At 71.5% G+C, this 56491-nt stretch carries 55 protein-coding genes and 1 pseudogene (1 of these 56 only partly in view); 16 read left to right on the top strand and 40 right to left on the bottom strand.

Annotation, left to right across the window (positions count from 1 at the left end; translation table 11 throughout):
* The 3 genes in view from ACWC21_RS01380 to ACWC21_RS01370 are tightly spaced (at most 59 nt apart) and all read left to right on the top strand, a layout consistent with a single transcriptional unit that may run on beyond the window.
* Window positions 1-410, top strand: partial view of a metal ABC transporter ATP-binding protein gene (locus ACWC21_RS01380; protein ID WP_450876859.1) — the 3' portion only. 358 nt of this gene lie to the left of the window's left edge; 410 of the gene's 768 nt are visible here — the last part of the coding sequence; its start codon lies off the left edge, out of view; the stop codon is at window positions 408-410.
* Window positions 410-1312: a metal ABC transporter permease gene (locus ACWC21_RS01375; RefSeq protein ID WP_450876857.1), complete on the top strand. Its 903-nt coding sequence runs from the start codon at window positions 410-412 to the stop codon at window positions 1310-1312. Before ACWC21_RS01380 ends, ACWC21_RS01375 begins: the two co-directional genes overlap by 1 nt.
* 59 nt (window positions 1313-1371) lie before the next feature.
* Window positions 1372-1782 carry a Fur family transcriptional regulator gene (locus ACWC21_RS01370; RefSeq protein WP_450876855.1) on the top strand — a complete coding sequence of 137 codons (411 nt, stop codon included), beginning with the start codon at window positions 1372-1374 and terminating at the stop codon, window positions 1780-1782.
* A 69-nt stretch (window positions 1783-1851) separates the two neighbouring features.
* On the opposite strand, the gene ACWC21_RS01365 is transcribed toward ACWC21_RS01370, so the two are convergent.
* From ACWC21_RS01365 to ACWC21_RS01350, 4 genes are all read right to left on the bottom strand, one after another.
* Window positions 1852-2643 carry a glycosyltransferase family 2 protein gene (locus tag ACWC21_RS01365; protein WP_450876853.1) on the bottom strand — a complete coding sequence of 264 codons (792 nt, stop codon included), beginning with the start codon at window positions 2641-2643 and terminating at the stop codon, window positions 1852-1854.
* 128 nt (window positions 2644-2771) lie between these two features.
* Entirely contained in the window at window positions 2772-3623 is an 852-nt protein-coding gene (locus ACWC21_RS01360) for an isoprenyl transferase (protein WP_450876852.1), read from the bottom strand.
* 45 nt (window positions 3624-3668) lie between these two features.
* Complete coding sequence (gene recO / locus ACWC21_RS01355) at window positions 3669-4415, bottom strand: DNA repair protein RecO (protein ID WP_450876850.1); 747 nt, start codon at window positions 4413-4415, stop codon at window positions 3669-3671.
* Window positions 4412-4546, bottom strand: coding sequence for a hypothetical protein (locus tag ACWC21_RS01350; RefSeq protein ID WP_450876848.1), 135 nt, complete (start codon window positions 4544-4546; stop codon window positions 4412-4414). Before ACWC21_RS01350 ends, recO begins: the two co-directional genes overlap by 4 nt.
* A 297-nt stretch (window positions 4547-4843) precedes the next feature.
* Here ACWC21_RS01350 and ACWC21_RS01345 point away from each other — a divergent pair, with 297 nt between their 5' ends.
* Window positions 4844-5779 carry a dihydrodipicolinate synthase family protein gene (locus ACWC21_RS01345; RefSeq protein ID WP_450876847.1) on the top strand — a complete coding sequence of 312 codons (936 nt, stop codon included), beginning with the start codon at window positions 4844-4846 and terminating at the stop codon, window positions 5777-5779.
* Here the strand turns inward: ACWC21_RS01345 and ACWC21_RS01340 are convergent.
* The 7 genes from ACWC21_RS01340 to leuA form a co-directional block, all read right to left on the bottom strand.
* Entirely contained in the window at window positions 5776-6969 is a 1194-nt protein-coding gene (locus ACWC21_RS01340; protein ID WP_450876845.1) for a sialidase family protein, read from the bottom strand. The genes ACWC21_RS01345 and ACWC21_RS01340 overlap by 4 nt on opposite strands.
* A 63-nt stretch (window positions 6970-7032) precedes the next feature.
* Window positions 7033-7671, bottom strand: a complete 639-nt coding sequence (locus ACWC21_RS01335; RefSeq protein WP_450876844.1) for a hypothetical protein — start codon at window positions 7669-7671, stop codon at window positions 7033-7035.
* A 4-nt stretch (window positions 7672-7675) separates the two neighbouring features.
* A complete protein-coding gene (locus ACWC21_RS01330) occupies window positions 7676-9073 on the bottom strand; it encodes a hypothetical protein (protein WP_450876842.1) in 1398 nt (465 codons plus the stop codon).
* 62 nt (window positions 9074-9135) lie between these two features.
* Entirely contained in the window at window positions 9136-9501 is a 366-nt protein-coding gene (locus ACWC21_RS01325; protein WP_450876840.1) for a hypothetical protein, read from the bottom strand.
* A 19-nt stretch (window positions 9502-9520) separates the two neighbouring features.
* Window positions 9521-10189, bottom strand: a complete 669-nt coding sequence (locus ACWC21_RS01320; RefSeq protein WP_450876838.1) for an HD domain-containing protein — start codon at window positions 10187-10189, stop codon at window positions 9521-9523.
* 283 nt (window positions 10190-10472) lie between these two features.
* Window positions 10473-11168: a TerB family tellurite resistance protein gene (locus ACWC21_RS01315; RefSeq protein WP_450876836.1), complete on the bottom strand. Its 696-nt coding sequence runs from the start codon at window positions 11166-11168 to the stop codon at window positions 10473-10475.
* Window positions 11169-11353: 185 nt separating this feature from the next.
* Window positions 11354-13075, bottom strand: a complete 1722-nt coding sequence (gene leuA / locus ACWC21_RS01310) for a 2-isopropylmalate synthase (RefSeq protein WP_450876834.1) — start codon at window positions 13073-13075, stop codon at window positions 11354-11356.
* A gap of 333 nt (window positions 13076-13408) precedes the next feature.
* On the opposite strand from leuA, the gene ACWC21_RS01305 reads away from it, so the two are divergent.
* From ACWC21_RS01305 to ACWC21_RS01290, 4 genes are all read left to right on the top strand, one after another.
* On the top strand, window positions 13409-14479 hold the full coding sequence (locus ACWC21_RS01305; protein ID WP_450876832.1) for a M4 family metallopeptidase: 1071 nt from the start codon (window positions 13409-13411) through the stop codon (window positions 14477-14479).
* A 31-nt stretch (window positions 14480-14510) separates the two neighbouring features.
* The gene (locus ACWC21_RS01300) at window positions 14511-14777 is read left to right on the top strand and encodes a protealysin inhibitor emfourin (RefSeq protein ID WP_450876831.1); all 267 of its coding nucleotides are present in this window, start codon (window positions 14511-14513) and stop codon (window positions 14775-14777) included.
* Window positions 14778-14869: 92 nt separating this feature from the next.
* The gene (locus ACWC21_RS01295; protein ID WP_450876829.1) at window positions 14870-16192 is read left to right on the top strand and encodes a GH1 family beta-glucosidase; all 1323 of its coding nucleotides are present in this window, start codon (window positions 14870-14872) and stop codon (window positions 16190-16192) included.
* A complete protein-coding gene (locus tag ACWC21_RS01290; RefSeq protein WP_450876827.1) occupies window positions 16189-17451 on the top strand; it encodes an MFS transporter in 1263 nt (420 codons plus the stop codon). Before ACWC21_RS01295 ends, ACWC21_RS01290 begins: the two co-directional genes overlap by 4 nt.
* A gap of 123 nt (window positions 17452-17574) precedes the next feature.
* Here ACWC21_RS01290 and era read toward each other — a convergent pair whose 3' ends face one another.
* Entirely contained in the window at window positions 17575-18528 is a 954-nt protein-coding gene (era, locus tag ACWC21_RS01285) for a GTPase Era (protein ID WP_450876825.1), read from the bottom strand.
* Between the two features lie 174 nt (window positions 18529-18702).
* Between era and ACWC21_RS01280 the strand changes: the two genes are divergently transcribed.
* Together ACWC21_RS01280 and ACWC21_RS01275 are read left to right on the top strand one after the other, a co-directional pair.
* The gene (locus ACWC21_RS01280) at window positions 18703-20019 is read left to right on the top strand and encodes an ammonium transporter (protein ID WP_450876823.1); all 1317 of its coding nucleotides are present in this window, start codon (window positions 18703-18705) and stop codon (window positions 20017-20019) included.
* On the top strand, window positions 20016-20354 hold the full coding sequence (locus ACWC21_RS01275) for a P-II family nitrogen regulator (RefSeq protein ID WP_450876821.1): 339 nt from the start codon (window positions 20016-20018) through the stop codon (window positions 20352-20354). The genes ACWC21_RS01280 and ACWC21_RS01275 overlap by 4 nt, the downstream gene beginning before the upstream one ends.
* Here ACWC21_RS01275 and ACWC21_RS01270 read toward each other — a convergent pair.
* From ACWC21_RS01270 to ACWC21_RS01225, 10 genes are all read right to left on the bottom strand, one after another.
* The gene (locus ACWC21_RS01270) at window positions 20248-21297 is read right to left on the bottom strand and encodes a WxL protein peptidoglycan domain-containing protein (RefSeq protein ID WP_450876819.1); all 1050 of its coding nucleotides are present in this window, start codon (window positions 21295-21297) and stop codon (window positions 20248-20250) included. The genes ACWC21_RS01275 and ACWC21_RS01270 overlap by 107 nt on opposite strands.
* A 98-nt stretch (window positions 21298-21395) precedes the next feature.
* Window positions 21396-22724: a beta-xylosidase gene (locus ACWC21_RS01265; protein ID WP_450876817.1), complete on the bottom strand. Its 1329-nt coding sequence runs from the start codon at window positions 22722-22724 to the stop codon at window positions 21396-21398.
* Window positions 22725-22882: 158 nt separating this feature from the next.
* Window positions 22883-23359 (bottom strand): hypothetical protein, encoded by a 477-nt coding sequence (locus ACWC21_RS01260; protein ID WP_450876815.1) that lies wholly within the window; start codon window positions 23357-23359, stop codon window positions 22883-22885.
* Between the two features lie 473 nt (window positions 23360-23832).
* Complete coding sequence (locus tag ACWC21_RS01255; protein ID WP_450876813.1) at window positions 23833-24186, bottom strand: cytidine deaminase; 354 nt, start codon at window positions 24184-24186, stop codon at window positions 23833-23835.
* A 31-nt stretch (window positions 24187-24217) separates the two neighbouring features.
* Window positions 24218-24577, bottom strand: coding sequence for an MmcQ/YjbR family DNA-binding protein (locus ACWC21_RS01250; protein ID WP_450876811.1), 360 nt, complete (start codon window positions 24575-24577; stop codon window positions 24218-24220).
* Complete coding sequence (locus tag ACWC21_RS01245) at window positions 24574-25884, bottom strand: hemolysin family protein (RefSeq protein WP_450876809.1); 1311 nt, start codon at window positions 25882-25884, stop codon at window positions 24574-24576. Before ACWC21_RS01245 ends, ACWC21_RS01250 begins: the two co-directional genes overlap by 4 nt.
* A gap of 9 nt (window positions 25885-25893) precedes the next feature.
* On the bottom strand, window positions 25894-26391 hold the full coding sequence (gene ybeY, locus ACWC21_RS01240; protein ID WP_450876807.1) for an rRNA maturation RNase YbeY: 498 nt from the start codon (window positions 26389-26391) through the stop codon (window positions 25894-25896).
* Window positions 26392-26404: 13 nt separating this feature from the next.
* A complete protein-coding gene (locus tag ACWC21_RS01235; protein ID WP_450876805.1) occupies window positions 26405-27463 on the bottom strand; it encodes a PhoH family protein in 1059 nt (352 codons plus the stop codon).
* A 144-nt stretch (window positions 27464-27607) separates the two neighbouring features.
* A complete protein-coding gene (locus ACWC21_RS01230; RefSeq protein WP_450876803.1) occupies window positions 27608-28750 on the bottom strand; it encodes a carbohydrate kinase family protein in 1143 nt (380 codons plus the stop codon).
* Between the two features lie 145 nt (window positions 28751-28895).
* Window positions 28896-30191, bottom strand: a complete 1296-nt coding sequence (locus tag ACWC21_RS01225; RefSeq protein ID WP_450876801.1) for a glucarate dehydratase family protein — start codon at window positions 30189-30191, stop codon at window positions 28896-28898.
* 170 nt (window positions 30192-30361) lie between these two features.
* Here ACWC21_RS01225 and ACWC21_RS01220 point away from each other — a divergent pair, with 170 nt between their 5' ends.
* Window positions 30362-31144, top strand: coding sequence for an IclR family transcriptional regulator (locus ACWC21_RS01220; RefSeq protein WP_450876799.1), 783 nt, complete (start codon window positions 30362-30364; stop codon window positions 31142-31144).
* A 309-nt stretch (window positions 31145-31453) separates the two neighbouring features.
* On the top strand, window positions 31454-32698 hold the full coding sequence (locus tag ACWC21_RS01215; RefSeq protein WP_450876798.1) for an MFS transporter: 1245 nt from the start codon (window positions 31454-31456) through the stop codon (window positions 32696-32698).
* A 71-nt stretch (window positions 32699-32769) separates the two neighbouring features.
* On the opposite strand, the pseudogene ACWC21_RS01210 reads toward ACWC21_RS01215, so the two are convergent.
* The 6 genes and pseudogenes from ACWC21_RS01210 to ACWC21_RS01185 form a co-directional block, all read right to left on the bottom strand.
* A pseudogene (locus ACWC21_RS01210) lies at window positions 32770-33174 on the bottom strand (cytidine deaminase family protein); the annotation flags it as partial.
* Between the two features lie 170 nt (window positions 33175-33344).
* Window positions 33345-34337 carry an adenosine deaminase gene (locus ACWC21_RS01205; protein ID WP_450876796.1) on the bottom strand — a complete coding sequence of 331 codons (993 nt, stop codon included), beginning with the start codon at window positions 34335-34337 and terminating at the stop codon, window positions 33345-33347.
* Window positions 34338-34357: 20 nt separating this feature from the next.
* Window positions 34358-35263: a ribonuclease Z gene (locus ACWC21_RS01200; protein WP_450876794.1), complete on the bottom strand. Its 906-nt coding sequence runs from the start codon at window positions 35261-35263 to the stop codon at window positions 34358-34360.
* A 6-nt stretch (window positions 35264-35269) separates the two neighbouring features.
* Entirely contained in the window at window positions 35270-35635 is a 366-nt protein-coding gene (locus ACWC21_RS01195; RefSeq protein WP_450876792.1) for a histidine triad nucleotide-binding protein, read from the bottom strand.
* A 56-nt stretch (window positions 35636-35691) separates the two neighbouring features.
* On the bottom strand, window positions 35692-38934 hold the full coding sequence (locus tag ACWC21_RS01190; RefSeq protein WP_450876790.1) for a S41 family peptidase: 3243 nt from the start codon (window positions 38932-38934) through the stop codon (window positions 35692-35694).
* A 48-nt stretch (window positions 38935-38982) separates the two neighbouring features.
* Entirely contained in the window at window positions 38983-39552 is a 570-nt protein-coding gene (locus ACWC21_RS01185; RefSeq protein ID WP_450876788.1) for a hypothetical protein, read from the bottom strand.
* A 106-nt stretch (window positions 39553-39658) separates the two neighbouring features.
* Between ACWC21_RS01185 and ACWC21_RS01180 the strand changes: the two genes are divergently transcribed.
* A complete protein-coding gene (locus tag ACWC21_RS01180) occupies window positions 39659-40051 on the top strand; it encodes a hypothetical protein (RefSeq protein WP_450876786.1) in 393 nt (130 codons plus the stop codon).
* On the opposite strand, the gene ACWC21_RS01175 is transcribed toward ACWC21_RS01180, so the two are convergent.
* The 4 genes from ACWC21_RS01175 to hrcA form a co-directional block, all read right to left on the bottom strand.
* Entirely contained in the window at window positions 40023-40772 is a 750-nt protein-coding gene (locus tag ACWC21_RS01175; RefSeq protein ID WP_450876784.1) for a 16S rRNA (uracil(1498)-N(3))-methyltransferase, read from the bottom strand. The genes ACWC21_RS01180 and ACWC21_RS01175 overlap by 29 nt on opposite strands.
* Window positions 40769-41890, bottom strand: coding sequence for a nitronate monooxygenase (locus tag ACWC21_RS01170; protein WP_450876782.1), 1122 nt, complete (start codon window positions 41888-41890; stop codon window positions 40769-40771). The genes ACWC21_RS01175 and ACWC21_RS01170 overlap by 4 nt, the downstream gene beginning before the upstream one ends.
* Window positions 41891-42076: 186 nt before the next feature.
* The gene (dnaJ, locus tag ACWC21_RS01165; RefSeq protein WP_450876780.1) at window positions 42077-43213 is read right to left on the bottom strand and encodes a molecular chaperone DnaJ; all 1137 of its coding nucleotides are present in this window, start codon (window positions 43211-43213) and stop codon (window positions 42077-42079) included.
* A complete protein-coding gene (hrcA, locus tag ACWC21_RS01160; protein ID WP_450876778.1) occupies window positions 43214-44230 on the bottom strand; it encodes a heat-inducible transcriptional repressor HrcA in 1017 nt (338 codons plus the stop codon).
* A gap of 171 nt (window positions 44231-44401) precedes the next feature.
* On the opposite strand from hrcA, the gene ACWC21_RS01155 reads away from it, so the two are divergent.
* Both ACWC21_RS01155 and ACWC21_RS01150 read left to right on the top strand, forming a co-directional pair.
* Window positions 44402-45127 (top strand): MBL fold metallo-hydrolase, encoded by a 726-nt coding sequence (locus tag ACWC21_RS01155; RefSeq protein ID WP_450876776.1) that lies wholly within the window; start codon window positions 44402-44404, stop codon window positions 45125-45127.
* 31 nt (window positions 45128-45158) lie between these two features.
* Complete coding sequence (locus ACWC21_RS01150; RefSeq protein ID WP_450876774.1) at window positions 45159-46031, top strand: DUF3097 domain-containing protein; 873 nt, start codon at window positions 45159-45161, stop codon at window positions 46029-46031.
* Here ACWC21_RS01150 and ACWC21_RS01145 read toward each other — a convergent pair.
* The 5 genes from ACWC21_RS01145 to lepA form a co-directional block, all read right to left on the bottom strand.
* Window positions 46009-46587 (bottom strand): Uma2 family endonuclease, encoded by a 579-nt coding sequence (locus tag ACWC21_RS01145; RefSeq protein WP_450876772.1) that lies wholly within the window; start codon window positions 46585-46587, stop codon window positions 46009-46011. The two genes, ACWC21_RS01150 and ACWC21_RS01145, sit on opposite strands and share 23 nt — an antisense overlap.
* A 99-nt stretch (window positions 46588-46686) precedes the next feature.
* Window positions 46687-47919, bottom strand: a complete 1233-nt coding sequence (hemW, locus tag ACWC21_RS01140; protein WP_450876770.1) for a radical SAM family heme chaperone HemW — start codon at window positions 47917-47919, stop codon at window positions 46687-46689.
* 55 nt (window positions 47920-47974) lie between these two features.
* Window positions 47975-49864, bottom strand: coding sequence for a SpoIIE family protein phosphatase (locus tag ACWC21_RS01135; protein ID WP_450876768.1), 1890 nt, complete (start codon window positions 49862-49864; stop codon window positions 47975-47977).
* A 283-nt stretch (window positions 49865-50147) separates the two neighbouring features.
* Window positions 50148-52022 carry an AMP-dependent synthetase/ligase gene (locus tag ACWC21_RS01130; RefSeq protein WP_450876766.1) on the bottom strand — a complete coding sequence of 625 codons (1875 nt, stop codon included), beginning with the start codon at window positions 52020-52022 and terminating at the stop codon, window positions 50148-50150.
* Between the two features lie 261 nt (window positions 52023-52283).
* Window positions 52284-54152, bottom strand: a complete 1869-nt coding sequence (gene lepA, locus ACWC21_RS01125) for a translation elongation factor 4 (protein ID WP_450876764.1) — start codon at window positions 54150-54152, stop codon at window positions 52284-52286.
* Between the two features lie 220 nt (window positions 54153-54372).
* Between lepA and rpsT the strand changes: the two genes are divergently transcribed.
* Window positions 54373-54639, top strand: a complete 267-nt coding sequence (gene rpsT / locus ACWC21_RS01120) for a 30S ribosomal protein S20 (RefSeq protein ID WP_196462792.1) — start codon at window positions 54373-54375, stop codon at window positions 54637-54639.
* A gap of 179 nt (window positions 54640-54818) precedes the next feature.
* On the opposite strand, the gene holA is transcribed toward rpsT, so the two are convergent.
* The 3 genes from holA to ACWC21_RS01105 form a co-directional block, all read right to left on the bottom strand.
* A complete protein-coding gene (gene holA / locus ACWC21_RS01115) occupies window positions 54819-55811 on the bottom strand; it encodes a DNA polymerase III subunit delta (protein ID WP_450876762.1) in 993 nt (330 codons plus the stop codon).
* An 88-nt stretch (window positions 55812-55899) separates the two neighbouring features.
* Window positions 55900-56145 (bottom strand): hypothetical protein, encoded by a 246-nt coding sequence (locus tag ACWC21_RS01110; RefSeq protein ID WP_450876760.1) that lies wholly within the window; start codon window positions 56143-56145, stop codon window positions 55900-55902.
* 23 nt (window positions 56146-56168) lie between these two features.
* Window positions 56169-56491 (bottom strand): YceI family protein (locus ACWC21_RS01105; protein ID WP_450876758.1); only part of this gene is annotated, 323 nt, incomplete at its 5' end.

Raw genomic sequence — 56491 nt, 5'->3', positions numbered from 1 at the left:
TACGCCGGGCCCTGGCAGCGGTCGGCATGACGGACCGGGCCGGGGACTGCGCCACCGCCCTCTCCGGCGGCCAGCAGCAGCGGGTGCTGATCGCCCGCGCCCTGGTCGCCGAACCCGAGCTGCTGATCATGGACGAGCCGATGGCCGGCGTCGACCTGGCCAGCCAGGAGGTGCTCGCCCAAACTCTGCGGCAGCAGATCCAGGCCGGTACGACCGTCCTGCTCGTCCTGCACGAACTGGGCCCCCTCGAGCCCCTGATCGACCGGGCGGTCGTCCTGCGCGACGGCTGCGTCACGCACGACGGCCCGCCCCCGCGCGCCCTCGGCGGGCACGCCCTTCCCGGCCACGACCACGTCCACCCGCACGCACCCGCGGACACCGAATCGATTCGTACGGGACTGCTGAGCTGATGGAACTCCTCGACTACGCCTTCATGCAGCGGGCCCTGATCGCCGCCGTCCTCGTCGGCGTCACCGCCCCCGCCATCGGCATCTACCTCGTACAGCGCCGCCAGCCCCTCATGGGCGACGGCATCGGGCACGTCGCGATGACCGGCGTCGGCCTCGGCTTCCTGCTGAACACCTCACCGGTGTGGATGGCCACCGCCGTCTCCGTACTCGGCTCGGTACTGATGGAGCTGATCCGCTGGTACGGCAAGACCCGCGGCGACATCGCGCTCGCCATGCTCTTCTACGGCGGCATGGCCGGCGGCGTGATGTTCGTCAACCTCGCCCCGACCGGCTCCAACGCCAACCTGAACTCCTACCTCTTCGGCTCCCTGTCGACGGTCTCCCCGTCGGACGTGACCGCCATCTCACTGCTCGCCGGATTCGTGGTCCTGGTGACCCTCGCACTGCGCCGCCAACTGTTCGCGGTCAGCCAGGACGAGGAGTTCGCCCGGGTCACGGGACTTCCCGTCCGCGCCCTGAACCTGCTCACCGCCGTCACCGCGGCGGTCACCGTCACCGTGGCCATGCGGGTGGTCGGGCTGATCCTGGTCTCCGCGCTGATGGTCGTCCCGGTCGCCGCCGCCCAACAGCTCACCCGGAGCTTCGCGGCCACCTTCGCGATCGCCGTCGCCATCGGCGTGACCGTCACCATCGGCGGGACGGTCACCTCGTACTACCACGACGTGCCACCCGGCGCGACGATCGTCCTGCTGACCATCGCCGCGTTCGTCGCACTGACCGCACTGGCCACCCCACTGGCCCGGCGCCGCGCCCGGGCCGCCGCCGCCGGTCAACCCGCCGCCCACCCCACGGAACCCCCGATTCCGGCCACCCGGGAGGCCACCGACGAGATCGGCGTCTGACCGCGCACAGCCCCGGCTGGCACAATGGCCGGATCAGCGTGCCGAAAGAGGAGGAACCGGTGACGACCGCTGGACCGCCCGTGAAGGGCCGCGCCACCCGGCAGCGCGCCGCCGTGGCGGCAGCCCTCGACGAGGTCGACGAGTTCCGCAGCGCGCAGGAGCTCCACGACATGCTCAAGCACAAGGGCGACTCGGTCGGCCTGACCACGGTCTACCGCACCCTGCAGTCCCTCGCCGACGCCGGCGAGGTCGACGTCCTGCGGACCTCCGACGGCGAGTCCGTCTACCGCCGCTGCTCCACCGGCGAACACCACCACCACCTCGTCTGCCGCGTCTGCGGCAAGGCCGTCGAGGTCGAGGGCCCCGCCGTGGAGAAGTGGGCGGACGCCATCGCGGCGGAACACGGCTACGTCGACGTGGACCACACGGTGGAGATCTTCGGCACCTGCGCGGAGTGCGCCGCGAAGTGATCCCAGCGGCCGGAGCCACCCCCGCGGCACTCCGGCTCCCGGCCGTCGCGGCCGCGAACGGCGACTTCCTCAGAGCCTGCTGGGCATGGGCCTGCGCACGGTGCTGAACAGCCGGGCCAGGACGGCGGAGCGACCCTGGTCCGCCGTGTTCGGCGCGATGGCGGCCACTCCCTCCCTCAGCCACTGGTCCCACTCCGGCCGGTCGGCCGGGTCCAGCCGTCCGTGCGCCTCGGCCAGGTCCAGGATCCTGGTGCCTATCTCGGTCGCCATGGAGCCCCCGTGGAAGCGGTAGCGGCTGCCGATGACACCGAGATGACACACGTTCACCCGCCCGCCGGCCAGGGCGACGGAGATGTTGAGGAAGGTCTCCACACCGAAGTCCGGCGGCAGTTCGACACCCCGTAGGTAAGAGGTGCGCACGGCACGGAAGCCACTGAGGGCGTGCGCCCCGTGGTGGCCGACCTCCGGGAAGAACCGGGACGTCAGCGGCTCGTAGATGGTGAAGGTGGACGCCAGGATGGTGCCCGGGTGGTCGTACTCGAAGTCGCCGACCACCTGGTCGGCCGTGCCGCCGGCCGCGGTCTCGCGCAGCAGCACGGCGATGTTGTGTTCCGACGTGGCGACGTCGGAGTCGAGGAAGCAGGTCCACTCGGTGTCGACCGTGGACACGGCCAGTTGCATGGCCGCGCCCTTGCCGAGCGGACCGCTGAGCACCTCCGCACCGGCCTCGCGTGCCCGCCGGGCCGTGTCGTCGGTCGACCCGCTGTCCACGACCAGCACCCGGTCGCCGGGCTGTGCGGCCGCCAGGGCCTGGGCGACCATGGTGGCCACCGTGGTTTCTTCGTCGTGTGCGGAAATCACAAAAGTGAACAGCGGAACCAGCCCCCGTTGCGATCGAGCAGTCGCCCACGATCTTAAATCGCACACGCGCACGGGCTGTTCCGGGGCGCCGGAGGGGGCCGTCGTCGACGGCCCCTGGGCCCCCGGTGCTACGAGGTGGCCGGGCGCCCCCGCATGTCCCGTTCCATGGCGAGGAGTTGCTCGTTGGGCACGGCCCCGCCGAAGCGTCGGTCGCGGGAGGCGAACTCGAGGCAGGCGCGCCACAGGTCGCGGCGGTCGAAGTCCGGCCACAGGACGTCCTGGAAGACCATCTCGGCGTAGGCGCTCTGCCAGAGCAGGTAGTTGGAGGTGCGCTGCTCACCGCTGGGCCGCAGGAAGAGGTCCACGTCCGGCATGTCCGGGTAGTAGAGGTACTTCTGGACGGTCTTCTCGGTGACCTTGTCCGGGTCGAGGCGGCCCGCCCGTACGTCCTCGGCCAGGGCCTTCGCGGCGTCCGCGAGTTCGGCCCGGCCGCCGTAGTTCATGCAGAAGTACAGCGTGAGCCGGTCGTTGCCCTTGGTCTGCTCCTGCGCGACCTGGAGTTCCTTGGCGACCGACTTCCACAGCCGGGGCATCCGGCCCACCCAGCGCACCCGGATGCCCAGCGCGTCGAGCTGGTCGCGGGTCTTGCGGATGAAGTCGCGGTTGAAGTTCATCAGGAAGCGGACCTCGTCGGGCGAGCGCTTCCAGTTCTCGGTGGAGAAGGCGTACAGCGAGATGCTGCCGACGCCGACCTCGATCGCGCCCTGGAGGACGTCCAGCACGCGCTCGGCCCCGACCTTGTGCCCCTCCGTCCTCGGCAGCCCGCGCTCCTTGGCCCAGCGGCCGTTCCCGTCCATGACGATCGCCACGTGGTTCGGGACGAGCTCCCCGGGGAGCTTGGGCGCGACGGCGCCGGACGGGTGCGGCTCCGGCTTGCTGTACTCGCGGCGCTGGCGCCCCAGGATCCCGCGTACGACCATGTGCTTCTCGTCTCCCTCGATGGTGCCGGTCGGGTTGTGCCGGTTCTACTTCTCTACGTATCTGAGCGAGCGCAGCCCGCGCTCCAGATGCCAGTGCAGGTAGGCGGACACCAGTCCGCTGCCCTCCCGGACGTACCGCGGCTCGCACGCGTCCGCGGTCTCCCAGTCTCCCGTAAGCAGCGCGCCGAGCAGTCCGAGGGTCGCCGGCGACGGTACGACACTGCCGGGCACCCGGCAGTCCACGCACAGGGAACCGCCGGACGCCACGGAGAAGAACCGGTTCGGGCCGGGCAGACCGCACTTCGCGCAGTCGCTGAAGCTGGGGGCGTATCCGTTGACGGCGAGGGAGCGCAGCAGGAAGGCGTCGAGGACGAGGTGGGGTGCGTGCTCGCCGCGGGCGAGGGTGCGCAGCCCCCCGACGAGGAGCAGGTACTGCTGCACCGCCGGCTCGCCCTCGTGGTCGGTGAACCGCTCGGCGGTCTCCAGCATGGCGGTCCCCGCGGTGTAGCGGGCGTAGTCCGTGACGATGCCGCCGCCGTAGGGCGCGATGGTCTCGCTCTGCGTGCACAGCGGCAGCCCGCGCCCGACCAGCTCGCTCCCGCGCGCGAAGAACTGCACGTCCACGTGCGAGAAGGGCTCGAGCCGGGCCCCGAACTTCGACTTCGTCCGCCGCACACCCCGGGCCACCGCCCGCACCCGCCCGTGCCCTCGGGTGAGCAGCGTGATGATCCGGTCCGCCTCACCGAGCTTCTGGGTGCGCAGCACGATGCCGTCGTCGCGGAACAGACTCACGACCCACCACCCCCACAGGGCACCGGCCGGGGGTCCGGGGGTTGCCCCCCGGGAGATCGCAGCATGATCCGGTCCGCCTCACCGAGCTTCTGGGTGCGCAGCACGATGCCGTCGTCGCGGAACAGACTCATGGGGTCCATTCTCGCCTACGGCGGCGGTGCGGTGCCGGGCCCCGGGAAGTAGGTCCGCGGCGTGGTCCCCATCACCCACCGGAAGGCTGCCGTGAAGGAGCTGGCGGAGGCGTAGCCCACCTTGCGGGCGACCGCCTCCACGGGGAGTCCGTGGCCGCTACCCCTGACGTCCCGCCGGGGTTTCTGCCGCGTCGGAGCCCGGGCACCGCCGCCGCTGCCGCCATCCTGTGGGGAGGGGCCGCCCGGCCCGCGGCCTCGTACTCCAGAGGTGCCACAGAGCTGTCCCAGGGAGCCTTCATGACCTTGCCCGCCCCGCTGTCCGGTGTCGTACCGCCCGTCTGCACCCCCCTGACACCGGACGGCGAGGTGGACGTCCCCTCGCTCCTCAGGCTGGTGGATCACCTGGTGACGGGCGGGGTGCACGGCCTGTTCCTGCTGGGCTCGACCTCCGAGGCCGCGTATCTCACGGATCTGCAGCGCCGGCTGGTGGTGGAGGCGGTCGTGGGCCATGTCGGCGGTCAGCTGCCGGTGCTGGCCGGGGCGATCGACATGACCACGCCCCGGGTGCTGGACAACGTCCGGGAGGTCACCGCGGCGGGCGCCGGGGCGGTCGTCGTCACCGCCCCCTTCTACACCCGCACCCACCCGGCGGAGATCGCCCGCCACTACCGCCGGGTCGCCGCCGTCTGCCCGGTCCCGGTGCTCGCCTACGACATCCCGGTGTCCGTGCACACCAAGCTGGCCGCCGGACTCGTCCTGGAGCTGGCCGCCGACGGGGTGCTGGCCGGCCTGAAGGACTCCAGCGGGGACCTGGGCGGTTTCCGGGAGGTCGTCACCGGTGTCCGGGGCCGCCCGGACCTCGGCGGCTTCAGTGTGCTCACCGGTTCCGAGGTCGTCGTCGACGCCGCCCTGGCCCTGGGCGCCGACGGTGCCGTGCCCGGCCTCGCCAACGTCGACCCGCACGGCTACGTCCGTCTCGACCGGCTGTTCCGGGCGGGCGACCGGGACGCCGCCCGTGCCGAACAGGAGCGGCTGTGCGCCCTGTTCCGGATGGTGGGCGTCGGGGACCCGGCACGGATGGGCCGGAACTCCTCGGCCATCGGAGCCTTCAAGGCGGCGCTGCACCTGCGGGGCGTGATCGACTGCCCGCTGACCGCCGAGCCGCAGATCCCCTTGTCGGCGGAGGAGGTCGAGCGGGTGGGGAAGTTCCTGGCGGCGGCGGGTCTGCTCTAGGAGGGCCCGATCCGGGAGAGGTCCAGCCGGCGGAACTCGATCGTGTCGTACGGCCCCGTCGTACCGGTCTCGTACAGGATGCCCACGGTTTCGCGGTCGGCCTGCACCAGGTCGGAGTAGGCGGCCCGCCGCTCGGACAGCGTCAGCGCCTTGGTGAAGGTCGCCCCGCCGTCCGTGCTGCGCCAGATCGCCATGGCGCGGCGGGTGGTGGGCACGGACGGCGCCGAGAACAGCAAGGGGGCTCGGTGGCCGGGCAGTTGGAGGACGCTGCCCTCGACCACCGGTACGTCGGCGAGGGTGGGCTGGACGCCGTAGGGCCGGTCGAGGGTGCGGCCGCCGTCGCTGGAGTGGCTGTCGAGGCGGTTGCCGGGGCTGGTGCCGTTCTGGTCGCGGGCGCTGAAGTACAGGCGGCCGTCGGGGAGCTGGGCGGCAGTGGACTCGTTGGGGTGGGTGAAGCCGTCGTGGGAGTCGTCGACGAAGCCGAGCCGCCAGCTGCGCCCCCCGTCGTCGCTGTAGAGGGCGTGGGCGCCGTAGTACCTGGTCTCGCGGCCGGTGTCGGGGGAACCGGCGGGCGGGGCCACCGAGTGGTCGGCGGGTGCGACCAGCCGGCCCCGGTACCGGCCGTGCGTCAACGCCACCGCGTGACCGGGCCCCGTGGCGTACCAGCGCCAGCCCCGCGGTTTGACCTGGGCGGTGATGTCCCGTGGGCGGGTGAAGTGCCGGCCGTCGTCCCGGCTGCGCTGCACGTACACCCGGCGGCCCCGTTCGGTGGCGACCTCGCCGCGCATGATCTCCGCCTCGCTCACGGCGCCGCTGTTGGCGCAGGTCAGCAGCACGATGTCACCGGTGCGCGGGTCCACCACCGGCGCCGGGTTGCCCCGGGTGTCCCCGTGCCCGGCGGCGACCACCCGCAACGGGCCCCAGGTGCAGCCGCCGTCGGTGGACCGGCGGAGCACGACATCGATGTCACCGGTGTCGTCCGCGCTGTCGTGCCGTCCTTCGGCGAAGGCCAGGAGGATGCCGGTGCCGGTGGCGATCGCGGCCGGGACGCGGTACGTGTCGTAGCCGCCCTGTCCCGAGACGTACGGCACGGAGGACGCGCATCCGGCGGTGGCGTGCGCGGGCGCGGTGGCGGTGAGCGGGGTGAGGGCTGCGGCCATGGCGAGCAGGGCACGGCTCAGGGTGGTCATGTCATTCCCTGGCGATTCGTCGGAAGTGTCCGTCCCATGCTCTCGTGCGCCGCCGGTGCCGGGCTATGCGGACAGGCCGTGGGCCACGTCGGCGTTCTGCCGGTCCAGCACGCGCACCGCGGCCTGGACGCACAGCCCTCGGATGCACACTTCCAGTGGGCTGGCGTCCGGGAAGAGTCGCTGCCCGTCCCTGGTGTGCCAGGCCAGCACGAACTCTTTCTCGTCCACCCAGGAGAGCGCGGAGTAACTGGCGGTGCTGACCGGGAAGGCGTCGATGCCGGAGAGGACCCGCGCGACCACGGCGACCATGAAGGTGGACTCGACCCTGCCGTCACGTCCCGTCGGATCCTCGACGTCGCCGCGGAGCACGCCCTGCACGAAGCACTCCCCTCTGACGAGTCCGGCTTCGAGGGCGTCGCCCATGCGTAACTTCTTGGACATGACGGTCTCCACCAGGAGGCCCTCGACCGTCGTGGTCGCCCTGGACGCCCCGAACTGGCGCCGCAGCCGGTCGCCCGCGCCGCCGGCGAGTTCGGCCATGCCCACCGAGTCGACGCATGCCAGCTGCAGGGCCAGTTCACGCGGTATCCGGATGGTCGGCACGCTGACCACGCCCGGATGCCGGTCGTTGCACTCCGGCCTGCGGATGGCCGCCAGAACCTGGGGCCGCGGGTCTTCACGCAGGAAGACGAAGGCAGCCACTGCTTCATGATCCATCAGACACCACCGGAACGGGCTCGTTGAAGACATGGGCGTTCAGCCACTCCCGGCCACGCAGCAGGAGCCTGTTCAGCTCGCTGTCGTACATGCCGGAGTAGAGAGCGGACTCGCCCACTTGCGACAGAACGCGCGAGTCCCCGAGGTTCCACTGGATCGCGAGACCGAGTTCGTCGGGGTCGCGGCGGTACAGGACGACTTCGAAGATGCAGAAGAACAGCTGTTCGTCGGTGTTCTCGCGCTCCATCACCTGGAAGCCGCGCAGCCGGAACCGGTTCTCGGGTATGTCGAGGCCGGTCGAGTAGAAGAGCTCGCGTTGTCCGGCGTGGATGAACGCCTCCCGGGACAGGGTCAGCCCGGCGCTGGGGGCGTTCGCCTCGATCCACATGGCGTCGATCGCCTGCTCCGACTCCCGGTCCAGGTAGGGCACGACGCCCAGCGCCACGGCGACGTCCTCCTCCAGGACGCGGGCGCTCAGCAGCGACAGCTTGCCGAAGTCGTCGTTCGCCGTCATATGGCTGCGCCGCTTCAGCAGCACGACCGGACCGGTCGCCGATCTGGACCGCACCACACAGATCGTCACCGGAAGGCAGGTCCGGTGCTGCCGCGCCGTCGCCCCGTAGGGCTCCAGGGACCGGATGGGGAGCTGCCACAGCTTCTGGTCGGTCGGCGGGGTGCCCGCCGCCAGAAGGCCGTTGCCCACCTCGGCGACATTGGGTTCGACCGGTGTGCAGTCGACCTGCCGGGTCAGGAAGTCGCTGGCGCCGTCGGCCCATTCCCGTATGTTCGCCGCTATCTGCGCGAACTCCGGCATTCCCTCCTCGTAGGACTCGTATTCCTCGATGCCCGAAGCGGAGGGGGGTCCGACGGCTGCCCAGACCCGTTGGCGGCCCGTTTCCCGCTGTTTCACCAGCAGGGACATCTGCAGATACAGCAGATCCATCGAGAGCAAGTGGAATCCGGTGTCGCGGGCTCCCGATTCGTTCGGCGTCTTCTGCCACTGCTGGACCGAGTTGCGCAGCGCGGTGACGGCGGACTGCCATTGCTGGACCACCGGCCCGAGGCGTACGTTCCAGCGGTTGGCCAGAATCAGGGCGGGTGCCGGTGTCACATAGCGGAACACGTCCCAGGGCAATTCGGAGGGAGCACCCTGGGAAGACACCACGCCCTGTATGGCGGTGATGAATTCCCGTGACGCCACACCGCACACGGTGACTTCGGAGGCTTCGCGCAGCGCCTGGCCCAGCTCACTCTGCAGCGAGGCCGCGGTCATGCTCACCGCCCCCGCGTTGTGCCCGACTCCCGCCTCCGAACGGTTCGCACCGCCGCCGGTGCGGGGCAGTCCCCTTGCCGCCAGTGCCTGGTCGGCTTCTCTCCCCGATGGCATCCGCCACCACCATCCCCCGATGGGCCTTTGCTCAGGCCACTGATGTGTTCACGGAATTCTTCTCACGATATGGAGCGGTACACCCGGGCGACTTCGTGGATCATCGCGCTCCAGCGGTCCAGCAGTTCTTCGTCCCTGACGTTCTGGCCGACCGCGTATTCGACGAGGTCGTGACACGCCTGTCTGGCCTGGTCGTCCTGGATGCGGACCGCGCGCAACAGCAGGCTGCGTCTGACGACGCTGCTCGGTTCGGTCAGGGAGCGCACCACGTCGCCCCCCTGGAAGAGGGTGAGTATCTCGTCGCACTGCACACGCTGGTTGTCGGCCCGCCGTTTGCGGCCGTCGAGCGTACTGCTGACCATGGGGGCGAGCAGTCCCGCCGCCAGTCCCAGAATCGCCGTGCCGGTGGGCAGCAGCGCACTCAGCATCTCCCCCTCAACTCCCCCGTCAGCTCGCGGTGAGCAGGCCCTGCTCGATCCCCTTGTCGATGGCTTCGTAGGCGACCTTGGCCAGCGCCGGAATGGTGGGCTCGACGCTCCGCACCCGCTGCCGCACGGCGGCGGCCGCGACACCGTGCCGGCGCCACGACGACTTCTCCCCGGCCATGAGGTTCATGAAGACGGGCAGCAGGACGTCCAGTGCCATGACGTACTTGCCTTCGGCCGTCTGGGTGAACTCGTACTCGCGCCAGCCGTTCTCCAGTGCCTCCCGCTCCTGCATCGGCAGTGAGCCGAGAAGGACGGCGATGGCCCGCTCCTCCCGTCGGCGGCGACCGGCGGCGGCCGGACCGTAGACGAAGGTGTCCCCGGCGACCACTTCCACCACGTCGTGCAGAACGGCGAGTCCCACGCACCGCATCGGATCGATCGGTTCGGCCGCGTAGCGGGTGAAAAGCAGGCAGGCGAGTGCGACGTGCCAGGAATGCTCGGCCGTGTTCTCGCGACGTGATCCGTTGGACACCGGATTCTGCCGCTGCACGTGTTTCAGTTCATCCATTCGGCCGAGAAAATCCAGGAGCTGGGACAGATCGTTCTCCTGCTCACCCATTCCCAGTTCGGCCAACTCGTCGTAATGCAGGAAACAAGGAAGAGTTCCCACCGCTTCGGCCCATGTCATGATGCACCTCCCACTGCGTGATCGAGGGACCGAGGCTAGCAGGGCTGCATGGCCGAAGTTACGCCCTTTTCATGGTCTCAGACGCCCCGAGATCAGCAGAGTTGATCGAATGACGCAACGACCCCGGAATTCGATCTTGCCAGGATCTGAGCGGACGCAAACGTTCCCCTCCCCCTTCCGCCAGACCGGTGGCTTCGCATCTCGGTATACCCGAATCTTCAGCCCGCGAAGCGGCAGGGAATACCGAAAGTGCGTTCCCCGCGAATATGACTGATTCCGTGACTCAGGACGGCGTCCGCGCCGCCGCCAGCAGCCGGGTCACGTCGTCGGCGCCGATGGTGAGGGCGGCGCCCACGGTGAGCAGGGCGTCCTGCTCGGCCGGGGTGTAGGGGCCGTCGGCGAGGGCGATCCGGGCGGCCTGCAGGAGGATCGCCTCACGGCCGGCCGGGGCGAGGTGCGGGGCGAGCGGGTCGAGGGACTCGTGCAGCTCTATGGCCAGGCTCGCGCCGCCCGGCTGCTCGAACACCCGGCCGGTGTCCAAGTGGAGCGCCTCGACGAGTGCGGCGAGCTGTTCCTCGGTGCAGTCCTGCAGGCCGGCCGCGCGTACCGTGCTCGCCGCGGTCTCCAGGGACGTACGGGAGCAGGTGCCGCCCGCCGCCAGTACGGCGAGGGCCACCGTGTGCACGGCGTCGCGGAGCATGACGGAGAAACGCGAGGTGGTGGGGTGGTCGAGGACGTCGGTGCCGAAGTGGCGGCGGCAGGACGCGCACTCCACGACCGGTCCGGTGGCCCCGCGGGGCAGCACGGGCACACCGAGGAGGGTGAAGCGGCGGCGGCCGGTGAGGCGCTCGTAGTTGCGGTCGCCTCCGCAGCCCGGGCAGAAGAACTCCCCGTCACCGACGGGTGTCCACGCCACGCGGGTGCCCAGGATGCGCGCAAGCCTGCTGTCACGGCCGTCTCGTCCCCGTACTGGCAGCACCGTCGCACCTCCTTGACGACACGGCAACATCGCCGCGCTTGCGTGATGTTAGCCACATCGGAGACGCGGAGTCAGTACCCCGTACGAGACCTTTCCGTGACCTCCACGAACAGATGGCCGATATACGACGGGCCCCGACCGTCACGGAAGGCGATCGGGGCCCAGAAACCGCAGGTCGTAGCGGGTCAGCGGGCCGCGCGGTTCACCGCGGACACGACCGCCTTGAGTGACGCACGAGTCGTGTTCGCGTCGATGCCGATCCCCCACAGCACCTTGTCGTCGATCGCGCATTCGATGTACGAGGCGGCCTGCGCGGAGGCGCCCTCGCTCATCGTGTGCTCCTGGTAGTCCAGCAGGCGTACGTCGATCCCGATGGACTGCAGTGCGTCGAAGAAGGCCGAGATCGGACCGTTTCCGGAGCCGGTGAGGACGGTGTCCGCGCCGTCGACCGTGGCCTCGACGGTCAGGGTGTCCACGCCGTCGGTGTCGGTGGTCGACTGGCCGGTGCGGACCTGGATACGGCCCCAGGGGTTCTCCGGGTTCGGCAGGTACTCGTCCTGGAAGACCGCCCAGATGTCCTTCGGGGTGATCTCGCCGCCCTCGGCGTCGGTCTTCGCCTGGATGATCCTCGAGAACTCGATCTGCATCCGGCGCGGCAGGTCCAGCTTGTGGTCGTTCTTCAGGACGTAGGAGATACCGCCCTTGCCGGACTGCGAGTTGACGCGGATGACGGCCTCGTAGGATCGGCCGACGTCCTTGGGGTCGATCGGCAGGTACGGGACCGCCCACTCGATGTCGTCGACGGTGACGCCCTTGGCGGCCGCGTCGGCCTCCATGGCGTCGAAGCCCTTCTTGATGGCGTCCTGGTGGGAGCCGGAGAAGGACGTGTAGACCAGGTCGCCCACGTACGGGTGGCGCGGGTGGACCTCCATCTGGTTGCAGTACTCCCACGTACGACGGATCTCGTCGATGTCGGAGAAGTCGATCTGCGGGTCCACGCCCTGGGAGAAGAGGTTCATGCCCAGGGTGACCAGGTCGACGTTGCCGGTGCGCTCGCCCTGTCCGAACAGGCAGCCCTCGACGCGGTCCGCGCCGGCCATCAGGGCCAGCTCGGCGGCGGCGACGGCGGTGCCGCGGTCGTTGTGCGGGTGGATCGACAGGCAGACGTGCTCGCGGCGGGACAGGTTGCGGCCCATCCACTCGAAGCGGTCCGCGTGCGTCGACGGGGTCGAACGCTCCACGGTGGCGGGCAGGTTGAGGATGATCTCGCGGCCCGGGCCGGGCTGCCAGACGTCCATGACCGCCTCGCAGACCTCCAGCGCGAAGTCCAGCTCGGTGTCGGTGAAGATCTCCGGCGAGTACTGGTAGCCGAACTCGGTCTCGGGTCCCAGCAGCTTCTCGGCGTACTCCATCACCAGGCGGGTGCCGTCGACGGCGATCTGCTTGATGTCGTCCTTGGAGCCGCGGAAGACGACCCGGCGGAAGACCGGGGCGGTGGCGTTGTACAGGTGGACGGTGGCGCGGCGGGCGCCCTTGAGGGACTCCACGGTCCGCTCGATCAGGTCCTCGCGGGCCTGGGTCAGGACGGAGATCGTCACGTCCTCGGGGATCGCGCCCTCTTCCTCGATGATCGAGCGCACGAAGTCGAAGTCGGTCTGGCCGGAGGCCGGGAAGCCGACCTCGATCTCCTTGTAGCCCATCTTGACCAGCTGGTCGAACATCCGGCGCTTGCGCTCGGGCGACATCGGGTCGATCAGGGCCTGGTTGCCGTCGCGCAGGTCGGTGGAGAGCCAGCGGGGGGCGACGGTGATCCGCTGGTCGGGCCAGGTGCGGTCGGGGATGTCGACCTGCTCGTACCGGCCGTACTTGTGGATCGGCATGGAGGTGGGCTGCTGGCGGTTGGCCATGATTGCGTGGGCTCCTCGAGAAGTCCGGTGTGTCCGGTGTCCGGAAGGACGGCCGACGACGCAGCACCAAGCTCCGCGGGGAGGGAGTCGGCCTCTACAGGCCCTCGCCGCGGCAGCTAAGGAGAAGCAGCCCGAAACGCATGATGCTCCGCAGCCTAGCCGAGGCCCGCCGGACGCGCGGGACCGTTCCAGTATGCGGGACCGCGAGGGCGAACCGGACAAAAGGTGCGCCATACCACTCCGTGACGCTGAGCGACACCGAATGTCCGCGTATTTCACCAATCATGGTTGCGAGTAGTGACACGGGCGTCACCCAGTGCAAGGGTGCCCGGCATGACGACCAACGGGGGCTTCCAGCCCGTCTTCTGCACGATCGTGCCGCCGCACGTCCTCGACAAGCTCGCCCGGCACGAGGACCCCGCGCTGTCCGGACCGGCCCGCCGGTCCCTGGAGCACGACTCCTACCAGCGCACCAAGCGCCGGCTGACCACGGTCATCGGCGCACCCGCCGTCGCCCCGCCCGCCGGCGCCGCCGCCGACCAGCCGCACCGCACCGTCTACGACACCCGGCACACCCAGGACCTGCCGGGCCACAAGGTCCGCACGGAGGGCTCCGAGCCCGGCAAGGACGCCACCGTCAACCGCGCCTACGCGGGCCTCGGCGCCACCTTCGAGCTGTACCTGAAGGTGTACGGCCGCCACTCCATCGACGACGCCGGGCTGCCGCTGGACGCCACCGTGCACTTCGGCGAGGGCTACGACAACGCCTTCTGGAACGGCGAGCAGATGGTCTTCGGCGACGGCGACAACGAGATCTTCCTCGACTTCACCATCCCGGTCGACGTCATCGGCCACGAACTCACCCACGGCGTCACCCAGCACACCGCGAACCTGGAGTACTACGGCCAGTCCGGCGCGCTGAACGAGTCGCTGTCCGACGTCTTCGGCTCGCTCATCAAGCAGTACAGCCTCGGTCAGACCGCCGCCGAGGCCGACTGGCTGATCGGCGCCGGGCTGCTCGCCCCGCGCGTCACCGGCACCGCGCTGCGCTCGATGAAGGCCCCGGGCACGGCGTACGACGACGACGTCCTCGGCAAGGACCCGCAGCCCGCGACCATGGACGACTACGTCCGCACCGGTCGTGACAACGGCGGCGTCCACATCAACTCCGGCATCCCCAACCACGCCTTCTACCTGGTCGCCACGGCCCTCGCCGGGCACGCCTGGGAGAAGGCCGGGCAGATCTGGTACGACGTGCTGACCGGCGGCGAGCTGCGGTCGGACGCCCTGTTCGCGGACTTCGCCACGCTGACCGTCAAGGCCGCGCGCGAGCGGTACGGCGCGGGGGACGAACTGACCGCCGTGCAGAAGGCCTGGGAGCAGGTCGGGGTGCGGACGCTGTGATTCCGGGCGGGTCCGTACTAGACAGGGACCCATGCGGATTCAGGTGAGGCGCACAGGAGGTTTCGCGGGCATCGAGCGCTGCGCCGAGGTGGACACCTCGGGGCGGTCCGACGCCGACGAGTGGCAGGCCCTGGCCGAGCGCGTGCTCGCGTCCGGTCAGGGCAGTCCGCCGCCGGGGGTGCCGGACGGATTCCGGTACCAGATCACGGTGGACGGCAGGACGGTGCACGCGGCCGATCCCCGGCTCACCGAGGAGGAGCGGGAGCTGGTCTCCCGGGTGCTGAAGGAAGGGGCGTAGGACGGGATGCGGGCGAGGGAGCGAGAGGGGCGTAACTCGCACTTCACGCCCAGGCGTTGACTTCTGTTACCGGCGGTACGGATGATCCGCGCATGGCGACTGATGCAGGCAACCCGATACCCCGGTTCCCGGCCGGCTTCCTGTGGGGCGTGTCGACCTCGGCCCACCAGATCGAGGGAGCCGTGGAGATGCGCGAGCCCTCCGTGTGGGACGTGTTCACGGCCGAGCCGGGGAGGGTCAAGGACGGCTCGACGGCGGCGGTGGCCTGTGACCACTACCACCGCTACCGGGAGGACGTGGCGCTGCTGGCCGGCCTGGGTGTGGACGCGTACCGCTTCTCGATCTCCTGGCCGCGGGTCGCCTCCCCCGGCGGCCTGGACTTCTACGACCGTCTGGTGGACGAGCTGTGCGCGGCGGGCGTGCGGCCCGTGCCGACCCTGTTCCACTGGGACCTGCCGGCCACGCTGGACTGGCTGCAGCGGGACACGGCGTCCCGGTTCGCCGAGTACGTGTCGGTGGTCGCCGAACGACTGGGCGACCGCGTCCAGAAGTGGATCACCCTCAACGAGCCCGCCGAGCACACCCTGCTCGGACATGCGCTGGGCGTCCACGCCCCGGGGAGGCAGCTGCTGTTCGACGCGCTGCCGGTGGCCCACCACCAGCTCCTCGCCCACGGTCTTGCGGTACGGGCGCTGCGCGCGGCCGGTGCGGGCGACATCGGGATCGCCAACTCGCACGGGCCGGTCTGGCCCGCGTCCGGCGAGCAGGCCGACGTGGAGGCGGCGGACTTCTACGACGTCCTGCTGAACCGGCTGTTCGCGGAGCCGCTGATCCTCGGCGCATACCCGGCGGGGCTCGGCGAACTGATGCCGGGGGACGTGCAGTCCGACCTGAAGGTCATCGCCGAGCCGATCGACTGGTACGGCGTCAACTACTACGCCCCGACGCGGGTGGGCGCCCCGCAGGGCACCGAGATCGAGTTCGGCGGCATCACCATGCCCGCCGAACTGCCCTTCTCGGTACGGGAGATCGAGGACCGTCCGGTGACGGACTTCGGCTGGCCGATAGTCCCGGAGGGGCTGACGGAAGTGCTGACCGGCTTCCGCGACCGCTACGGCGACCGGCTCCCGCCGGTCGTCATCACCGAGAACGGCTGCTCCTACGAGGGCATCGACGACCAGGAACGGATCGCCTACCTGGACGGGCACGTACGGGCGCTGCACAGGGCGCTGGAGGCCGGGGTGGACGTGCGGGGCTACTTCGTCTGGTCGCTGCTGGACAACTTCGAGTGGGCGGAGGGCTACGCGCGGCGGTTCGGACTGGTCCACGTGGACTTCGACGGTCCCGGGACATCGGCGCGGACCCCGAAGGCGTCGTACGGCTGGTACCGGGACCTGCTGCGGGCGCAGAGATGACGACGGCCGGGGTGCGCGCGGACGGGGGCGCCCTCGCCGAACCGGTCGAGCGGGTCGGCCGCGGCTGGACGGCGTCCCTCTCGCTCGCCAACGGGGCGATCTGGGTGGGCTGGTACGGCCCGTTGCAGATCCTGCTCGCCTCGCAGGCGAAGGACTTCGCGCCCGGCTCCGGCATGTCGAAGGAGACGATGCTGGCGTGGGTGACGGGTGCCGGTGCGGTGGTGTCGCTGGTGGCGAACCCGCTCTTCGGCGCGCTGTCGGACCGTACGACCTCCCGCCGGGGCCGCCGTACGCCGTGGATCGTGGCCGGGGCGGCGGGCGGCGCGCTGTCCCTGCTCCTCCTCGCGGGGGCGGGCGGGATGGCCACGATGACGCTGGGCTGGTGCCTGGTCCAGCTGACGCTGAACGCGGCGTTCGCGGCGGTGACGGCCGCGGTGCCGGACCGCGTGCCGCGGCTGCAGCGCGGCGCGGTGGGCGGCTGGCTGGGGGCGGCGCAGATCCTGGGCGTGGTCGGCGGGACGGGACTGGCGACCGTCGCCGGGGGCGTCGGGGCGGGCTACGCGGCCTGCGCGGTGTTCACGGCGGTGGGCGTGCTGCCGTACGTGTGGCGCTACGCGGACCTGCGCCTGTCCGCCGGGGACCGGCCGCCGTGGTCCTGGCGCGGCTTCCTCGCGGGCTTCTGGCTGAGCCCGCGCCGGTACCCGGACCTGGGCTGGGCGTGGCTGACCCGTTTCCTGATCAATCTGAGCAACGCGCTGGTACTGCTGTACCTCCTGTACTACCTGCGAGACCGCCTCCACTACCACGACCCCGACGAGGGCGTGCTGGTCCTGACCGCGGTGAACGGGGTCACCCTGCTGGCCACGGTGGTGGTCGGCGGGGTGTGGTCGGACCGGGTGGGCCGGCGCAAGCCGTTCGTGGTGTGGTCGGGCGTGCTGATGGCGGTGGCGACGGCGGCGCTCGCCGGCTGGCAGACCTGGCCGGGTGCGATCGTGGCGGCTGCGGTGCTGGGGGTGGGCTTCGGCGTGTTCACCTCCGTCGACTTCGCGCTGATGACGGACGTGCTGCCGAAGGCTCTGGACCGCGGCAAGGACCTCGGCGTGATCAACGTGGCGAACGCACTCCCCCAGGTGGCGGCCCCGGCGCTCGCCGCGCCGATCGTGACGTATCTCGGCGGCTACCGGGTGCTGTACCTGGTGTCGGCCGTGATCGGGCTGGCCGGGGCGGTACTGGTGGAGCGGATCAGGGGCGTGGACTAGCCCCCCTCCCAGCACCGGCCGGTATTACTCAGCCCGTCCGGCGCTTGAGGACGAGGCCGTTCAGGCCGAAGCGGGGTCTGGGGGCGCAGCCCCCAGCGGGGTGCAGGGAGGCAGCCCCTGGGGTCAGAAGCCCAGGCGGCGCAGCTGCTTCGGGTCGCGCTGCCAGTCCTTGGCCACCTTCACGTGGAGGTCGAGGAAGACCGGCGTGCCCAGGAGCGCCTCGATGTGCTTGCGGGACTTGATGCCGACCTCCTTGAGGCGCTTGCCCTTGGGGCCGATGATGATGCCCTTCTGGCTGGGCCGCTCGATGTAGACGTTGGCGTGGATGTCGAGGAGGGGCTTGTCCGCCGGACGGTCCTCGCGGGGCAGCATCTCCTCGACGACCACCGCGATGGAGTGCGGCAGCTCGTCGCGGACACCCTCCAGGGCGGCCTCGCGGATGAGTTCCGCGATCATGACCTGCTCGGGCTCGTCCGTGAGGTCGCCCTCGGGGTAGAGCGCCGGGCCCTCGGGGAGAAGCGGGACCAGGAGGTCCGCCAGCAGGTCCACCTGCTTCGCGCCCACCGCCGACACCGGGACGATCTCCGCCCACTCGATGCCCAGCTCCTTGCCCAGCTGGTCGATGGCGATCAGCTGCTCGGCGAGGGACTTGGAGTCGACCAGGTCGGTCTTGGTGACGACGGCGACCTTCGGGGTCTTCCGGATCCCGGCCAGCTCCTTGGCGATGAAGCGGTCGCCGGGGCCGATCTTCTCGTTCGCGGGAAGGCAGAAGCCGATCACGTCGACCTCGGCCCAGGTCGTGCGCACCACGTCGTTCAGCCGTTCGCCGAGCAGTGTGCGCGGCTTGTGGAGACCCGGGGTGTCCACCAGGATGAGCTGGGCGTCGGTCCGGTGCACGATGCCGCGTACCGTGTGCCGGGTGGTCTGCGGCTGGTTCGCGGTGATCGCCACCTTCTGCCCGACCAGAGCGTTCGTGAGGGTGGACTTGCCCGCGTTGGGGCGGCCCACGAAGCAGGCGAAGCCGGCGCGGTGGACGGTCTCGCCCGACTCTTCGGATGACTGGGTACGAACGCTCATGGCGTTCATTGTCCCTGATCCACAAGGCCCTGCCGTACCACCGCCCGCCCGGATCCGGGACCGTGAGCTTCATGAAACCCGCACGCAACGAAACGTCACGGAAACACACCTGTACGCAACCGGAAACGCACGCCGGTGACCCTCTGACGAGCCCCCGTACCGTTGGAGACACCCGTGACCCTCGCCGCAGCGCAAGCAGCGCACGTCGACACCGGCGACACCGCCTGGCTGCTCGCCGCCACCGCCCTCGTGCTGCTGATGACCCCGGGCCTCGCCCTCTTCTACGGCGGCATGGTCCGCACGAAGAGCGTCCTCAACATGCTGATGATGAGCTTCGTGTCGATCGCCCTGGTGACCGTGGTGTGGCTGGCGGGCGGCTACTCGCTCGCCTTCGGGGACGACATCGGCGGCGGGCTCGTCGGCGGGCTCGAGCACGCGGGGATGGCCGGGCTCGGCCCGGACAGCGTCCAAGGGACCGTCCCCACCCTGCTCTTCGCCACGTTCCAGCTCACCTTCGCGATCATCACGGCCGCCCTGATCAGCGGCGCGATCGCCGACCGGGCGAAGTTCTCCGCGTGGCTGGTCTTCGTTCCCGTGTGGGCGCTGCTCGTATACGTTCCCGTCACCCACTGGGTGTGGGGCCCCGGTGGCTGGATCGTGGACAAGCTCGGCGCCCTGGACTTCGCGGGCGGTCTGCCCGTCGAGATCACCTCGGGTGCGTCGGGTCTCGCCCTGTGCCTGGTGCTCGGCCCGCGGCTGGGCTTCAAGAAGGACGCGATGCGCCCGCACAACCTGCCCATGGTGGTGCTCGGCGCCGGCCTGCTCTGGTTCGGCTGGTTCGGCTTCAACGCGGGCTCCGCGCTCGGCGCCAACGGTCTCGCCGCCGCCGTGTTCCTCAACACCCTCGCCGCCGGCTGCACCGGCCTGCTGGGCTGGCTCTTCGTCGAGCAGAAGCGCGACGGCCACCCCACCACCCTGGGCGCCGCCTCGGGCGCCGTGGCCGGTCTGGTCGCCATCACCCCCTCCTGCGGCTCCGTGTCCCTGCTGGGCGCCCTGGTGGTCGGCCTCGCCGCCGGTGTCCTGTGCAGTTACGCCGTGGGCTGGAAGTTCCGGCTGAACTACGACGACTCCCTCGACGTCGTCGGTGTCCACCTGGTCGGCGGCATCGTCGGCACCCTTCTCATCGGCCTGTTCGCCGAGAAGGCGATGACCGGCGGTGCGGAGGGCGTGTTCTACGGCGGTGGCATCGGCCAGCTCGGCAAGCAGCTGCTCGCCGTCGTGGTCGTGGCCCTCTACGCCTTCGGGATGACGTACGGCGTCGGCAAGCTGCTCGACAGGACGATGGGCTTCCGGGCGGACGAGGAGCACGAGTACACCGGCCTGGACCTTACGGTGCACGCCGAGACGGCTTACGATCACGGGGTCCTGGGCCACGGCGCCCCGGTCTCCTCGTCCGTCCCCACCACCCAGAAGGTCGACACCGAGGCATGAAGCTCATCACCGCGATCGTCAAGCCGTACCGCCTCGACGAGGTCAAGACCGCCCTGCAGGAGCTCGGCGTGCACGGCCTGACCGTGACCGAGGCCAGCGGGTACGGCAGGCAGCGCGGCCACACCGAGGTGTACCGCGGCGCCGAGTACCGGGTCGACCTGGTGCCCAAGGTCCGTATCGAGGTCGTCGTCGAGGACGCCCTCATGGACGACGTGATCGACGCGATCGTCAGGGCCGCGCAGACGGGGAAGATCGGGGACGGGAAGGTGTGGGCCCTGCCCGTCGAGACGGTCGTACGGGTACGGACGGGCGAGCGCGGCCCCGACGCGCTCTGAGCAGGACTCCGGTCGCCACCCCGGCGACGAACACGATCACCGCCACCAACCAGGGCAGCGCGAAGAAGGAGGCGCTCGCCGACTCGTGGGTGCCCGTGGCCCTGGCGGTCACGGTGACGTCCCCCCAGTCGAGCTGGGGTGCGTCCCGCCAGGGTTCGGTGAGCCGGACCCGCTGTCCCGGCAGCAGCTCCGAGGGGATCTTCGTCAGGTCGCGGGTCAGCAGCGTGCGGCCGAACATGCCCGTCGCCCTCAGCTCCACCTTGGGGTCGAGGGTGACGTTGCCGGTGTTGCGCAGGGTGTAGGAGACGGTGGCGTTGCCGCCGCCGAGGCCGGGGACGAGCGGCTGGTGGTGGGCGATGCGGACGTTCTCGACGGCGACGGCGGGCAGGGTGGGGCCGCCCACCCGCAGGTAGACCCGGGCACCGACGGCCCGCTGCACGCCGAGCGCGAGGGAGCCGCCGCCCTGGGCGGCCCCCTTCTCGACGCGCTCGTCCAGCGCGACGATGGCGCCCGGGTGGTCGCCCGGTTCGGCACCGTCGGGGACGTGCAGGGTGAAGGGCACGGTGACCGTTCCGTGTCCGGGGACGGTGACCCGGGACTTCGCGGGCCTCGCCCAGGCCCCGACGCCACGCATCCGTTCCTTGAGGGTGCGCACGGCGAAACCGCCGTCGCGGGCGGTGTTGTAGGCGTCGGCCGCGTACAGCCGGAAGGTCAGCGGCCCCGCGGTCTTGTTGGCGAGGACCACCTTGTCGGTGACGGTCTGGCCGGGGTCGGCGGAGAGGTAGAAGTAGGGCCGGGCGGCGATGCGGGAGGAGACGGGGTAGACGGACCAGCTGCCGTTGTCGGCGGCGTGCGCCGGGCCCGCCCCCGCGGCCAGGAAGAGGCCGAGGAGCGGGCCCAGGAGCACACCTGGGCGCAGGAGGAGGGCGTACGGCTTGCGCATGGGTGCGGACCCCCGCGGCGTTGGGTCGGGTCGGCGGTCGGGCGGGTGCGGTCCCGGTGCGGTGGGGCGCCCGGCCGCCGGCTGGATGACACGGACGTTCAGGTGAGCGTGAGGGTGAGGACGCCGGAGTACGCGCCCGGGGGCGTGAACTTCGGCACGTTCAGGGAGAGTCCGGCGTCGACGGTGAACTCGCCACCGGTGAGCGTGCCGTTCGGGGTCGACGCCAGGGTCGCTCCGGAACTGCCCACCGTGCCCGCCGAACCGGCCTTGCAGGTGCTGGGGCTGCCCGCCTTGGTCGCGCATGCGGGGGTCCAGCTGAGCTTCCCGGCGCCGATCTTGCCGCCGGGGCCGGTGAAGTCGGTGACCTTGCCGGTCAGGGACCAGCCCGCGGGCCCGCCGCGGTAGTCCTTGACGGTCACCTTGTTGAGGGAGCCGGTCGACGCCCCGCCCTTGCCGAAGTCGACCGCCGACAGCCTGACGGCGTTCCCGGCCTGGGACATGGACAGCGTCCCCGCCTTCACGGTCGTCGTCAGCTTCTGGCTGTCCGCCGGTACGGGCGTGGTGTCGTTCACGGCGTAGGCCGCGGGCTGGGAGCCCTTGTCCGTGCTCCAGGAGGCACCCTCGTACGCGACGATCCCGGTCGTCGCCTTGTCGTTGACGACGAGCGAGCCGCTGAAGGAGCCGTCGGTGCCGGCGGTCGCGGTCGCGGTGTCCCCGGTCTGCTTGTCCCCGGCGCGGCCGGCCAGTGTGACGGTCGCGCCCGGAGTGAATCCGCTGCCCTTGACGGTGACGCTGTCACCGGGGTTCCCGGAGGCCGAACCCAGGGTGATGGCACGGTTGTTGACCGGGGTCGAGTCCGTCGCGGTGACGGTCTCGGAGACCGGCGCGGGCGGGTTGGTCACCGTGCACGGGGTGTCCAGCTCCATGATGTAGCTGGTGTGGATGTTGTAGTCGCCGGGCGAGAGCTTGATCGCGCCGGGCTTGGTGACCTTGAAGGTTCCGGTCATGGAGAACGACGGGAAGGCGCCCTTCCCGGGCACCGGGTCGTTCTTCTTCGGTCCCGCCACCGTCACGTCCCCGGTCTGCGCGCCGCTGAGGGTGACCTTGCCGGTCGGGGTCATGATGTCGGCCGGCAGGGCCAGTTCGGTGGGGTTGCTGGCGGCCGGGGTGACCACCGTGTACGTCACGCCGACCGTGTCGCCGACCTTGGGGCTGGTGTTGTCCACCGATATGTTCGCGGTGGTGGTGCCGTCGATCGGCGGGAGGCCGGCGATGGCGGGCGGGATGCAGTGCGTCGCGTAGTCCACGTTGGTGCCCGCCGCGCCGGCCGGGCAGGCCAGCGCCCCGCCCGCGGTGACCGCGACCACGGTCACCGCGAGCAGCGACGCCCAGCGGCGCCGGCGCGGTCTTCGGAGTGTCGGACCCATGCTTGCCCCCTCCTGAGGGATGCGGGCGCAGCGGCTCGTCTGCGCCGACAGGGGGCCATTGATGTGGAGGCAGCATGAGAAGTCAATGCAGATGCCGCAGAAAGCTGACGAACAATCAGTTTCTGCGGCATCCGGAGCAGATCACTCAGTGCGGCCCCTCAGTCGAACACGAACGGGCCGGGCGACTGGTTGGCGGTCGAGGTGCAGGTGACGTTGATCCCGAAGATGGTCATCACCAGCGAGCCGCCGTGGAACTCCAGGCTGTCGCCGGAGGCCACGGTGCCGCTGAGCGGGCCGACCGTCACGGGATCCCCGGCGGCCATGGCCGGGTTCTTCTTCCCGCTGAAGACGGTGGTGCCGCCGCTCGCCTTCACCATGGTGAGCTTGGACGTGATGGAGTCCTTCGCCAGCGCGAGCGGGGTCTTGATGGCGCTGGACGAGAGGGTGATGGTGGCCGAGGTGCCGTCCTGCGTGGCGGTGAGCGTGGCCGCCCCGCCGCCGAACAGTCCGCAGGTGGCGTTGATCGTCGCCGTCGTCGGAGTGACGGCGGCCGCGGAGGGCGCGAAGGCGAGTCCGGTGGCCGCGAGGGCCCCGACCAGTACTGCCGCACCCGTGGTTGTGCGCTTGCCTCTCATGGGGATGGGCTCCCTTCCCGGTGTCTGGGAATGCGCATCGACGGCCGTCTGCTTTGACAGGTGGGTGCGGTCAGCTGCGCGGCTCGAATCTGACGGCCCGTCGGGAGTTGACGTCTTCATTGATGCGCCGGAAACAAGCGCTTGCAAGGTTGAATTCCGGCCTATTCACTTCTCCACACCGGTGGGTGCCCAGGGGGTGTCTTGTGGATCAGCCCGGCACACACCGACGGCGCCTTCCAGCCGACCCGAGCGGGGGCGATGGGGGTGCCCCCCGCGCGAGGGTGTTCGAGCGTGGGGGGAGCGTGCAGCTGCAAGGCGGAGGAGGGCGTCGACGCGATGGAGGTCCCCCCGCTCGAGCGAAGTCGAGAGTGGGGGAGCGCGTGCCAGACCCCGCGCCCCCGGGATGATCCACAAGACACCCCCTAGGGGCGCGGGCCCCCTGGCGGGGCCGAAGGGGCGGAGCCTCTGGGACCTCAGCCCGCGGAGACGGTCAGCCGGACGACGCCGTCGGGCGCGGCCACCAGCACCGGTGTCGCGGCCCCGCCGAGATCCCGCACGGCGGCCAGGTCCTCCGCCGGCACCCCCTCCGCCTCCGTCACGACCGCCGCCGCCTCCAGGGACTTCGCCCCGGAGGCCACCGCCATGGCGACAGCCGTCCGCAGCGCACTGAGCTGGAGGGATTCAAGGCCCACGGTCCCGGCGACGTACGTACGGCCCGTCTCGTCCCGTACGGCCGCCCCCTCCGGCACACCGTTGCGGGCCCGCGCGGAACGGGCCAGGGTGACGATCTTGCGGTCCTCGGGGTCAAGCGCGCTGCTGTCGGTCATGCCCCGAGCATACGAAGAACCCGCGCGGGACTCAGGACCGGTCCAGGCGGAGCCGCTCGGCGTGCGGAAGCCCGGCGACGACCAGGTCGTAGGAGTCCTCGATGAGCTCCCTGACCAGGCGGTCCGGAAGCCCGCCGTCCACCGTGACGGTGTTCCAGTGCCGTTTGTTCATGTGGTAGCCGGGGGTGATCAGGCCCTCGTGCTCGCCGCGCAGCCGGACCGCGTCCTCCGGGTCGCACTTGAGGTTGACCTTGAGCGGCCGGCCGTCCATCCAGCTCAGCGCGAACATCTTGCCCAGCACCTTGAACACCGAGATGTCCGGGTTGAACGGGAAGTCCTCCACCGCCGCGTTGAACGACAGGCAGAAGGCACGCAGTTCCTCGGGGGTCACTCCGGTGTCGCCTCTTCCTCCTCGGGCAGGCCGGCCGGGGCCACCGGCTCCACCAGCACCGTCACGATCTTGTTCCGCCGTCCGGCCGCGGCCTCCGCCGTCAGGCGCAGCTTCCGGCCGTCCGGCAGCTCCACCTCGGCGGAGGCGCCGGCGATGGGCACCCGGCCGAGCGCCTTGGCGAGCAGGCCGCCGACGGTCTCCACGTCCTCGTCGTCGTACTCCTCCAGCCCGTACAGCTCGCCGAGGTCGGTGATGTCGAGGCGGGCGGTGACCCGGTGGCGGGCGTCGCCCAGGTCCTCGACGGGCGGGAGTTCGCGGTCGTACTCGTCGGTGATCTCGCCGACGATCTCCTCGAGGATGTCCTCGATGGTGACGATGCCCGCGGTGCCGCCGTACTCGTCGATGGCGACGGCGACGTGGTTGCGCTGCTTCTGCATCTCGCGCAGCAGGTCGCCGGCGTTCTTGGTGTCGGGTACGAAGAACGCGGGCCGCATCGCCGTGGACACCAGGTCGTTCTCGGCGTCGCGGCTGATGTGCGTCTTGCGCACCAGGTCCTTCAGGTACACGATCCCGACGATGTCGTCCTCGCTCTCGCCGGTGACCGGGATGCGCGAGAAACCGGACCTGAGGGCCAGGGTGAGGGCCTGGCGGATGGTCTTGTAGCGCTCGATGACGACCAGGTCGGTGCGGGGGACCATGACCTCGCGGACGAGGGTGTCGCCGAGCTCGAAGACGGAGTGCACCATGCGGCGCTCCTCGTCCTCGATCAGGGACTCCTGCTCGGCCAGGTCGACCAGCGCGCGCAGCTCGGCCTCGGAGGCGAAGGGGCCCCGGCGGAAGCCCTTGCCGGGGGTGAGCGCGTTGCCGATGAGGATCAGCAGGTTCGGGATCGGGCCCATGATCCGGGCCAGTGGCAGCAGGACGTACGCCGAGGCGGTCGCCGTGTTCAGCGGGTGCTGGCGGCCGATGGTGCGCGGGGAGACGCCGACGGCGACGTACGACACCAGGACCATGACGCCGATGGCGGCGAGCAGGGCCTGGGCGGTGCCGTGGATCTCCTGCAGACAGGCGTACGTGACGAGGGCCGCGGCGGCCATCTCGCAGACGACGCGGACCAGCAGGGCGACGTTGAGGTAGCGGGTGGGATCGGCGGCGATCTGGGCGAGCTTGGCGCTGCCGCGCCGCCCGGACTTCACCGCTTCCTCCGCCCGGAAGCTGGAGACCCGGGCCAGGCCCGCCTCCGCGCAGGCGGCGAGCCAGGCCACGACGACCAGGGCGATCGCGCCGAGAACGATCTGGGGACTCATCGGCCGCGCTTACGAGACGGTCGGTGCCGGGGACGGCCCGGTCATGCCCCGCTCGGCACGCCAGCCGTCCACGATGGCCGCCTGGAGCCCGAACATCTCGGCCTTCTCGTCGGGCTCCTCGTGGTCGTACCCGAGCAGGTGCAGCACACCGTGGACGGTGAGCAGCTGCAGTTCCTCGTCCATGGAGTGCTGTGTCGGCGCCTCGGCGCCCTGCTTGGCGGCGACCTCCGGGCACAGCACGATGTCGCCGAGGAGCCCCTGCGGGGGCTCCTCGTCGTCCTTGCCCGGCGGCCGGAGCTCGTCCATCGGGAAGGACATGACATCGGTCGGGCCGGGCAGGTCCATCCACTGGATGTGCAGCTGCTCCATGGCGCCGGCGTCCACGACGATCACCGAGAGTTCGGAGAGCGGGTGGATGCGCATCCGTGCGAGCGCGTAGCGGGCGATGTCGAGGATCGCCTGCTCGTCGACCTCGGTTCCGGACTCGTTGTTGACGTCGATCGACATGGTGCTGGCGTGTCTACTTCCGTTTGGTGCGGCCGCCCTTGGGGCTGCCGTTCTCCGTACCGTTCTGGCTGTCGTACTGCTCGTACGCGTCGACGATACGGCCCACCAGCTTGTGCCGTACGACATCGTGGGACGACAGCCGGGAGAAGTGGACGTCCTCGACGCCCTCCAGGATCTCCTGCACCTGCCTGAGGCCGCTCTTCGTGCCGTTCGGCAGGTCGACCTGGGTCACGTCACCCGTGATCACGATCTTCGAGTCGAAGCCGAGGCGGGTGAGGAACATCTTCATCTGCTCGGGGCTCGTGTTCTGGGCCTCGTCCAGGATGATGAAGGCGTCGTTGAGCGTACGGCCGCGCATGTAGGCGAGCGGCGCGACCTCGATGGTCCCGGCGGCCATCAGCCTGGGGATGGAGTCCGGGTCGATCATGTCGTGCAGCGCGTCGTAGAGCGGGCGCAGGTAGGGGTCGATCTTCTCGTAGAGCGTGCCGGGCAGGAAGCCGAGCCGCTCACCGGCCTCGACCGCGGGGCGGGTCAGGATGATGCGGTTGACCTGCTTGGACTGCAGGGCCTGCACCGCCTTGGCCATGGCCAGGTAGGTCTTGCCGGTGCCGGCGGGGCCGATGCCGAAGACGATGGTGTGCTTGTCGATGGCGTCGACGTACCGCTTCTGGTTCAGCGTCTTGGGGCGGATCGTGCGGCCGCGCGAGGACAGGATGTTCTGCGTCAGTACCTGCGCCGGGGTCTCCTGCCCGTCGTTCGTCCCGGCGTCGCTCGCCTTCAGCATGGCGATCGAGCGTTCCACTGCGTCCTCCGTCATCGGCTGCCCGGTGCGGAGCACGAGCATCATCTCGTCGAACACGCGCTGGATGAGGGCGACGTCCGCCGGGTCGCCGACCGCGCAGATCTCATTGCCCCGGACGTGGATGTCGGCCGCCGGGAAGGCCGTCTCGATCACGCGCAGCAGGGAGTCGCCGGACCCCAGCACGGTGACCATGGGGTGCTGGGCGGGGACGGTGATCTGTGCCTTCGCCTGCTCCTGCGCGCGGGTGTGAGCTGTGGGTGTCTGAGTCATGGGCCGGCGCTTAAGGCCTGCGGTTCCTCCTCGTCACGGCCGCGTAGCTGAGGGCGGCCTCGCGCTATCAAGAGTACGACGGGGGGATGACAACGCCGTAGGGCTTTTCGTACAAGCGGGTGTCCCGGGGGGAATCGCCTGCCGTCACGCGGACCGGCCGAACCCGATCGTCGGCACCGCCCTGCGCCGGGGCCACGTGGTGAGCGGCTCGTCGGGGACCAGGCCGGCCAGGAACGCGTACCGGCGCAGGGCCGCGGGGTCCTGGCCGTCCACCGACTGGACCCGGCGCCACCACGCGCCGATCTCCGCCCAGCCGGGGGCCGACAGGGAGCCGCCGAACTCCTGGACGGACAGCGCGGCGGTCAGGCCCGCGAAGGCGAGGCGGTCTGCGAGGGGCCAGCCGGCCAGGGTGCCGGTGACGAAACCGGCGACGAAGACGTCACCGGCGCCGGTGGGGTCGAGGGCCTCGACGGCGATCGCGGGGACCTCGGCGCTCTCGCCGGTGCGCCGGTCCACCGCGTAGGCGCCCTCGGAGCCGAGGGTGACCACCGCCAGCGGTACGTGCTCGGTGAGGGCGCGGGCCGCGGCGCGCGGGCAGTCGGCGCCCGTGTAGCGCATGGCCTCCTCGGCGTTGGGCAGGAACGCCTCGCAGTGCTCCAGGTCGGCAAGGCCGGTCAGCTCCCAGGCCCCGGTGTCGTCCCAGCCCACGTCGGCGAAGATCCGGGTGCCCTCGCTCGCCGCCTGCGCGATCCAGGGCGCCCGCTTGCCCGGGGTCAGCGAGGCCACGGCCGCCCGCGCGCGGGGCGGGCAGTCCGGGGCGGGCTCCTCGGGGGGCGGTTCGTGGCCGTGGGAGACCATCGTGCGCTCGCCCTCGTAGGCCATGGAGACGGTGACCGGCGAGTGCCAGCCGGGGACGGTGCGGGAGGGGGAGAGGTCGATTCCCTCGCCCTGTTCGAGCGCGTCCCAGCAGTACTCGCCGTAGTGGTCGTCGCCGAAGGCCGCCCCGAGGGAGGTCCTGAGGCCCAGGCGGGCCAGTGCGGTGGCCATGTTGGCGACGCCGCCGGGGCTCGACCCCATCCCCCGCGCCCAGGACTCGGTGCCGCGTACCGGGGCGGAGTCGAGCCCGGTGAAGACGATGTCCAGGAAGACCGTGCCGGTGAGGTAGACGTCCCAGGGCGGATCGGTCGGTGTGCGCGTGGCGGCGAGGGGGTCGACGTGGGCGTGGGCGTGCGGGGGCTCCCCGAGGTGCTCCCGTTCCTCTCCGGCGAACGTGTTGGACGCGGTCACGATGGCGCTCCCTGACGTGGTGCGGGTCTGGCCAGTGTGCACCACATACCCGACGGCCGGCCGCCACGCGCCCCTGGCCCCGGTCACCTGGTCCGGTCGCGTGCCCCGGCCGCCGGTCCCGTCGCGGGCGGGGGAAGGGGAGGTCTCACCAGCGGGGAACGGCCGGGGTGACCCAGTCCGGCTCGGCGACGCGCATGGCCGCCGCGTCGTCGCGCTCGCGCAGCGCACCGTCGTCGTCGAGCCAGCGCCGGTGCAGGAACGCCAGCCTGTCGCGGTCGAGTTCGACGCCGAGACCGGGGGCGTCGGAAACGGTGACCTTGCCGCCGTCGAACGTCAGCCGCTCGGTGAGCACGTCCTCCGACTGCCACGGGTAGTGCGAGTCGCAGGCGTGGTGGAGGTTCGGGACGGTGGCCGCGACATGGGTCATCGCGGCCAGGCTGATCCCGAGGTGGGTGTTGGAGTGCATGGACACCCCGACGCCGAAGGTGCGGCAGAGGGCGGCGAGCTGCTGGGTGTTGCGCAGACCGCCCCAGTAGTGGTGGTCGGACAGGACGACCTGGACGGCGTCCTTGGTGAAGGCCTCCTTGATCTCGGCGAAGGTCGTCACGCACATGTTGGTGGCCAGGGGCACGTCGGTCCCGGCGGACACCTCGGCCATGGCGGGTGTGCCGAGGGCCGGGTCCTCCAGGTACTCGAGGACGTCCCCGAGCTCCTTCGCCACCTTCAGCGAGGTCTCCACGGACCAGGCGCCGTTGGGGTCCAGGCGCAGCGGGTGCCCGGGGAACGCCTCGGCCAGTGCCCGTACGGCCGCGATCTCCTCGTCCGGCGGGAAGACGCCGCCCTTGAGCTTGAAGGAGGTGAACCCGTAGCGCTCCTTGAACTTGCGGGCCTGTTCGACGACCCCGGCCGGGTCGAGCGCGGCGCCCCAGTCGTCCTTCTCCGCCCTGACTCCCTCCGGGTGGTCGGCCCACTTGTAGAACAGGTAGGCGCTGTACTCGACCGCGTCCCGCACCTTGCCGCCGAGCAGCGCGTGCACGGGCAGGCCGAGGGCCTTGCCCAGGGCGTCGAGGCAGGCGACCTCGAAGCCGGAGACGACGGACAGCCGCAGCTTGTCGGCGGTCTGCACGCCGCGCAGCCCGCCGACGTCGACCTGGCCGGAGACCCGGGAGGCGTCCACGGACACCTGGTCCGCGAGGGCGAACAGGCCGTTGAGATCGCCCACCTGCCGGCCGACCAGGGTGTCGGCGAACGGACGGGCGAGCTCCAGGTACTTGGTGTCGCCGTACGTCTCGCCGACGCCCGTGATCCCGTCGGCCGTCACGACCTCCACGATGAGCCGGGGGGTGTACGGCTGGTGCACGCCCTGCGTGTTGAGCAGGGGCGGGTCGGCGACCAGGATCGGGGTCAGGCGTACTTCGGCGACGGTCAGGTCACGGGTCACGGGGCGGCTCCTACGAGGTCGGGTCCGGTGGTCGGCGGGGTCCTGGGATCGGCAGCCGTCTCCACATGTAGCCATCTCCACATGTAGACGTCATCCACGTATGAAGATGAAGATTAGGTAGGCGAACTACGGTCGTCAATGGCCCGGACCGCTCCCACTACCATCGGCACATGTCCGAGACAGGGGGCGTCCGCGAGGTGAAGTCCGCGGCGCGGACGGTGGAGCTGCTGGAACTGCTCGCCGCACGCGGCGACCGCCCGGCACGACTGCAGGAGCTGGCGGACGAACTCGGCGTGCCGCGCAGCTCGATGTACGCGCTGCTCCAGACCCTCATCGGCAGGGGCTGGGTACGCACCGACGTCACCGGGTCCCTGTACGGCATCGGCATCCACGCACTGCTCACCGGCACCGGCTACCTGGACTCCGACCCGCGCGTCCGCGCCGCCCGCCCCTACCTCGACGAGGCGTCCGAGGCGCTCGGCGAGACCATCCACCTCGGGCGGCTGGACGGCCTGGACGTGGCATACCTGGCGACCCGGGAGTCCCACGCATACCTGCGGACCATCAGCCGGGTGGGACGGCGGCTGCCCGCCCATGCCGGCGCGCTCGGCAAGGCGCTGCTCGCCGAACGCCCGGACTCCGCACTGCCCGACGGCCCCTACGAGGCACTGACCCCCAACACCCGTACCAGCAGGGAGTCACTGGGCGCCGATCTCGCCCGGACCCGCGGGCGCGGCTACGCGGTCGACCGCGAGGAGGGCGTCCTCGGCATCGCCGGCTTCGGCTTCGCCCTGCGCTACGACTCCCCCGCCCAGGACGCGGTCAGCTGTTCGGTACCGGTGGCCCGGCTGACGCCCGGGCGCGAGGAGCGGATCGTGTCGGTCATGCGGGAGATCAGGGCGAAGATCGAGGCGGCTTCGCCCGCGGCGGGCGGGGCGGTGCGCTGGCGTTGACGCGCCTTGGGCAGGCACCCGGCGTTGGTGCGGGCCTCGCTGGTGGCCGCCGCCCCCAGGCCCCCGCTTCGGCCTGAACGGCCTCGTCCTCAATCGCCGGACGGGCCGAATCATGCGCGCCGGGGACGTCAGGAGCGGCCTTTTTTACCCGGACAGGATCACGGCAAACACAATGTGATCCACATCATGCCTCCCGCGCTTTTTCCGCAACCGCTTGCTTGATACAACTGGCTCGCGCGTTCCTGTCCGTCGACGGCCTGCGCCAATCCCCCTTCTGAGCCGCTCCTTTCGCATGCCCTGGGAACGCCCGTGTCCTCCCCCCGCACCACGCCCTGGCCCCTCGTCGCCCTTTTCACGGCCGGGTACCTCGCCCCGTACCTCCTGCCCACCACCGTCGGCAGGCTCGACTCGGGGCTTCCTCTCTCCGCCACCCAGGCCGGGGCCATCGGCAGCGCGCTGCTGCTGAGTTCGGCGACGGCGGGTTTCCTGCTGGCCTCCCGGGTCGAGCGGATCGGGGCACGCGCCCTCGCCCGCATCGGGCTCCTGCTGGCCGTCCTCGGCTACGGCGGGGCCGCGCTCACCGGTGCGGTACCGGCCGTGGTCGCGGGCGCGGTGCTCGGCGGGTTCGGCTCCGGTACGGTCACCGCGGTCGCCGCCGTGGGCATCGCCGCCCAGAGGGATCCGCACCGGGTCACCACCCTCGGTCTGCTCGGTGTCTCCGCCCTCGCGGGCGTCGTCTACCTGACGGTTCCGCACCTCGGACCGGGCCACGGGCAGCCACTGGCCGCGATCGCGCTCACCGCGCTCGCGGTGTCGCCGCTCACCGGCCGGCTGTCCGCCCGTACCGCCGCCACCCGTGACCGTGTCGAGCGGGGCCGCCTCCCCCACCCGCGCTCCGGTCTGGTCCTCGCCGCCGCGATGCCCTGCTGGTCGCTGGCCCAGAACGCCCTGTGGGGCGTCAGCGGGCGGATCGGCCTGTCCCAGGCGCACCTGACCGAGGTGACCGTCGGCGCGGTGTTCGCGATCGCGCTCGGCGCCGGACTGCTGGGCGTCGTCGGGGCGGGCGCGCTGGGGCCGCGGCTCGGCCGGGCGCTGCCGATCGGGGCGGGTACGGGTCTGATCGCGGCCTGCATCACGCTCAGTGCGTCCGCGCGGGACCTGTCGACCTTCGCGGCGGGCGAGATCGCCTGGAACCTGCTCTACCCGGTCGTGCTGTCGTACCTGATCGGCCTCGCCGCCTCCCTCGACCCGCGGGGCCGCTGGGCGGTCCTGGTGGGCTCCGCCGGCTCGCTGGGCACGGCGGCGGGCCCGCTGGCCGGCAGCCTGCTGTCCGCGCACGCCGGCTTCCCGGCCATGGGCACGGCGCTCGCCGTCGGCCTGCTGGTGATCGCGTTCCCGATGACCGCGGTGGCCCTCCGCACGACCGGGCACCCGGTGCCGGTCGCCGAGACGGTCGAGGTGGTCGAGATCCCGGTGGACAGCCCGGCCGCCGCCGCCCGCCAGGCCTACGACACCGCGTCACCGGACTCGTTCGCCGCCGCTTCCACCCCCTGAGAGGTGTCGGGCACGGGTTCGGCCTGTTCACGCGCGGCGGCGGCAGCCCGTGCCGAGGCGGTCTGCTCGGGGTCGAGCCGGTGGTCGGCCCAGACGTAGCTCTCGGGCAGCAGGTCGGCGATGAGGACGGTCCGGACACGCTCGCCATCGCCGACGATGACCTCGAGCGTGGGGAAGTAGTCGAGGAGGACCTGCCGGCACCGGCCGCATGGCGGGACGACCCCCCGGTCGCGGTCGCCCACGGCGACGATCGTGTCCAGCTCGTAGGCGCCCTGGGCGGCCGCCGCGCCGACGAGGACCAGTTCGGCGCAGGGGCCCCCGGTGAAGTGGTAGGCGTTCACCGCGGTGATGATCCGGCCGTCATGGGCCCGGGCTGCGGCTGCCATCGTGTGGTTGTCGCCCCGGCAGCGAGTGCGGGCGACGTGCGCCGCGGCCCGGATGAGTTCGTGGTCGACGGAACGGGTCTGCTTGGTCATCTTCTCTGCCTTCGTCAGGTGTCAGGCGATGCCGACCCATGTGACGGGGGCGCCCGAACGAATATCGGCGCCGTTCCCCGGCGGGAGCGCGGCCTGCCCGGCGCTCGAGGACGCTCACGCCGGTGCGGGGGGTCACGGTCCCCCCGCACCTGTTCCTTCCGGCACGGCGCTCAGCCGAACTCGTACGCCTCGACCTCCGCGAGGTAACGGGCCCGGAGTTCCTCGTCGTCCTCCAGGAAGGAGGCGAGGAAGGAGTTCCGGGCCAGTTCGCGCAGGCGGTCGTCGGTCAGGCCCAGCGTCTCGCGGACGGCGTGGAAGTTGTCGCCGGCGTAGCCGCCGAAGTAGGCCGGGTCGTCGGAGTTGACCGTGCAGAGGAGGCCCGCGTCGAGCATCGCGGGCAGCGGGTGGTCGGCGAGGGCGTCGACGGCGCGGAGGCGCACGTTGGACAGCGGGCACAGGGTCAGCGGGATCCGGTCCCGGACCAGACGGGCGACCAGTGCCTCGTCCTCCACGCAGCGCAGACCGTGGTCGACGCGCTCGACGCCGAGCACGTCCAGCGCCTCGGTGATGTACTCCGGCGGCCCCTCCTCACCGGCGTGCGCCACCCGGCGCAGTCCGAGCGCGGCGGCGGCCTCGTACACCTCGCGGAACTTGACCGGCGGGTGCCCGACCTCGGCGGAGTCGAGACCGACGCCGGTGATCCGGTCGAGGTACGGCTTCGCGGCGTCCAAGGTCGCCAGGGCCGACTCGGCGGACTCGTCCCGCAGGAAGCACATGATCAGGCGGGTGGAGACGCCGTGGTTCTCCTGGCTCCGCCCCAGCGCACGCCACAGCCCCTCCACGACCGTCCCCATGCCGACGCCTCGGGAGATGTGCGCCTGCGGGTCGAAGAAGATCTCCGCGTGCCGCACGCCCTGGGCGGCGGCGCGGGCGAGGTAGGCGTCGGCCAGGTCGGCGAAGTCCTGCTCGGTGCGCAGGACGGCCATGAGCTCGTAGTACAGGTTCAGGAAGGACTGCAGGTCCTCGAACCGGTACGCCTTGCGCAACTCGCCGGTGTCCGCGTACGGAAGCGTCACACCGTTGCGCTCGGCGAGCCGGAACGCGAGCTCCGGTTCGAGGGTGCCTTCGATGTGGAGGTGCAGTTCTGCTTTGGGGAGGGACATCAAAGCATCGTACGGCCGTTTTATCGCCGTTTCGGAACCGGCACTCTCTGCAGGTCGTGCGCCACGGTCAGCTCGCCCTCGAACCCCGCCGCCCGCGCCTGCCGCTCGAACTCCTCCGGGTCGGCATAGCGCTGGCTGAAGTGGGTGAGGACCAGGTGGCGCACTCCGCCGTCCCGGGCCACCCGTGCCGCCTGACCGGCCGTCAGATGACCGTGCTCCGCGGCGAGGTGCGCGTCCTCGTCGAGGAAGGTGGACTCGATGACCAGCATGTCGCAGCCCTCGGCGAGCGCGTGCACACCGTCGCACAGCCGGGTGTCCATGACGAACGCGAACCGCTGCCCGCGCCGCACCTCGCTGACGTCCTCGAGGGCGACACCGTTGACCGCCCCCTCGCGCTGGAGGCGGCCCACGTCCGGCCCCCCGATGCCGTGCGCGGCGAGCCGCTCGGGCAGCATGCGGCGCCCGTCGGGCTCGATCAGCCGGTAGCCGAAGGACTCCACCGGGTGGGACAGCCTGCGGGCCTGCAGGGTGTACGAGGCGGTGACCGCGAGGTCCCCGTCGGCGTCGACCGGCGCCTCGGTGAGGTCGACCGTCTCCCGGTACGCCGTCGCGTGGCGCAGCCGGTCGAAGAAGCGCTGCCCGGAGCGCGGGTAGTGGGCGGTGACCGGGTGCGGGACCTGGTCCAGGTTGATGCGCTGGATCACCCCGGCGAGCCCCAGCGAGTGGTCACCGTGGAAGTGCGTGACGCAGATCCGGTTCAGGTCGTGCGCGGCGACCCCGGCGCGCAGCATCTGCCGCTGCGTGCCCTCGCCGGGGTCGAACAGGATGCCCTCGCCGTCCCAGCGCAGCAGGTAGCCGTTGTGGTTGCGGTGCCGGGTCGGGACCTGGCTGGCGGTACCGAGGACGACCAACTCGCGTACGGACATGGCTGCTTATCCGGGGGGCCACTGCAGGCCGCGGCCACCGAGGAGGTGGGCGTGCGCGTGCCAGACGGTCTGGCCGGCGCCGGTGCCGGTGTTGAAGACGATGCGGTAGCTCTCCAGCTTCTCGTCGTCGGCGACCGCCTGGGTCTCGGCCAGGACGTCCGCCGCGAGCTGCGGGGCACCGGCGGCGAGCGCCGCGGCGTCCCGGTAGTGCGCCTTGGGGATCACCAGGACATGGGTGGGCGCCTGCGGGTTGATGTCGCGGAAGGCGACGGTCGTCTCGGTCTCACGGACGATCGTCGCCGGTACCTGCCCCGCGACGATCTTGCAGAACAGGCAGTCGTCCTGCGGCGCGCCGCCTTCTTGCCCTGCCATGCGTGTGCCTCCTCAGCCGGTGATCCGGTACGGGGGCATCGTATCCACCCCGGGTGTCAGTCCAGACTCGGCAACGACGGCGGGGTCTTCGCCGGGTTGTCCTCGAGTGCGGCCAGCGCCGTCCGTACCGCCTCGTCCAGTTGGGGGTCCCTGCCCGCCGCCCAGTCCTGCGGGCTCTGCACCACCTCCACGTCCGGGTCGACGCCGTAGTTCTCCACGCCCCATCCGTAACCCTCCAGCCAGGAGGCGTACTTGGGCTGGGTGATCAGCGTGCCGTCGACCAGGTGGTAGCGGCTGTCGATGCCGATGACGCCGCCCCAGGTGCGGGTGCCGACGACCGGCCCGATCCCCAGGGCCTTGATCGCCGCGTTGACGATGTCGCCGTCGGAGCCGGAGAACTCGTTGGCGACCACGACGACCGGCCCGCGGGGCGCGTCCCTGGGGTAGCTGTACGGCCTGAGGCCGCGCGGCAGGACCCAGCCGACGATCCGCCGGGCCAGCTTCTCGACGACCAGTTGGGAGGTGTGGCCGCCGCGGTTCTCCCGGACGTCGACGACGAGTCCCTCGCGGGCCACCTCCACCCGCAGGTCGCGGTGGATCTGGGCCCAGCCGGGGGCCTGCATGTCGGGCACGTGGAGGTAGCCGAGCCGGCCGCCGGAGAGCTCGTGGACGTGTGCGCGCCGGTCGGCGACCCAGGCGTGGTAGCGCAGCGGTTCCTCGTCGGCGAGGGGCACCACCACCGCGTGCCGCGGCTCGCCGCCGCCCGCCGGTGAGACGGTCAGCTCGACGGCCTTGCCGGCCGTACCGACGAGCAGGGGGCCGGGGCCGGTCACCGGGTCGACGGGGTGGCCGCCGACCGCGACGATCGCGTCCCCGGCACGCACCGCGACGCCGGGCGCGGCGAGCGGGGCCCGGGCGTCCGGGTCGGAGGTCTCCGCGGGCAGGATGCGGTCGATGCGCCAACTGCCGTCCTCGTGCCGGGAGATGTCCGCGCCGAGCAGCCCCTGGCGGGCGCCGCCGCCGTACGCGCCGCCGTACGGCGTGACGTACGCGTGCGAGGTACCGAGTTCGCCGTGCACCTCCCAGAGCAGGTCGACGAGGTCGTCGTGGGTGGCGACGCGTTCCAGCACCGGGCGGTAGCGGTCCAGGACCCCGTCCCAGTCCGTGCCGCCCAGGTCCGGCCGCCAGAAGTGGTCGCGCATGATGCGGCCGGTCTCGTCGAACATCTGCCGCCACTCGGCCGCCGGGTCGACGGTCTGCCGCACCCGCGTGAGGTCGACGGTGACGGACGTGTCGCCGTCGTCGTCGGTGGAGGCACGCCGGTCGCTGGGGACGACCCGGAGCCGGCCGTCGGTCCACAGCAGGACCCGTTTGCCGTCGCCGCTGACCTCGAAGTGGTCGGCGTCGGCGGCGAGGTGCTCGATGCGCTGCTGGGCGAGGTCGTACCGCTCCAGCTCGGTCTTCGGATCGGGGTCGTCGGGGGTGGCCCGGGAGACACCGAGGACGCCGCGCACCGGGTGCCGCAGCCACAGCACCCCGTCCTTCGCGGCCCGCAGGTTGGAGTAGCGGGCGGCCTCCACCGGGAACGGCACTATGCGGTCGGCGAGCCCCTCCAGGTCGATCCGGGTGGTCGGGGTGCCCTCGCTGTCCGGGGTCTCGTCCTTGTCGGGCGCGTCGAAGGGACGGCCGTGCCGCTGCGGGCCGAAGGGCGAGGGGGTGGTGGCGGCGAGGGTGATCAGGTGCGGGCGGGCGCCGACCACGAAGGCCAGGTCGAAGACGTGCTCGTCGTAGACCGGGTCGAAGGAACGGGTGGAGAGGAAGGCGAGGTGCTTGCCGTCGAGGGTGAAGGCGGGCGCGTAGTCCTGGAAGCGCAGCGGGGTCGCCTCGGTGACCGACAGGTCGGTGGTGTGGGCGAGCCGCAACTGGCACAGGGGGCGCGGGCCGGGGTGGGACCAGGCGAGCCAGGCCGAGTCGGGTGAGAAGGCCAGCCCGGAGACGTCGCCGTCCTCGCTGCGGTCGACCTCGCGGACCTCGCCGGTCTCCCGCTCGACGAGCAGCAGCCGTCCGTCGTGCGCGGCGACGGCGGCCCGGCTGCCGTCGGGGGCCATGGCCAGCTCCAGGACCCGGCCCAGCTGTCCGGCGGCGATGCGCCGGGGGGTGGCGCCGGGTACGACTCCGGTGGCCGGGGCGAACTCCAGGGCGTCCTCGCCCTCGGCGTCGGTCACCCACACCACCCAGTCCTCGCCCTCGGCGCGGAACGCGCGGGGCAGCCGGGCCCGGACGCCCGGCTGCGCGGCGAGCGCGCGGGCCGGGCCGGAGCGGTGGGTGACCCAGTGGACGCCGCCGCGCACCTCGACGGCGCTGCCGCGCGCGGTGTGGTCCGGGGCGGCGGAGTCGAACCAGCGGCCGGCGTTCACCGGATACGGCTGGAGGTCGACGCGCGGCCCGCCGAGCCGGATGTCGAGCCTGCGCGGTTCGGCGTCGTCCAGGTCGTCCAGCACCCACAGTTCACCGGCGGCGGCGTAGACGACGCGGGTACCGTCGCCCGATGCGTGCCGGGCGTAGAAGCCTCCGAGGGGGGTGTGCCGGCGCAGGTCGGAGCCGTCGGCCAGGGAGGAGTACAGCGCCCCGGTGCCCTCGTGGTCGGACAGGAAGGCGATGCGCTCCCCCGCCCACACCGGGTACTCGATGTTCCCGTCGAGCTCCTCGTGCAGCCGTACGAACTCGCCGGCCCTTTCTACACCTTCGGCCGCACGGTCGATCCACAACTTGCCCGCGGTGCCGCCCCGGTAGCGCTTCCACCAGGCGGCCTCGCGTCCCATCGGCGCGGACAGCAGCACCGTGGCCGGGCCGTACGCCACGGCCCCGACCGGCCCGTACGGCAGGGTGGTGGCGGGCCCGCCGTCGAGCGGGACCGCGTGCGCCCAGCTGCGGCGCAGGCTGGCCTGGCCCTGGGTGCTGAGCGCCAGGACCTGCCCGTCGGGGGTCCAGCCGCGCACCTGGGTGCGCCAACTCCCCCAGTGGGTCAGCCGCTTGGCCGGGCCGCCGGAGACGGGGGCGATGTGCACCTCGGGGGCGCCGTCGCGGGTGGAGGTCCACGCGAGCGTCGTGCCGTCCGGGGAGATACGGGGATGGGTCACGGGTACGTTGTCCGCGCTCACCCGCCAGGCCCGCCCGCCGTCGAGCGGCGCGAGCCACACGTCGTCCTCGGCGGTGAAGGCGACCAACTCGCCCTGCAGGTGCGGGAATCGGAGGTATGACGGGGTTGCCGGTGTCGTGGTGGATGCGCCCTTGGTCACCCGATCACCCTACGCAGCCCACGGCGTCCACGGGGGCCGGTTCCCCGATCACTTGCCCTCGACCGGCCAGCAGGTGGGGTCGCCCTTGCACCAGATGGTCCTGGTGACCGTGACCGTGACGGTGGGTCCGGGCTGCTGCCCTCCCGGCGGCCGGTGGGTGGCGGGCGGGATGTACGTCGGTCCCGGCTTGGCGTCGCAGTCGCCCAGCCCGTCGACGTGGAACCACTGCCTGCCGCCGACCTTCGCGGTGAGGTCACCGCGCACGCACGCGCCGTCCACGGCCTTGGTGACCCTGCCGGTGACGGTGATCTTCCGTCCGTCGTTCGTCTGCCCCCGGCAGTCGACGGTGACGACGGTGGTCTCGCTCGGCGACGGCGATGTCGCCGCGGTGCGGCCCTTGCTCCCGTAGCCGCCCGTGCAGGTGAGCCAGCGCACGTTGACGTGCTGCCGCTCCAGTTCCGCGGTCGCCGTCCTGTCCGTGGTGTACGCGACCGACGCCGAACTCAGATCACCCGGTTCACACGCCACGACCGCGCCCACGGCCGCCACCGCGAGTCCCGCCACGGCCACCGCCCGCTTCCGGCGGGGCCGGTGCGACAAGTGCCTCGATACCCCCATACAGGGCAGCGTGCCACCGCTGCGGGCGGGGCGGTAGGGCACATACGGCCACTCGGGTGTTCGAGCGTCTCACCATCGAGTGCCTCTCGGGCCCTACGCTGACCGGATGCGCAGCGAACGCCGGGTCAGACGGCTCGTGGACGGCGAGGGGACGGTCCACCGGTGGTCCGTGCGGCACCGGCACGCGGCCGGCGCGGGCTGCCAGGAGGTGCTCACGTTGTACCGGGAGGGTGTCCGGACGCGGATCGTCTTCCGGTCGGGCGCCGGCCGGCTCGTGCCCGACGGGCTGCTGCACTCCGGATGTGTGGGCGACGGCGGCGAAGAGCTGCTGAACCTCCACCGGCCGGGTGTCGTCCGGGCGTTCGTCGACGAGGCACGGGAGCGCGGGCTGCTCACCGGCTCCGGGGAGGTGGACGGCTGGGAGCTCTTCCCGGCGGTCGTCGTCAGATGCGCGCGGGCCTCCTCCGCGCTCAGGACCAGCGGCCGGTCCGGCCCATGAGCAGGGACACGGCCGCGGTGCCGGCGGTCGATGAGCGCAGTACGGTGCGCCCGAGCCGGTACGCCTTCGCGCCGGCGGCCGCGAAGAGCTCCAACTCCTCGGGGGCGACGCCTCCTTCGGGACCCACGACCAGCACGATGTCGCCCTGGGCGGGGAGTGCGGCGGTGGCCAGGGCCTCGCTGGGGTAGTCGCGGTCCTCGTGCAGGACGGCGGCGAAGTCCGCTTTGGCGAGAAGCTGGGCAACCTGCTTGCTCGTCGCCGCGTCCGCGACGACCGGGAATCGGACCCGGCGGGACTGCTTGCCCGCCTCACGGGCGGTGCTCCGCCACTTGCCGAGCGCCTTCAGGCCGCGGTCGCCCTTCCACTGGGTGATGCACCGGGCGGCCTGCCAGGGCACGATCGCGTCGACGCCGGCCTCGGTCATGGTCTCGACGGCCAGTTCACCCCGGTCGCCCTTGGGCAGGGCCTGGACGACGGTGATGCGCGGCTGTTCCAGGGGTTCCTCCACGACCGGCACCAGGCCCGTGACGACCAGGCGGTCCTTGCCCTCGGCGGCCTTCACCACGCCCTCGGCCCAGTGCCCTCGGCCGTCCGTGAGCACGACGTCCTCGCCGGGACGCAGCCGCTTCACGGAGACCGCGTGCCGGCCCTCGGGCCCGTCGAGCACGAACTCGGGTCCGACTGCGTCGAGTCGCTCGACGACGAACACCGGAGCCGTCATCGCAGCCCACCCCCGGCGGACAAGGCCGTGCGGGCCTCCTCCAGCTCCGCCGCGAGCACCTCCACCAGTTGCCCGGCCGGCAGGTCCCGTGCCATCCGGTGTCCCTGCCCCGCCCACAGCGCCATGCCCTGCGGGTCACCGGCCTTGGCGGCGGCCTTGCGCAGCGGCGCGGTCAGGTGGTGGATCTCCGGGTAGGCGGCGGGCGCGTAGGGGCCGTGTTCGCGCACGAAGCGGTTGACCAGGCCGCGGGCCGGGCGGCCGGAGAAGGCGCGGGTCAGTTCGGTACGGGCGTACAGCGGGTCGGTCAGCGCCCGCTTGTGCAGGGCGTTCGCACCGGACTCGGGGGTGGCGAGGAACGCGGTGCCCAGCTGGGCCGCGCTCGCGCCCGCCGCCATGACCGCCGCGATCTGGCTGCCGCGCATGATGCCTCCGGCGGCGACGATCGGGATGTCCACGGTCTCACGGACCTGGGCGATCAGCGAGAGGAGGCCGGTGCCGCTGCCGTCCGCCTCCGGGACGTCCCGGTGGGTGCCCTGGTGGCCGCCGGCCTCCATGCCCTGCGCGATGACCGCGTCGGCACCGGCCCGCTCCACCGCGAGGGCCTCCTCCGCGGTGGTCGCGGTGACCAGGGTGAGGGTTCCGGCACGGCGCAGGGAGTCGAGCACGTCCCGGCTCGGGACGCCGAAGTGGAAGGACACCACCGGCACCGGGTTGTCCAGGAGCACGGCGAGCTTCGCCTCGTAGCCGTCGTCCCGGCCGCTGTCCGGGTCGCCGAGCTCGGTCTCGTACCAGGCGGCCTCGCCGGCCAGCTGGTGGGCGTACATCTCGAGGGCGCCGGCAGCAGGGGGCGCGGCGTAAGCCGCTCCAGTGGAGCCGGTGCTTGCACCGGGATACTCCGGCTGCGGCATGAAGACGTTCACGCCGAAGGGGCCGCCGGTCAGGCTCCGCAGCTGCTTGATCTCCTGGTACACCCCGTCGGCGGTCTTGTACCCGGCGGCGAGGAAACCGAGCCCGCCGGCCTCGGACACGGCGGCGGCGAGCTGGGGTACGGAGACACCGCCCGCCATGGGGGCCTGCACGATCGGGTGAGGGAAGAGATCGGTCAGTGCGGAGGACATGGAGCGCATGTTGTCACGTCCTCCGAACAAGTCCGAAACCGGGCTTCCCCTGGCATACGCCAGGGGAAGATCTCGGTGCTGGCCAGGGAAAATCAGCCCGTCTGGGGGTGCCCCCTCTGGGGGAGTTCGAGGACGAGGCCGTTCAGGCCGAAGCCGGGGTCTGGGGGCGGCAGCCCCCAGCCACGGTCACCGCCCGTTGAACGCGTCCTTCAACCGCGAGAACAACCCCTGCTGCCCCGGCTGGAACTGCCCCTGGGGGCGTTCCTCGCCGCGCAGCTTGGCCAGCTCGCGCAGCAGCCGCTCCTGCTCGGGGTCGAGCTTGGTCGGGGTCTGGACCTCGACGTGGACGATGAGGTCTCCGCGGCCGCCGCCGCGCAGGTGGGTGACGCCCCGGTTGTGCAGCGGGATCGACTGGCCGGACTGGGTGCCCGGGCGGATGTCGACCTCCTCCATGCCGTCCAGCGTCTCCAGCGGCACCTTGGTGCCGAGGCACGCCGCGGTCATCGGGATGGTGACCGTGCAGTGCAGGTCGTCGCCGCGCCGCTGGAAGGTGGAGTGCGGCAGCTCGTGGATCTCCACGTACAGGTCACCGGCGGGACCGCCGCCGGGGCCGACCTCGCCCTCGCCCGCGAGCTGGATCCGGGTGCCGTTGTCGACACCGGCCGGGATCTTCACCGTCAGGGTGCGGCGCGAGCGGACCCGGCCGTCACCGGCGCACTCGGGGCACGGGGTCGGCACGACGGTGCCGAAGCCCTGGCACTGCGGGCAGGGCCGCGAGGTCATGACCTGGCCCAGGAAGGACCGGGTGACCTGGGAGACCTCACCGCGGCCGCGGCACATGTCACAGGTCTGGGCGGTCGTGCCCGGGGCGGCGCCCTCACCGTTGCAGGTGTTGCAGACGACCGCCGTGTCGACCTGGATGTCCTTGGTCGTGCCGAAGGCCGCCTCGTCCAGCTCGACCTCGATCCGGATCATCGCGTCCTGGCCGCGCCGGGTGCGCGAGCGCGGGCCGCGCTGGGACGCCGTACCGAAGAACGCGTCCATGATGTCGGAGAAGTTGCCGAACCCACCGGCCCCGAAGCCGCCCGCGCCGGCGCCGCCGGCCTGCGAGAGCGGGTCGCCGCCGAGGTCGTAGACCTGCTTCTTCTGCGGGTCCGACAGCACCTCGTAAGCGGCGTTGATCTCCTTGAACCGCTCCTGGGTCTTCGGATCCGGGTTGACGTCCGGGTGCAGCTCGCGCGCGAGCCGCCGGAAGGCCTTCTTGATCTCTTCCTGCGACGCGTCGCGGCGCACGCCGAGGACGGCGTAGTAGTCCGTGGCCACCTACGACTCCGCCAGGATCTGTCCGACGTACCGTGCCACCGCTCGTACCGCTCCCATCGTTCCCGGGTAATCCATGCGGGTCGGTCCGACCACGCCGAGCTTGGCGACTGCCTCGCCGCCCGAACCGTAACCGACCGACACCACGGACGTGGAGTTGAGTCCCTCATGGGCGTTCTCGTGGCCGATGCGCACGGTCACGCCCGAATCCTTCGCCTCGCCGAGGAGCTTGAGCAGGACGACCTGCTCCTCCAGAGCCTCGAGCACCGGCCGGATGGTGAGGGGAAAGTCATGTCCGAAGCGGGTGAGATTGGCGGTACCGCCGATCATCAGCCGCTCCTCGTTCTCCTCGACCAGCGTCTCCAGCAGAGTGGAGAGCACCGTCGAGACCGTACCGCGGTCCTCCGCGTCGAATCCCTCGGGGAGGTCTTCGACCAGCCGCGGCACGTCGGTGAACCGGCGGCCCGCCACCCGGCTGTTGAGCCGCGCGCGCAGGTCCGCCAGTGAAGTCTCCCCGAAGGGCGCCGGGCAGTCGACCATCCGCTGCTCGACCCGGCCGGTGTCCGTGATCAGCACGAGCATCAGGCGCGCCGGGGCGAGCGAGAGCAGCTCCACGTGCCGCACGGTCGAACGGGTCAGCGAGGGGTACTGCACAACCGCGACCTGCCGGGTCAGCTGCGCGAGCAGCCGCACCGTGCGGGCCACGACGTCGTCGAGGTCGACGGCGCCGTCGAGGAAGTTCTGGATCGCCCGCCGCTCGGGGGCGGTCATCGGCTTGACGCCCGCGAGCTTGTCGACGAAGAGCCGGTAACCCTTGTCGGTGGGGATGCGCCCCGCGCTGGTGTGCGGCTGCGCGATGTACCCCTCGTCCTCCAGGGCCGCCATGTCGTTGCGCACGGTGGCCGGGGAGACCCCGAGGCTGTGCCGCTCGGTGAGCGCCTTGGAGCCGACGGGCTCCTCGGTGCCGACGTAGTCCTGGACGATGGCGCGCAGCACCTGAAGTCTGCGTTCACTCAGCATCCGCGCACACCTCCAGAAAAGCGTCCCCTGCGGCCTTCGGGCCCTTTGTCTGGCACTCTGCGCTCGCGAGTGCCAGCATCCCGGCCCAGTGTACGGCCGTGGGGTACACCCCGGGCAAGGCCGGTCCGCGCCGCCGTGCCCGCGTACGGTCGTCCCCGTTAGCGTCGCGGTATGACGGTGACTTGGGAAGAGCTGGGATGGCAGCGGGTGGCCCCCGGGGTCGGGCGGTGCCGGCTGCCTGGCTGGGACTGCACGGTGGGACTGGTCCTCGGCGAGGGTACGGCGCTCGTGGTGGACGCCGGGTCGAGTCTCGCCGAGGGCGCACGGCTGCGCGCGCAGGCGCAGGAGCTGACCGGCCGCCGTGTGACTCATCTCGCGCTCACCCACCCCCACTTCGACCATGTGTTCGGCGCGGCGGCCTTCGCGGGCGCGGAGGTGTTCGCGGCGGTGGGCATGGACGCGGTGCTCGCGTACGAGCGTGCGGAGCTGCGCCTGGACGCCGTGCGCAACGGACTTCCGGAGGCGGAGGCGGACCAGGCGGTGGACGCGCTTCCCGCCCCCCGGCACCTCGTGTCCGGCGAGTGGACCCTCGACCTGGGCGGCGGCCGGCAGGCGCTGCTGGCCAACGTCGGTCCGGGGCACACCGCCCACGACCTGGCCGTGCTGGTCCCCGGGGAACCGGAGGTGGTCTTCTGCGGCGACCTGGTCGAGGAGTCCGGCGAACCGCAGGCCGGCCCCGACGCCGTGCCGTCCCACTGGCCCGCCGCCCTCGACCGGCTGCTCGACCTCGGCGGCGAGGACGCGCTGTACGTGCCCGGTCACGGAGCGGTGGTGGACGCGGCGTTCGTGCGGCGGCAGCGCGACGAGCTGGCGGCGCGTTTCGGCGTGTCGCCCTGATGGCGGTACGGGTTCTCCTATCGTCATCGGAATGCGCCCACCCGTCTCCCGCCGCCACCCTTCCAACGAGGGCCCTTCGGGCCCGCGCCCTCGTGTGTACTCCGCCGATCTGACCCCTCCCTGGAAGAAGCCGAAGCCCGTCCCGGAGGTCCCGGCGGAGCCCGGCCTCGTGGTCGAGGAGCCCGGCACCGGCTTCTGCGGCGCGGTGATCCGCTGCGAGGCGGGCACGGTCACCCTGGAGGACCGCTTCGGCAAGCATCGGGTGTTCCCGCTGGAGCCGGGCGGGTTCCTGCTGGAGGGCAGGGTGGTCACGCTGGTGCGGCCGTCGTCCGCGGCGCCGGTACGTCCCACCCGTACCGCCTCCGGTTCGGTCGCCGTCCCCGGGGCACGCGCGCGTGTGGCCCGCGCCGGGCGGATCTACGTCGAGGGCCGGCACGACGCGGAACTGGTCGAGAAGGTGTGGGGCGACGACCTGCGCATCGAGGGCGTGGTCGTGGAGTACCTGGGCGGCGTGGACGACCTGCCGGCGATCGTGGCCGAGTTCGGGCCGGGGCCGGACGCGCGGCTGGGGGTGCTGGTGGACCACCTGGTGCCGGGGTCGAAGGAGTGGCGGATCGCGGAGTCCGTGACGAGTGAGCACGCGCTGGTCGTGGGTCACCCGTACATCGACATCTGGGAGGCGGTGAAGCCGTCCTCGGTGGGGATCGAGGCGTGGCCCCGGGTTCCGCACGGTCAGGACTGGAAGACCGGCGTGTGCCGGGCGCTGGGCTGGCCGTCGGAGAACACCGGGGCGGTGTGGCAGGCGATCCTGAAGCGGGTGGGGTCCTACAAGGACCTGGAGCCGGCGCTGCTGGGGAGGGTGGAGGAGCTGATCGACTTCGTCACGGGTAGCGGTGGGGCCTGACGTCGGGATAGGTACCGAACTCGCTGGTGTCCAATTCGAGCTCCAGATCCTCCAGCGGCAGCGGCGCCCCGAACTTGGTGATCTGCTGCCTCTGGTAGTCGGCGTTCTCCCCCTTCCCGACGGGCCTCGTCAGCAGGACGCACTGCGCCATGATCGGGTCCACGATGAGGTAGGCGGGCACCTCGCCGGCGGCGTAGATCGACCGTTTGATCTCGTAGTCCCGCTGGACGCTGGTCTTGGAGACCACCTCGACGACCATCGTGACCAACTGGGACGGCAGCAGACGGCCTGAGTCCGGGGCGACACCGCGTTCCAACACCACAAGATCCGGAATGGGCTCGCTGGTCTCATCGATGATGTCCACGTCCGTCACCTGGAGCCGTTCCCAGCGCTTACGCGGGATCTGGTCCACCACGTCCGCCACGATCCGGTTGTGCACCAGATCGGGAGTGGCCATCATCACGATTTCCCCCCGGAGAAGCTCGGCCTTGATGCCCTCGGGAGGCTCGAACTCCTCGAAGAACTTGGCAATCCCACGCTCGTCCACAGCGGTCATCTCCGTGGCCTCCACATCCGCCGCGTCCTGTCGGCGGCAGCCTACGAACCAGGTTAGGGACCGAACCGGAGTTCCGAGGGGATTCACTCGCCGGAGTGATCAGTCCACCAGATCCCGCACCACCGCATCCGCCAGCAACCGCCCCCGCAGCGTCAGCACCGCCCGCCCCTCCTCGTACGGCCCCGCCTCCAGCAGCCCCTCCCCCAGCGCCCGCCGGGAAGCCGTCAGCCCCTCCTCCTTCAGCAGCGCCAGCGGCACTCCCTCCCGCAGCCGCAGCTCCAGCAGGATGCGCTCCACTCGCCGGTCCTCGTCGGACAGGAGCTCACGCCCGGCGCCCGGTGAGCGGCCCGCCGCCAGGGCCGCCGCGTACGCCCCCGGGTGCTTCACGTTCCACCAGCGGACGCCCCCCACGTGCGAGTGCGCCCCCGGCCCCGCGCCCCACCAGTCGGCGCCCCGCCAGTACAGCTCGTTGTGCAGGCAGCGGGCGGATTCCGAGGTGGCCCAGTTGGAGACCTCGTACCAGTCGTAGCCCGCCGCCGACAGCCGCTCCTCGGCGATCAGGTACCGGTCCGCGTGCACGTCGTCGTCGGTCATCGGAACCTCGCCACGACGGATGCGCCGCGCCAGCTGCGTGCCCTCCTCGACGATCAGGGCGTAAGCGGAGACGTGGTCCGGCCCGGCCCCCAGCGCCGCGTCCAGGGAGGCCCGCCAGTCGTCGTCGGACTCCCCCGGCGTGCCGTAGATCAGGTCCAGGTTGACGTGCTCGAAGCCCGCCGCGCGGGCCTCCGCGACGCAGGCCTCCGGGCGGCCCGGGGTGTGGGTACGGTCGAGCACCTTCAGCACGTGCTGCCGCGCGCTCTGCATGCCGAAGGAGATCCGGTTGAAGCCGCCCTCCCGCAGCCGCGCCAGGTACGCCGGGTCCACCGACTCCGGGTTCGCCTCGGTGGTGATCTCGGCGTCGGGCGCGAGGCCGAACTCGTCGCGGATCGCGCCCAGCATCCGTACGAGGTCGTCGGCGGCCAGCAGCGTGGGCGTACCGCCGCCGACGAACACCGTGCGGACCTCGCGCGGGTCGTCGCCGAGCACCTTGCGGGCCAGGCGGACCTCGTCGGTCAGCGTGTCCGCGTAGTTGTCGCGGGAGGCGAGCACGCCGCCGGTGCCGCGCAGCTCGCTGGCGGTGTAGGTGTTGAAGTCGCAGTAGCCGCAGCGGGTCGCGCAGTACGGGACGTGCAGATAGAAGCCGAGGGGGCGGCCCGTGGCCCCGGCGAGCGCGGACGCGGGCAGTGCGCCGTCGGCGGGTACGGGCTCGCCGTCGGGGAGTGCGGAAGGCATGTCCCCCATTGTCCCGCACCCGCGCGGGTCACTCCGGTCGCTCCGGTCGCTCCGGTCACTCCGCCCGCAGCACCAGCAGCGCCAGGTCGTCCTCCGGCTGGCCGCCGCCGAACTCGTGCACCAGCCGGCGGATGCGTTCCGCCGTCAGTTCGGCGCTCAGTCCCGCGCATCCGGCGAGAGCCACCGCGAGCCCGTCGCCGTCGTCGAACTGGCGGGAGCCGGAGCGCCGCTCGGTGACCCCGTCCGTGACGCACAGCAGCGTGTCGCCGGAGTACAGCTCGAAGGTCTCGCTGGTGTACGTCTCGTCCTCGATGACCCCGAGGAGCGTCTGCGGCTTCGCGACGGTACGGACCCCGCCGTCGGGCCCGAGGAGCAGCGGCAGGGGGTGCCCGGCGGAGGCGAGGGTGCAGCGGACGCCGCCGTCGAAGGGGGCGAGCTCGCCGTAGAGCAGGGAGAGGAAGCGGGTCTGCGGACCTTCCCCGGGGGCGACCGGGCGGCCGCCCGCGGTGACCAGGGCGCGGGCGGCGGCGTCGGCGGCCTCGGTGGCGTCGTCCAGGAGGAGCTGGTTGAGGCGGTCCAGCACGTCGGCGACGCGGTAGCCCTCGCGGGCGAGGAGGCGCAGCCAGGGGCGGGCGAGCCCGATCACGACCGCGGCCTCCGGCCCCTTGCCCTGCACGTCGCCGATCGCGAAGCACCAGCGGCCGTCGCCCGCCGGGAACAGGTCGTAGAAGTCTCCGCTGGGGCCTCCCTTGTCGCACGGTTCGTAGACGAGGGCGCTGCTCACACCGGGGATCTCGGCGACCGCGCCGGGCAGCAGCCCGCGCTGCAGGACGGCGCTGATGGTGGCCTGGCGGGCGTACTGGCGGGCCGCGCCGATGGCCAGCGCCACCCGGCGGCTGAGGTCCTCCACCAGGCCGGTGATCTCGTCGGGGAAGTACGGTGCCCCGCACCGCCCGATCACCAACGTGCCCAGCGGACGGCCGCCCGCGACCAGCCGGTACGCCAGCGCGGAGCCGTCCGTGCCGTGCGGGCCGAGGGCCTCGCCGGGCCAGGGGTAGGGCTCGGGGCCGGACCGTGAGCCGTCCCGGGAGCGCGGCGGGTCCTTTTCCAGCGCCCGGCGCAGTTCCTCCATGCGGTTCTCGCTGGCGTGCCAGACCCGGGCGAGGCGTGGCCCGACCGCCCCGGTCCCGTCGGCCCAGCCGCCGCGCACCGTCGACTCGTCCTCCAGCCACACCGCGCACCAGTCGGCGAGCCGGGGCACGATGAGTTGCCCGGCGAGCGCGGCGACGAGGTTCTCGTCGAGCTGCCCGGCGAGCAGGTCGGAGGCCTCGGCGAGGAAGGACAGGGCGCCGCGGCCCAGCCATTCCCGGTCGCGTTCGGGGCGCCGGGGCTCGGGGGCGAGGATCTCGGCGACCTCCAGGCCGCGTTCCCCGGCGTAGGCCTCGGGCTCCTCCGCGCCCGGGTGGCCCTCGGCGGGCAGACGTGCCCAGACCGTCTTGGCGCCGGTGCGGTAGGTGACGCCCCAGGCCTCGGCGAGGGTGGCGACCAGGCGCAGGCCGCGCCCGTACTCGGGTGTCTCGTACGGCGCCTCGGTGCCGTCCTGGCGGAGGGCGCGGGAGGGGTGGTGGTCGCAGGCCTCGACGACGAGCGCGCCGCTCGCCTCCAGGCGGCAGGTCAGTTCGACGTCGGTGCCGGCGTGGACGACGGCGTTGGTGACGAGTTCGCTGACGACCACCACGGCGTCGTCAGCAAGCCGCGGCGAGGGCGCGAGACCGAGGTCGGTCCACTCGGCGAGCGAGGCGCGCAGCAGTGCGCGGGCGGCTCCGGGTGCGAGGGGGCTTCCGGGAAGGGTCGCGCGCACGGTCGCCCGCTCCCCCGGGTCCCCGTGCGCAGGCACGTCAGAGGCACGGGAGACGGTCTCCCGTTGCGTCGGTATGGCGCCCATGGCCGACCCCCCCGAGCAGATCGGACGAGGTTCGGACGAACTCGTCTCCTTCACTGCCGACAGGGTGACAGAACGACCGCGTCCATAAGCGCCGAGTTACCGAAGTGGGCCGCCATGAGTGAGAACAGCCACGCGTGTGCTCGAAGACGGACAGAAGCGGAAACAAGTCCGCGCATCCGGACCGCGCCTCCAGCGGGGCAGGTGCGGGGAGGGAGCCGCGGCGGCGGGTGGCCGGGACAGGGAGGCGCACTCCCCCGGCGGCCCGCCACCGCGCTCCGTTCCCCTACGCCTCCCGCGAGCCCGCGTACATCTCGTCGATGAGGTGCTTGTACTCCCGCTCCACGACCGGCCGCTTCAGCTTCAGGCTGGGAGTGATCTCGCCGTGCTCGACGTCGAGGTCGCGCGGGAGGAGACGGAACTTCTTGATGGTCTGCCAGCGCTGGAGGCCGGAGTTGAGCTGCTTGACGTAGCCGTCGACCATCTCGACCGTGACCGGGGCGGCGACGACCTCGGCGTACGACTTGCCCTCCAGGCCGTTCTCCTTCGCCCACTCGAGGATCGAGGGCTCGTCGAGGGCGATGAGGGCGGTGCAGAAGTTCCGGTCGGCGCCGTGCACCAGGATGTTGGAGACGTACGGGCACACGGCCTTGAACTGGCCCTCGACCTCGGCCGGCGCGATGTACTTGCCGCCCGAGGTTTTGATCAGGTCCTTCTTGCGGTCGGTGATGCGCAGATAGCCGTCGGGCGACAGCTCGCCGATGTCGCCGGTGTGGAACCAGCCGTCCGACTCCAGGACCTCGGCGGTCTTCTCGGGCAGCCCGTGGTAGCCCTGCATGATGCCGGGGCCGCGCAGCAGGATCTCCCCGTCGTCCGCGATGCGCACCTCGGTGCCGGGCAGCGGCTTGCCGACCGTGCCGGTGCGGTAGGCCTCGCCGGGGTTGACGAAGGAGGCCGCGGAGGACTCCGTGAGGCCGTAGCCCTCCAGGATGTGGATGCCGGCGCCGGCGAAGAAGTAGCCGATCTCGGGGGCGAGGGCCGCGCTGCCCGAGACGCAGGCGCGCAGCCGGCCGCCGAAGGCCTCGCGGATCTTGGCGAAGACGAGCGCGTCGGCGACCTTGTGCTTGGCGCCGAGACCGAAGGGGACCGAGTGGGTGCCGGTGCGGCGGAAGTTGTCCTGCGAGACCTTGGCGTACTCGCGGGCGACCTCGGCGGCCCACTGGAAGATCTTGTACTTGGCGGGTCCGCCGGCGCGGGCCTTGGCGGCGACCCCGTTGTACACCTTCTCGAAGATCCGCGGGACGGCCGCCATGTAGGTCGGCTGCACCACCGGCAGCTGCTCGATGATCTTGTCGACGCGGCCGTCGACGGCGGTGACGTGCCCGACCTCGATCTGCCCGGAGGTGAGCACCTTGCCGAAGACGTGGGCGAGCGGCAGCCACAGGTACTGCACGTCCTCGGGGCCGAGCAGCCCGGTCGCGGCGATCGCCTTCGCCATGTACGACCAGTTGTCGTGCGGGAGGCGGACACCCTTGGGGCGGCCGGTGGTGCCGGAGGTGTAGATCAGCGTCGCGAGCTGGTCCCTGGTGATCGCACCGACCCGCTCCTTGATCAGCTCCGGGTGCTTCTCCAGGTACGCGGCGCCACGCTCCTCGAGCTCGGCGAGGGTGAGCACCCAGTCGCCGGTCTCGACGCCCGCCGGGTCGATGACGACCACGTGGTGCAGCTCGGGCAGTTCGGCGCGCTTCTCCACCGCCTTGGCGAGCTGGTCGGCGTTCTCCGCGATGAGGACCCGGCTCTCGGAGTCGGAGAGGATGAAGGCCGACTCGTCGGCGTTGGTCTGCGGGTAGACAGTGGTGGTGGCGGCGCCCGCGCACATGATGCCGAGGTCGGCGAGGATCCACTCGATGCGGGTGGAGGAGGCGAGCGCCACCCGCTGCTCGGGCTGCACACCCAGTTCGATGAGACCGGCCGCGATCGCGTGGACGCGCTCGGCCGCCTGCGCCCAGCTCAGCGACTTCCAGTCGTCGGGGCCCTGACCCGAGGCGGCCGGCACGGGGTAGCGGTACGCCTCGGCGTCCGGTGTGGCGTCGACGCGCTCCAGGAAGAGGGCCGCTACGGACGGCGCACGGTTCTCGATCAGGGTCTGTGTGTCGCTCACGACATCCTCCGGGGCCCGCGGCGGCGCGGCTGTCAGTTGCGGCTGGGTTGACTCACGAGCGGCGGTTCGGCCGGTTGTTTAACTCATGAGTAACTATCGAGCAGGGATCAGAGTAAAGCGCTACGGGCCGACGCGTAAGGGGCTGCGGCCTGTCACTTCGTACACGGAGCGACGCCACGCGCGCGGAGGGGCCCGCCGTGCTTTCGCACGACGAGCCCCTGTTGCACCTGATTTGCCGACGCCACTCGGTGCTACCGGTGGTTACTTCTTGCCCTTGGCCGACCCCGCGCCGTCATCGCTGGAGAGGACCGCGATGAAGGCCTCCTGCGGAACCTCCACGGAACCCACCATCTTCATCCGCTTCTTGCCTTCCTTCTGCTTCTCCAGCAGCTTCCGCTTGCGGGAGATGTCACCGCCGTAGCACTTGGCGAGGACGTCCTTGCGGATGGCGCGGATGGTCTCGCGGGCGATGACCCGCGAGCCGATGGCGGCCTGCACGGGGACCTCGAAGGCCTGCCGCGGGATCAGCTCCTTGAGCTTGGCCACGAGTCGCACGCCGTAGGCGTACGCCTGGTCGCGGTGGGTGATCGCGGAGAAGGCGTCCACCTTGTCGCCGTGCAGCAGGATGTCGACCTTGACGAGCGAGCTGGTCTGTTCGCCGGTGGGCTCGTAGTCCAGGGAGGCGTAGCCGCGCGTCTTGGACTTCAGCTGGTCGAAGAAGTCGAAGACGATCTCGGCGAGCGGGAGCGTGTAGCGGATCTCGACGCGGTCCTCGGAGAGGTAGTCCATGCCGAGCAGGGTGCCGCGCCGGGTCTGGCACAGCTCCATGATCGAACCGATGAACTCGGTCGGCGCCAGGATCGTGGCCCGCACGACCGGCTCGTACACCTCGCTGATCTTCCCCTCGGGGAACTCGCTCGGGTTGGTGACGGTGTGCTCGCTGCCGTCCTCCATGACCACGCGGTAGACCACGTTGGGCGCGGTGGCGATCAGGTCGAGCCCGAACTCGCGCTCGAGGCGCTCGCGGATCACGTCCAGGTGCAGCAGGCCCAGGAAGCCGACGCGGAAACCGAAGCCGAGAGCGGCGGAGGTCTCCGGCTCGTAGACCAGCGCGGCGTCGTTGAGCTGGAGCTTGTCGAGGGCCTCGCGCAGCTCGGGGTAGTCGGAGCCGTCCAGCGGATACAGGCCGGAGAAGACCATCGGCTTGGGGTCCTTGTACCCGCCGAGCGGCTCGGTGGCGCCCTTGTTCTGGCTGGTGACGGTGTCACCGACCTTGGACTGGCGGACGTCCTTCACACCGGTGATCAGATAGCCCACCTCACCGACGCCGAGGCCGTCGGCGGGGAGCATCTCGGGCGAGTTGGTGCCGATCTCCAGCAGTTCGTGCGTGGCGCCGGTGGACATCATCCTGATGCGCTCGCGCTTGTTGAGCTGGCCGTCGATGACACGGACGTAGGTCACGACACCCCGGTAGGAGTCGTAGACCGAGTCGAAGATCATGGCGCGCGCGGGGGCGTCCTTGACGCCGACCGGCGGGGGGATCTCGGCGACGGCCTTGTCGAGCAGCGCCTCCACGCCGAGGCCGGTCTTGGCGGAGACCTTGAGCACGTCGGCGGGGTCGCAGCCGACGAGGTTGGCGAGCTCCTCGGCGAACTTCTCCGGCTGGGCGGCCGGCAGGTCGATCTTGTTGAGAACCGGGATGATGGTGAGGTCGTTCTCCATCGCCAGGTACAGGTTGGCGAGGGTCTGCGCCTCGATGCCCTGGGCGGCGTCCACGAGGAGGATGGTCCCCTCGCAGGCGGCGAGCGACCGCGAGACCTCGTAGGTGAAGTCGACGTGCCCCGGGGTGTCGATCATGTTGAGGATGTGCGTGTTGCCTGGGTCGTGGGTGGGAGCCCACGGCAGACGCACCGCCTGGGACTTGATCGTGATACCGCGCTCACGCTCGATGTCCATCCGGTCGAGGTACTGAGCACGCATCTGCCGCTGCTCGACCACACCGGTCAGCTGGAGCATCCGGTCGGCGAGCGTGGACTTGCCGTGGTCGATGTGCGCGATGATGCAGAAGTTGCGGATCAGAGCCGGGTCGGTACGGCTCGGCTCGGGCACATGGTTAGGGGTCGCGGGCACGCAGGGTCCTGTCTCTTGAGGCGCCTTATGCCTCGGGTCGGATCGATACGTAGTCTCCATGGTCCCACGGGCGGGGACCTGCGACCGGTTTGGGCCACTCGATGGGCCGCTGGTAGGCTGGGTGGCTGTGTCTCATGCCCTCTCTGCACGAGGCACGACCCAAGAAATCACCGGCACGGGACCTTCGCGGCCCTGTGCCAGAACCTGAGAAGGCTCATTCGTGGCGAACATCAAGTCCCAGATCAAGCGGATCAAGACCAACGAGAAGGCCCGGCTGCGCAACAAGGCCGTCAAGTCCTCCCTGAAGACCGCGATCCGCAAGGCCCGCGAGGCCGCGGCCGCGGGTGACGTCGAGAAGGCCACCGAGTACCAGCGCGCTGCCGCGCGTCAGCTCGACAAGGCCGTCTCGAAGGGCGTCATCCACAAGAACCAGGCCGCCAACAAGAAGTCGGCGCTGGCCGCCAAGGTCACGTCCCTCAAGGGCTGAACCTCTTCTTTGATCTGACCGCCGGAAGGACCCAGAGCGGGCCCTCTCTCATCCGCTCCCGACCGGCACCCCAGGGTCCGCGCGCGGCCTGCGTTCGCCACGCGGGCGCGGATCCGACAGCTTGAGCCGAAGGCCTCACCGTTCTCCCTTCCCCAGGGCGCGCGGTGGGGCCTTTCGGCTCACTGGCCGCGGCCCCTGGACCGCGCCGCCCGCGCGATGGTGACGACCGCCTTCTCCAGGGCGTACTCGGGGTCGTCTCCCCCGCCCTTCACCCCCGCGTCCGCCTCGGCCACCGCCCGCAGGGCGACCGCCACCCCGTCCGGTGTCCAGCCCCGCATCTGCTGCCGCACCCGGTCGATCTTCCAGGGCGGCATGCCCAGTTCCCGCGCGAGATCGGCCGGACGGCCGCCCCGCGCCGACGACAGCTTCCCGATCGCCCGCACGCCCTGCGCCAGCGCGCTGGTGATGAGCACCGGGGCGACCCCGGTGGCCAGCGACCATCTGAGCGCCTCCAGGGCCTCCGCCGTCCGCCCCTCGACCGCCCGGTCCGCGACCGTGAAGCTGGAGGCCTCGGCCCGCCCGGTGTAGTACCGCCCGACGACGGCCTCGTCGACGGTCCCCTCGACGTCGGCGACCAGCTGCGCCACCGCCGACGCCAGCTCCCGCAGGTCACTGCCGATCGCGTCCACCAGCGCCTGGCACGCCTCGGGCGTGGCCGACCGCCCGGACGCCCGGAACTCGCCCCGCACGAACGCCAGCCGGTCCGCCGGCTTGGTCATCTTCGGGCAGGCCACCTCCCGCGCCCCGACCTTGCGCGCGGCGTCGAGCAGTCCCTTGCCCTTCGCGCCGCCCGCGTGCAGCAGCACGAGGGTGATCTCCTCCGCGGGCGAGCCGAGATACGCCTTCACGTCCTTGACCGTGTCGGCCGACAGGTCCTGCGCGTTGCGCACGACCACCACCTTGCGCTCCGCGAAGAGCGACGGGCTGGTCAGTTCGGCGAGCGTGCCGGGCTGCAGCTGGTCGGGGGTCAGGTCCCGTACGTCCGTGTCGGCGTCGGCGGCCCTGGCGGCGGCCACCACATCCCGCACGGCACGGTCGAGCAGGAGGTCCTCCTGGCCCACGGCAAGCGTCACCGGGGCGAGAGGGTCGTCGTTCGCAGTCTTCCTGGCCATCCCGACAAGCATCCCACGCGCCACCGACAACGACCGGGGGCGGCGGCCCCGTGGGCCCCGCCTGCGCACCCGGAGCGGCGCCGCGGGCCTACGGCTCCTCGCGCCAGCCGTCCCACTCGCCGGCCAGCGCGTCGAGTTCCGCCGCGTCCAGCCGCCCCTCCTCGTCCCGCAGGACGAGGAGCCACTGGGCGTCCTCGGCGTCGTCCTCCCCGGCCAGGGCGTCCCGTACCGGCCGGAGCTCCTCCTTCACCGCGAACCGCTCCGCGAGCGCCTGAGCCGCCTCTTCGGCGGCATCGCGGTCGGGCAGCACCAGCACGTGTCTCACATCGCTCACCGCGCCATTGTCCGTGGTCCGGGTCAGGACTTGGGCACCACCTGCACGTCGAGCTCGATCGCGATGGTGGGGCCGACCACCGCGATGCCCCGGGCGAGCATCGACTGCCAGCTGACGGTGAAGTCGTCCCGGTGCAGCTCGGTGACGGCCCGGCAGGCGGCCCGCGCCTCGCCCTCCATCCCGTTGCCGAGCCCCAGGTAGTCCACGTCGAGCGTGACCGTACGCGTCACCCCGTGCAGCGACAGGGCCCCGGTGACGGCCCACTTGGCGCCGCCCTTGTGCACGAAGCGGTCGCTGTAGAACTCGAGGACCGGGAAGTGGTCGACATCGAGGAAGTCCGCCGAGC

This window comes from Streptomyces sp. NPDC001348 (genome assembly GCF_053597535.1).
Note: the sequence above shows the minus strand (reverse complement) of the source record. Positions and strands in the feature narration are given on the sequence as shown.

Coding starts and splice junctions, on each gene's coding strand:
- ACWC21_RS01375 (WP_450876857.1), top strand. CDS start 410: ATGGAACTCCTCGACTACGCCTTCATGCAGCGGGCCCTGATCGCCGCC.
- ACWC21_RS01360 (WP_450876852.1), bottom strand. CDS start 3,623: ATGGTCGTACGCGGGATCCTGGGGCGCCAGCGCCGCGAGTACAGCAAG.
- ACWC21_RS01350 (WP_450876848.1), bottom strand. CDS start 4,546: ATGAGTCTGTTCCGCGACGACGGCATCGTGCTGCGCACCCAGAAGCTC.
- ACWC21_RS01345 (WP_450876847.1), top strand. CDS start 4,844: ATGACCTTGCCCGCCCCGCTGTCCGGTGTCGTACCGCCCGTCTGCACC.
- ACWC21_RS01340 (WP_450876845.1), bottom strand. CDS start 6,969: ATGACCACCCTGAGCCGTGCCCTGCTCGCCATGGCCGCAGCCCTCACC.
- ACWC21_RS01330 (WP_450876842.1), bottom strand. CDS start 9,073: ATGCCATCGGGGAGAGAAGCCGACCAGGCACTGGCGGCAAGGGGACTG.
- ACWC21_RS01325 (WP_450876840.1), bottom strand. CDS start 9,501: ATGCTGAGTGCGCTGCTGCCCACCGGCACGGCGATTCTGGGACTGGCG.
- ACWC21_RS01320 (WP_450876838.1), bottom strand. CDS start 10,189: ATGACATGGGCCGAAGCGGTGGGAACTCTTCCTTGTTTCCTGCATTAC.
- leuA (WP_450876834.1), bottom strand. CDS start 13,075: ATGGCCAACCGCCAGCAGCCCACCTCCATGCCGATCCACAAGTACGGC.
- ACWC21_RS01305 (WP_450876832.1), top strand. CDS start 13,409: ATGACGACCAACGGGGGCTTCCAGCCCGTCTTCTGCACGATCGTGCCG.
- ACWC21_RS01300 (WP_450876831.1), top strand. CDS start 14,511: ATGCGGATTCAGGTGAGGCGCACAGGAGGTTTCGCGGGCATCGAGCGC.
- ACWC21_RS01295 (WP_450876829.1), top strand. CDS start 14,870: ATGGCGACTGATGCAGGCAACCCGATACCCCGGTTCCCGGCCGGCTTC.
- ACWC21_RS01290 (WP_450876827.1), top strand. CDS start 16,189: ATGACGACGGCCGGGGTGCGCGCGGACGGGGGCGCCCTCGCCGAACCG.
- era (WP_450876825.1), bottom strand. CDS start 18,528: ATGAGCGTTCGTACCCAGTCATCCGAAGAGTCGGGCGAGACCGTCCAC.
- ACWC21_RS01275 (WP_450876821.1), top strand. CDS start 20,016: ATGAAGCTCATCACCGCGATCGTCAAGCCGTACCGCCTCGACGAGGTC.
- ACWC21_RS01270 (WP_450876819.1), bottom strand. CDS start 21,297: ATGCGCAAGCCGTACGCCCTCCTCCTGCGCCCAGGTGTGCTCCTGGGC.
- ACWC21_RS01265 (WP_450876817.1), bottom strand. CDS start 22,724: ATGGGTCCGACACTCCGAAGACCGCGCCGGCGCCGCTGGGCGTCGCTG.
- ACWC21_RS01260 (WP_450876815.1), bottom strand. CDS start 23,359: ATGAGAGGCAAGCGCACAACCACGGGTGCGGCAGTACTGGTCGGGGCC.
- ACWC21_RS01255 (WP_450876813.1), bottom strand. CDS start 24,186: ATGACCGACAGCAGCGCGCTTGACCCCGAGGACCGCAAGATCGTCACC.
- ACWC21_RS01245 (WP_450876809.1), bottom strand. CDS start 25,884: ATGAGTCCCCAGATCGTTCTCGGCGCGATCGCCCTGGTCGTCGTGGCC.
- ybeY (WP_450876807.1), bottom strand. CDS start 26,391: ATGTCGATCGACGTCAACAACGAGTCCGGAACCGAGGTCGACGAGCAG.
- ACWC21_RS01235 (WP_450876805.1), bottom strand. CDS start 27,463: ATGACTCAGACACCCACAGCTCACACCCGCGCGCAGGAGCAGGCGAAG.
- ACWC21_RS01220 (WP_450876799.1), top strand. CDS start 30,362: ATGTCCGAGACAGGGGGCGTCCGCGAGGTGAAGTCCGCGGCGCGGACG.
- ACWC21_RS01205 (WP_450876796.1), bottom strand. CDS start 34,337: ATGTCCCTCCCCAAAGCAGAACTGCACCTCCACATCGAAGGCACCCTC.
- ACWC21_RS01200 (WP_450876794.1), bottom strand. CDS start 35,263: ATGTCCGTACGCGAGTTGGTCGTCCTCGGTACCGCCAGCCAGGTCCCG.
- ACWC21_RS01195 (WP_450876792.1), bottom strand. CDS start 35,635: ATGGCAGGGCAAGAAGGCGGCGCGCCGCAGGACGACTGCCTGTTCTGC.
- ACWC21_RS01185 (WP_450876788.1), bottom strand. CDS start 39,552: ATGGGGGTATCGAGGCACTTGTCGCACCGGCCCCGCCGGAAGCGGGCG.
- ACWC21_RS01180 (WP_450876786.1), top strand. CDS start 39,659: ATGCGCAGCGAACGCCGGGTCAGACGGCTCGTGGACGGCGAGGGGACG.
- ACWC21_RS01175 (WP_450876784.1), bottom strand. CDS start 40,772: ATGACGGCTCCGGTGTTCGTCGTCGAGCGACTCGACGCAGTCGGACCC.
- ACWC21_RS01170 (WP_450876782.1), bottom strand. CDS start 41,890: ATGTCCTCCGCACTGACCGATCTCTTCCCTCACCCGATCGTGCAGGCC.
- hrcA (WP_450876778.1), bottom strand. CDS start 44,230: ATGCTGAGTGAACGCAGACTTCAGGTGCTGCGCGCCATCGTCCAGGAC.
- ACWC21_RS01155 (WP_450876776.1), top strand. CDS start 44,402: ATGACGGTGACTTGGGAAGAGCTGGGATGGCAGCGGGTGGCCCCCGGG.
- ACWC21_RS01150 (WP_450876774.1), top strand. CDS start 45,159: ATGCGCCCACCCGTCTCCCGCCGCCACCCTTCCAACGAGGGCCCTTCG.
- ACWC21_RS01145 (WP_450876772.1), bottom strand. CDS start 46,587: ATGACCGCTGTGGACGAGCGTGGGATTGCCAAGTTCTTCGAGGAGTTC.
- hemW (WP_450876770.1), bottom strand. CDS start 47,919: ATGCCTTCCGCACTCCCCGACGGCGAGCCCGTACCCGCCGACGGCGCA.
- ACWC21_RS01135 (WP_450876768.1), bottom strand. CDS start 49,864: ATGGGCGCCATACCGACGCAACGGGAGACCGTCTCCCGTGCCTCTGAC.
- holA (WP_450876762.1), bottom strand. CDS start 55,811: ATGGCCAGGAAGACTGCGAACGACGACCCTCTCGCCCCGGTGACGCTT.